This window comes from Ferrovibrio sp. (assembly GCF_035304305.1).
Classification (GTDB): Bacteria; Pseudomonadota; Alphaproteobacteria; order Ferrovibrionales; family Ferrovibrionaceae; genus Ferrovibrio.
Map to the genome: position 1 here is coordinate 1 of NZ_DATGQG010000038.1, position 54,773 is coordinate 54,773.

At 67.2% G+C, this 54,773-nt stretch carries 53 protein-coding genes, 2 tRNA genes and 1 riboswitch (1 of these 56 running past the window's edge); of the genes, 26 read left to right on the forward strand and 29 right to left on the reverse strand.

The window, feature by feature from the left end; genetic code table 11:
• Nucleotides 1-26: 26 nt before the first annotated feature.
• The 9 genes from VKZ87_RS04405 to VKZ87_RS04445 all read right to left on the reverse strand — a co-directional run bounded on the left by VKZ87_RS04405 (nt 27) and on the right by VKZ87_RS04445 (nt 7,607).
• Nucleotides 27-737, reverse strand: coding sequence for an ABC transporter ATP-binding protein (locus VKZ87_RS04405; protein ID WP_324220037.1), 711 nt, complete (start codon nt 735-737; stop codon nt 27-29).
• Entirely contained in the window at nt 734-1,465 is a 732-nt protein-coding gene (locus tag VKZ87_RS04410) for an ABC transporter ATP-binding protein (RefSeq protein ID WP_324220038.1), read from the reverse strand. Before VKZ87_RS04410 ends, VKZ87_RS04405 begins: the two co-directional genes overlap by 4 nt.
• Nucleotides 1,462-2,463, reverse strand: coding sequence for a branched-chain amino acid ABC transporter permease (locus tag VKZ87_RS04415; RefSeq protein ID WP_324220039.1), 1,002 nt, complete (start codon nt 2,461-2,463; stop codon nt 1,462-1,464). The genes VKZ87_RS04410 and VKZ87_RS04415 overlap by 4 nt, the downstream gene beginning before the upstream one ends.
• Nucleotides 2,460-3,329, reverse strand: a complete 870-nt coding sequence (locus tag VKZ87_RS04420; protein WP_324220040.1) for a branched-chain amino acid ABC transporter permease — start codon at nt 3,327-3,329, stop codon at nt 2,460-2,462. The genes VKZ87_RS04415 and VKZ87_RS04420 overlap by 4 nt, the downstream gene beginning before the upstream one ends.
• Before the next feature lie 36 nt (nt 3,330-3,365).
• Nucleotides 3,366-4,595: an ABC transporter substrate-binding protein gene (locus VKZ87_RS04425; RefSeq protein WP_324220041.1), complete on the reverse strand. Its 1,230-nt coding sequence runs from the start codon at nt 4,593-4,595 to the stop codon at nt 3,366-3,368.
• Nucleotides 4,596-4,645: 50 nt separating this feature from the next.
• Nucleotides 4,646-5,212, reverse strand: a complete 567-nt coding sequence (locus VKZ87_RS04430; RefSeq protein WP_324220042.1) for a MarR family winged helix-turn-helix transcriptional regulator — start codon at nt 5,210-5,212, stop codon at nt 4,646-4,648.
• A gap of 124 nt (nt 5,213-5,336) precedes the next feature.
• A complete protein-coding gene (locus VKZ87_RS04435) occupies nt 5,337-5,912 on the reverse strand; it encodes a response regulator (RefSeq protein ID WP_324220043.1) in 576 nt (191 codons plus the stop codon).
• A gap of 54 nt (nt 5,913-5,966) precedes the next feature.
• Nucleotides 5,967-6,821: a 2,3,4,5-tetrahydropyridine-2,6-dicarboxylate N-succinyltransferase gene (dapD, locus tag VKZ87_RS04440; RefSeq protein WP_324220044.1), complete on the reverse strand. Its 855-nt coding sequence runs from the start codon at nt 6,819-6,821 to the stop codon at nt 5,967-5,969.
• An 87-nt stretch (nt 6,822-6,908) separates the two neighbouring features.
• Nucleotides 6,909-7,607 carry a pyrimidine 5'-nucleotidase gene (locus VKZ87_RS04445; protein WP_324220045.1) on the reverse strand — a complete coding sequence of 233 codons (699 nt, stop codon included), beginning with the start codon at nt 7,605-7,607 and terminating at the stop codon, nt 6,909-6,911.
• Between the two features lie 95 nt (nt 7,608-7,702).
• On the opposite strand from VKZ87_RS04445, the gene VKZ87_RS04450 reads away from it, so the two are divergent.
• Together VKZ87_RS04450 and VKZ87_RS04455 are read left to right on the forward strand one after the other, a co-directional pair.
• Entirely contained in the window at nt 7,703-9,010 is a 1,308-nt protein-coding gene (locus tag VKZ87_RS04450) for a sensor domain-containing diguanylate cyclase (RefSeq protein ID WP_324220046.1), read from the forward strand.
• Nucleotides 9,007-10,233 (forward strand): DUF2336 domain-containing protein, encoded by a 1,227-nt coding sequence (locus VKZ87_RS04455; protein WP_324220047.1) that lies wholly within the window; start codon nt 9,007-9,009, stop codon nt 10,231-10,233. The genes VKZ87_RS04450 and VKZ87_RS04455 overlap by 4 nt, the downstream gene beginning before the upstream one ends.
• Before the next feature lie 49 nt (nt 10,234-10,282).
• Here VKZ87_RS04455 and xdhC read toward each other — a convergent pair whose 3' ends face one another.
• The 5 genes from xdhC to VKZ87_RS04480 are packed head-to-tail and all read right to left on the reverse strand — an operon-like array spanning nt 10,283 to nt 16,451.
• Complete coding sequence (gene xdhC, locus VKZ87_RS04460) at nt 10,283-11,083, reverse strand: xanthine dehydrogenase accessory protein XdhC (RefSeq protein ID WP_324220048.1); 801 nt, start codon at nt 11,081-11,083, stop codon at nt 10,283-10,285.
• Complete coding sequence (gene xdhB / locus VKZ87_RS04465) at nt 11,080-13,398, reverse strand: xanthine dehydrogenase molybdopterin binding subunit (protein ID WP_324220049.1); 2,319 nt, start codon at nt 13,396-13,398, stop codon at nt 11,080-11,082. The genes xdhC and xdhB overlap by 4 nt, the downstream gene beginning before the upstream one ends.
• Nucleotides 13,395-14,840 (reverse strand): xanthine dehydrogenase small subunit, encoded by a 1,446-nt coding sequence (gene xdhA, locus VKZ87_RS04470; RefSeq protein WP_324220050.1) that lies wholly within the window; start codon nt 14,838-14,840, stop codon nt 13,395-13,397. Before xdhA ends, xdhB begins: the two co-directional genes overlap by 4 nt.
• Nucleotides 14,841-14,883: 43 nt before the next feature.
• Nucleotides 14,884-15,657, reverse strand: a complete 774-nt coding sequence (locus tag VKZ87_RS04475) for an ABC transporter permease (RefSeq protein ID WP_324220051.1) — start codon at nt 15,655-15,657, stop codon at nt 14,884-14,886.
• Entirely contained in the window at nt 15,654-16,451 is a 798-nt protein-coding gene (locus VKZ87_RS04480; protein ID WP_324220052.1) for an ABC transporter ATP-binding protein, read from the reverse strand. Before VKZ87_RS04480 ends, VKZ87_RS04475 begins: the two co-directional genes overlap by 4 nt.
• Before the next feature lie 205 nt (nt 16,452-16,656).
• On the opposite strand from VKZ87_RS04480, the gene VKZ87_RS04485 reads away from it, so the two are divergent.
• A complete protein-coding gene (locus VKZ87_RS04485; protein WP_324220053.1) occupies nt 16,657-17,817 on the forward strand; it encodes an MFS transporter in 1,161 nt (386 codons plus the stop codon).
• A 92-nt stretch (nt 17,818-17,909) separates the two neighbouring features.
• Here the strand turns inward: VKZ87_RS04485 and efp are convergent, their stop codons facing one another.
• On the reverse strand, nt 17,910-18,482 hold the full coding sequence (gene efp / locus VKZ87_RS04490) for an elongation factor P (protein WP_324220054.1): 573 nt from the start codon (nt 18,480-18,482) through the stop codon (nt 17,910-17,912).
• 59 nt (nt 18,483-18,541) lie between these two features.
• Here efp and epmA point away from each other — a divergent pair, with 59 nt between their 5' ends.
• From epmA to argE, 7 genes are all read left to right on the forward strand, one after another.
• Nucleotides 18,542-19,663 carry an EF-P lysine aminoacylase EpmA gene (gene epmA, locus VKZ87_RS04495; RefSeq protein ID WP_324220055.1) on the forward strand — a complete coding sequence of 374 codons (1,122 nt, stop codon included), beginning with the start codon at nt 18,542-18,544 and terminating at the stop codon, nt 19,661-19,663.
• Nucleotides 19,660-20,328, forward strand: a complete 669-nt coding sequence (locus VKZ87_RS04500) for an extensin family protein (protein ID WP_324220056.1) — start codon at nt 19,660-19,662, stop codon at nt 20,326-20,328. Before epmA ends, VKZ87_RS04500 begins: the two co-directional genes overlap by 4 nt.
• Before the next feature lie 197 nt (nt 20,329-20,525).
• Nucleotides 20,526-20,605, forward strand: a riboswitch (SAM riboswitch).
• 75 nt (nt 20,606-20,680) lie between these two features.
• Nucleotides 20,681-21,892 (forward strand): O-succinylhomoserine sulfhydrylase, encoded by a 1,212-nt coding sequence (metZ, locus tag VKZ87_RS04505; protein WP_324220057.1) that lies wholly within the window; start codon nt 20,681-20,683, stop codon nt 21,890-21,892.
• 149 nt (nt 21,893-22,041) lie between these two features.
• On the forward strand, nt 22,042-23,082 hold the full coding sequence (locus VKZ87_RS04510; RefSeq protein WP_324220058.1) for an OmpA family protein: 1,041 nt from the start codon (nt 22,042-22,044) through the stop codon (nt 23,080-23,082).
• 157 nt (nt 23,083-23,239) lie between these two features.
• Nucleotides 23,240-23,632: a Co2+/Mg2+ efflux protein ApaG gene (apaG, locus tag VKZ87_RS04515; protein WP_324220059.1), complete on the forward strand. Its 393-nt coding sequence runs from the start codon at nt 23,240-23,242 to the stop codon at nt 23,630-23,632.
• A 163-nt stretch (nt 23,633-23,795) separates the two neighbouring features.
• On the forward strand, nt 23,796-24,410 hold the full coding sequence (gene folE / locus VKZ87_RS04520) for a GTP cyclohydrolase I FolE (protein ID WP_414655624.1): 615 nt from the start codon (nt 23,796-23,798) through the stop codon (nt 24,408-24,410).
• 46 nt (nt 24,411-24,456) lie between these two features.
• On the forward strand, nt 24,457-25,665 hold the full coding sequence (gene argE, locus VKZ87_RS04525; protein ID WP_324220060.1) for an acetylornithine deacetylase: 1,209 nt from the start codon (nt 24,457-24,459) through the stop codon (nt 25,663-25,665).
• On the opposite strand, the gene VKZ87_RS04530 is transcribed toward argE, so the two are convergent.
• Nucleotides 25,642-27,024 (reverse strand): formimidoylglutamate deiminase, encoded by a 1,383-nt coding sequence (locus tag VKZ87_RS04530; RefSeq protein ID WP_324220061.1) that lies wholly within the window; start codon nt 27,022-27,024, stop codon nt 25,642-25,644. The genes argE and VKZ87_RS04530 overlap by 24 nt on opposite strands.
• 65 nt (nt 27,025-27,089) lie before the next feature.
• On the opposite strand from VKZ87_RS04530, the gene hutI reads away from it, so the two are divergent.
• Both hutI and VKZ87_RS04540 read left to right on the forward strand, forming a co-directional pair.
• Nucleotides 27,090-28,313, forward strand: coding sequence for an imidazolonepropionase (gene hutI / locus VKZ87_RS04535; RefSeq protein ID WP_324220062.1), 1,224 nt, complete (start codon nt 27,090-27,092; stop codon nt 28,311-28,313).
• A gap of 107 nt (nt 28,314-28,420) precedes the next feature.
• On the forward strand, nt 28,421-28,765 hold the full coding sequence (locus tag VKZ87_RS04540; RefSeq protein ID WP_324220063.1) for a hypothetical protein: 345 nt from the start codon (nt 28,421-28,423) through the stop codon (nt 28,763-28,765).
• A 9-nt stretch (nt 28,766-28,774) separates the two neighbouring features.
• Here VKZ87_RS04540 and VKZ87_RS04545 read toward each other — a convergent pair whose 3' ends face one another.
• On the reverse strand, nt 28,775-29,548 hold the full coding sequence (locus VKZ87_RS04545; protein WP_324220064.1) for a creatininase family protein: 774 nt from the start codon (nt 29,546-29,548) through the stop codon (nt 28,775-28,777).
• A gap of 124 nt (nt 29,549-29,672) precedes the next feature.
• Here VKZ87_RS04545 and VKZ87_RS04550 point away from each other — a divergent pair, with 124 nt between their 5' ends.
• On the forward strand, nt 29,673-31,244 hold the full coding sequence (locus VKZ87_RS04550; protein ID WP_324220065.1) for an RsmB/NOP family class I SAM-dependent RNA methyltransferase: 1,572 nt from the start codon (nt 29,673-29,675) through the stop codon (nt 31,242-31,244).
• Here VKZ87_RS04550 and VKZ87_RS04555 read toward each other — a convergent pair.
• Genes VKZ87_RS04555 through VKZ87_RS04565 form a run of 3 tightly spaced genes read right to left on the reverse strand, consistent with a single transcriptional unit; the run spans nt 31,185 to nt 34,010 of the window.
• Entirely contained in the window at nt 31,185-31,955 is a 771-nt protein-coding gene (locus VKZ87_RS04555) for a glutamine amidotransferase-related protein (protein ID WP_324220066.1), read from the reverse strand. The genes VKZ87_RS04550 and VKZ87_RS04555 overlap by 60 nt on opposite strands.
• A gap of 13 nt (nt 31,956-31,968) precedes the next feature.
• Complete coding sequence (locus VKZ87_RS04560) at nt 31,969-32,733, reverse strand: SDR family oxidoreductase (RefSeq protein WP_324220067.1); 765 nt, start codon at nt 32,731-32,733, stop codon at nt 31,969-31,971.
• A gap of 29 nt (nt 32,734-32,762) precedes the next feature.
• Entirely contained in the window at nt 32,763-34,010 is a 1,248-nt protein-coding gene (locus VKZ87_RS04565) for a threonine ammonia-lyase (protein WP_324220068.1), read from the reverse strand.
• A 124-nt stretch (nt 34,011-34,134) separates the two neighbouring features.
• Here VKZ87_RS04565 and VKZ87_RS04570 point away from each other — a divergent pair, with 124 nt between their 5' ends.
• Together VKZ87_RS04570 and VKZ87_RS04575 are read left to right on the forward strand one after the other, a co-directional pair.
• The gene (locus VKZ87_RS04570; protein WP_324220069.1) at nt 34,135-34,662 is read left to right on the forward strand and encodes a DUF2244 domain-containing protein; all 528 of its coding nucleotides are present in this window, start codon (nt 34,135-34,137) and stop codon (nt 34,660-34,662) included.
• 126 nt (nt 34,663-34,788) lie between these two features.
• A complete protein-coding gene (locus VKZ87_RS04575) occupies nt 34,789-35,121 on the forward strand; it encodes a carboxymuconolactone decarboxylase family protein (RefSeq protein WP_324220070.1) in 333 nt (110 codons plus the stop codon).
• A gap of 104 nt (nt 35,122-35,225) precedes the next feature.
• Here VKZ87_RS04575 and dapB read toward each other — a convergent pair whose 3' ends face one another.
• A complete protein-coding gene (dapB, locus tag VKZ87_RS04580; protein ID WP_324220108.1) occupies nt 35,226-36,029 on the reverse strand; it encodes a 4-hydroxy-tetrahydrodipicolinate reductase in 804 nt (267 codons plus the stop codon).
• Between the two features lie 139 nt (nt 36,030-36,168).
• Between dapB and VKZ87_RS04585 the strand changes: the two genes are divergently transcribed.
• Complete coding sequence (locus VKZ87_RS04585) at nt 36,169-37,323, forward strand: winged helix-turn-helix domain-containing protein (RefSeq protein ID WP_324220071.1); 1,155 nt, start codon at nt 36,169-36,171, stop codon at nt 37,321-37,323.
• 52 nt (nt 37,324-37,375) lie between these two features.
• Here the strand turns inward: VKZ87_RS04585 and dnaJ are convergent, their stop codons facing one another.
• Both dnaJ and dnaK read right to left on the reverse strand, forming a co-directional pair.
• Nucleotides 37,376-38,521: a molecular chaperone DnaJ gene (dnaJ, locus tag VKZ87_RS04590; protein ID WP_324220072.1), complete on the reverse strand. Its 1,146-nt coding sequence runs from the start codon at nt 38,519-38,521 to the stop codon at nt 37,376-37,378.
• A gap of 88 nt (nt 38,522-38,609) precedes the next feature.
• Nucleotides 38,610-40,532, reverse strand: coding sequence for a molecular chaperone DnaK (dnaK, locus tag VKZ87_RS04595; protein ID WP_414655623.1), 1,923 nt, complete (start codon nt 40,530-40,532; stop codon nt 38,610-38,612).
• A gap of 215 nt (nt 40,533-40,747) precedes the next feature.
• On the opposite strand from dnaK, the gene rarD reads away from it, so the two are divergent.
• The 3 genes from rarD (at nt 40,748) to VKZ87_RS04610 (ending at nt 43,182) form a co-directional block, all read left to right on the forward strand.
• Nucleotides 40,748-41,671, forward strand: a complete 924-nt coding sequence (gene rarD, locus VKZ87_RS04600; RefSeq protein ID WP_324220073.1) for an EamA family transporter RarD — start codon at nt 40,748-40,750, stop codon at nt 41,669-41,671.
• A gap of 102 nt (nt 41,672-41,773) precedes the next feature.
• Complete coding sequence (gene pncA / locus VKZ87_RS04605; protein ID WP_324220074.1) at nt 41,774-42,499, forward strand: bifunctional nicotinamidase/pyrazinamidase; 726 nt, start codon at nt 41,774-41,776, stop codon at nt 42,497-42,499.
• A gap of 59 nt (nt 42,500-42,558) precedes the next feature.
• Complete coding sequence (locus VKZ87_RS04610) at nt 42,559-43,182, forward strand: alpha-ketoglutarate-dependent dioxygenase AlkB (protein WP_324220075.1); 624 nt, start codon at nt 42,559-42,561, stop codon at nt 43,180-43,182.
• Between the two features lie 60 nt (nt 43,183-43,242).
• On the opposite strand, the gene grpE is transcribed toward VKZ87_RS04610, so the two are convergent.
• Both grpE and hrcA read right to left on the reverse strand, forming a co-directional pair.
• The gene (grpE, locus tag VKZ87_RS04615; protein ID WP_324220076.1) at nt 43,243-43,860 is read right to left on the reverse strand and encodes a nucleotide exchange factor GrpE; all 618 of its coding nucleotides are present in this window, start codon (nt 43,858-43,860) and stop codon (nt 43,243-43,245) included.
• 95 nt (nt 43,861-43,955) lie between these two features.
• Nucleotides 43,956-44,990: a heat-inducible transcriptional repressor HrcA gene (hrcA, locus tag VKZ87_RS04620; RefSeq protein ID WP_324220109.1), complete on the reverse strand. Its 1,035-nt coding sequence runs from the start codon at nt 44,988-44,990 to the stop codon at nt 43,956-43,958.
• 148 nt (nt 44,991-45,138) lie between these two features.
• On the opposite strand from hrcA, the gene VKZ87_RS04625 reads away from it, so the two are divergent.
• From VKZ87_RS04625 to VKZ87_RS04635, 3 genes are all read left to right on the forward strand, one after another.
• On the forward strand, nt 45,139-45,867 hold the full coding sequence (locus VKZ87_RS04625) for a sulfite exporter TauE/SafE family protein (RefSeq protein ID WP_324220077.1): 729 nt from the start codon (nt 45,139-45,141) through the stop codon (nt 45,865-45,867).
• A 423-nt stretch (nt 45,868-46,290) separates the two neighbouring features.
• Nucleotides 46,291-47,244, forward strand: a complete 954-nt coding sequence (locus VKZ87_RS04630) for a mechanosensitive ion channel family protein (RefSeq protein ID WP_324220078.1) — start codon at nt 46,291-46,293, stop codon at nt 47,242-47,244.
• 213 nt (nt 47,245-47,457) lie between these two features.
• Nucleotides 47,458-48,003 (forward strand): hypothetical protein, encoded by a 546-nt coding sequence (locus VKZ87_RS04635; RefSeq protein ID WP_324220079.1) that lies wholly within the window; start codon nt 47,458-47,460, stop codon nt 48,001-48,003.
• On the opposite strand, the gene VKZ87_RS04640 is transcribed toward VKZ87_RS04635, so the two are convergent.
• Together VKZ87_RS04640 and VKZ87_RS04645 are read right to left on the reverse strand one after the other, a co-directional pair.
• Complete coding sequence (locus VKZ87_RS04640) at nt 48,000-48,551, reverse strand: TspO/MBR family protein (protein ID WP_324220080.1); 552 nt, start codon at nt 48,549-48,551, stop codon at nt 48,000-48,002. The genes VKZ87_RS04635 and VKZ87_RS04640 overlap by 4 nt on opposite strands.
• 25 nt (nt 48,552-48,576) lie before the next feature.
• Nucleotides 48,577-48,651 (reverse strand) — tRNA-Gly (locus VKZ87_RS04645).
• Nucleotides 48,652-48,919: 268 nt separating this feature from the next.
• On the opposite strand from VKZ87_RS04645, the gene VKZ87_RS04650 reads away from it, so the two are divergent.
• Nucleotides 48,920-48,995, forward strand: a tRNA-Glu gene (locus tag VKZ87_RS04650).
• Between the two features lie 215 nt (nt 48,996-49,210).
• Here the strand turns inward: VKZ87_RS04650 and VKZ87_RS04655 are convergent.
• Complete coding sequence (locus VKZ87_RS04655) at nt 49,211-49,708, reverse strand: Lrp/AsnC family transcriptional regulator (protein WP_324220081.1); 498 nt, start codon at nt 49,706-49,708, stop codon at nt 49,211-49,213.
• 306 nt (nt 49,709-50,014) lie between these two features.
• Here VKZ87_RS04655 and trxB point away from each other — a divergent pair, with 306 nt between their 5' ends.
• From trxB to VKZ87_RS04670, 3 genes are read left to right on the forward strand one after another with little or no spacing between them, the layout of a single operon-like run.
• A complete protein-coding gene (trxB, locus tag VKZ87_RS04660) occupies nt 50,015-50,983 on the forward strand; it encodes a thioredoxin-disulfide reductase (RefSeq protein ID WP_324220082.1) in 969 nt (322 codons plus the stop codon).
• A gap of 46 nt (nt 50,984-51,029) precedes the next feature.
• Nucleotides 51,030-51,917 carry a LysR family transcriptional regulator gene (locus tag VKZ87_RS04665; protein WP_324220110.1) on the forward strand — a complete coding sequence of 296 codons (888 nt, stop codon included), beginning with the start codon at nt 51,030-51,032 and terminating at the stop codon, nt 51,915-51,917.
• A gap of 1 nt (nt 51,918) precedes the next feature.
• Nucleotides 51,919-54,141, forward strand: a complete 2,223-nt coding sequence (locus VKZ87_RS04670) for a PAS domain-containing sensor histidine kinase (RefSeq protein ID WP_324220083.1) — start codon at nt 51,919-51,921, stop codon at nt 54,139-54,141.
• Between the two features lie 267 nt (nt 54,142-54,408).
• Here the strand turns inward: VKZ87_RS04670 and VKZ87_RS04675 are convergent, their stop codons facing one another.
• A protein-coding gene (locus VKZ87_RS04675) for an HAD family hydrolase (RefSeq protein WP_324220084.1) crosses the window boundary here: on the reverse strand, nt 54,409-54,773 show its 3' portion. 283 nt of this gene lie beyond the right edge of the window; only the last 365 of its 648 coding nucleotides appear in the window; its start codon lies beyond the right edge, outside the window; its stop codon occupies nt 54,409-54,411.

Here is a 54,773-nt window from a genome sequence, read left to right on the forward strand (position 1 = left end):
GGCGGCGAAGCTGGTGAGAGCCGGCTTTACAGCCCCAGATAGGCCTGCCGGACGCGGTCGTCGTGCAGCAGTTCCTCGCCGCTGCCCTGCATGACGATGCGGCCGTTCTCCAGCACATAGGCGCGGTCGGCGAGCTTCAGCGACACGGCGACATTCTGCTCGACCAGGATCACTGTCATGCCGCGCTGCTCGTGCAGCAGTTTGATGATGCGGAACACCTCCTGCACGATCGCAGGCGCCAGGCCGAGCGAGGGCTCGTCGAACATGATCAGTTCGGGCTGGCTCATCAGGCAGCGGCCGATGGCCAGCATCTGCTGCTCGCCGCCCGACATGGTGCCGGCCGCCTGGTCGCGGCGCTCGGCCAGCTTCGGGAACAGCGCATAGACCTCTTCCAGCGTGGCCTTTTCCTTCGCCCGCGCGCGCGGCAGCAGGGCGCCCATCTGCAGGTTCTCGGCTACCGTCAGCGTCGGGAAGACCTGGCGGCCTTCCGCCACCTGGCCGATGCCGAGATTGCAGACCCTGTAGCTCGGCAGTCCGGCGATCTCCTCGCCCTGATAGCGGATGCTGCCGCGCCGCGGCGTCTCGATGCCGGCGATGGTGCGGATCAGGGTCGACTTGCCGGCGCCGTTGGCGCCGACGATGGCGACGATGCTGCCCCTGGGCACTTCCAGCGAGACGTCGTCCAGCGCCTGGGCGTCGCCGTAGAAGACATCGACATGGTCGAGGACGAGGCTCATACCGCGGCCTCCTCGCCGAGATAGCATTCCAGCACGGCCGGATCGCGCACCACCTGCTCGGGCGTGCCGTCGGCGATCACCTGGCCATGATGCAGCACGACGACCTGCTGCGACAGCGCCATCACGGCGCGCATGACATGCTCGATCAGCAGGATGGTCATGCCGGTTTTCGCATTGATCTCGCGGAAGACGGCGACCATCTGGTCGGTTTCGGTCGGGCGCAGGCCGGCCATCACCTCGTCCAGCAGCAGCAGCTTAGGCTCGCCGGCCAGCGCGCGCGCCACTTCCAGCCGCTTGCGCTCGGGCAGCGTGAGCTGCGCCGCCGGCTGGCCGCGCTTGTCCAGCATGCCGAGGCGGTCGAGCACGGCTTCCGCCTTGCGCTTCGCCGCCCGCACGTCGCGCTCGGCGCGCAGCGCGCCGACCAGCACGTTCTCCAGCGCCGTGAGTTCCTTGAACGGCTTCACGATCTGGAAGGTGCGGCCGATGCCGGCATGGCAGATCTGGTCCGGCCGCAGCCCGTCGATGCGCTTTCCGTCGAAGGTGATGCTGCCTTCGTCCGGGCGGAAGACGCCGGCGATCATGTTGAACACCGTCGTCTTGCCGGCGCCGTTCGGTCCGATCAGGCTGACGATGCCGCCCTGCGGCACCTCCAGCGAGGCCTGCCGCACCGCGCGCAGGCCGCGGAAGCTTTTCGAGATGCCCGAAACCGACAGCAGCGGCGCGCTCATGGCTTCTGCTCCAGGCCGAGGCGCTTGCGCAGCGGCGGCCAGATGCCGTGCGGCAGGTAGATGATCACCACCAGCAGGCAGATACCGTAGAAGACCTGCTTGATGCCGGGGATCTCGTAGCCCAGCGCATGCATCACCTCGGTGACGGTTTCCGCCAGTACGGTGAGCACGAAGGCGCCGAGGATCGGCCCGAACAGCGAGCCGACGCCGCCGATGATCGGACCGAGGATCAGTTCGATCGAGCGGCTGATGTTGAAGATCTGCTCGGGAAACAGGTTGTTGTAGTAGAAGGCGAAGAAGACGCCGCTGAGCGCCGTCATGCCGGCGGAGATGGCGACGGCGATCATCTTGTAGCGGAAGACGTTGATGCCCAGCGTCTGTGCCGCTTCCGGCTCTTCGCGGATTGCCAGCCAGTAATAGCCGATGCGGCCGGTCAGCAGCCAGCGGCAGAGCAGGAAGGCGCCGGCGGTGAGCGCCAGCAGGATGTAGTAGAACATGGTGGGCGAGCCGCGCAGGTTCGGCAGGTCGTTCACGCTGTACTGCTCGACCGGCAGGAAGAGGCCGCCCGAGCCGTTGACCCAGTCGAAGTGGTCAAAACCGATGCGGGTGAATTCGGCGAAGGCGATGGTCAGCAGGGCGAAATAGACGCCGCCGATGCCGAAGCGGAAGGCGAGGAAGCCGATGCCGAGGCCGAAGGCCATGGATATCGCGATGGCGACCCAGACGCCGGCCCAGGGACCGATGCCGAAATGCACGTAAAGCGCGGCCGCCGTATAGCCGCCGAGGCCGACATAGAGCGCATGGCCGAGGCTGAGCTGGCCCGCGAAGCCCATCATCACGTTCCAGGCCTGGCCGGTATAGGCGAAGTAGAGAATGATGACGAGGACGGAGAGGATGTAGGGGTCGACCAGCAGCGGCGCGACCAGCATCGCGGCCATGAGCAGGCCGAGCAGGATCAGCGCGCGCTTCGGCACGCCATCGACAAGACGGGCGATCATGCTTTGCGTCCCAGCAGGCCCTGCGGGCGGAAGAGCAGCACGAGGATCAGCAGCGCGACGGCGAACATGCTTTTCGCCGAGGGCGCGAAGAACAGGCCGGACATCGCTTCCGACAGGCCGATCAGGATGCCGCCGAGCAGCGCGCCGGGCATCGAGCCCAGTCCGCCGACGATGACGATGACGAAGGCCTGCAGGGTGAAGGCCGGACCGATGCTCGGCGTGGTGTCGATCAGCAGCACCATCATGGCGCCGGCGGCGCCGACGCAGGCCGAGCCGATGCCGAAGGTCAGGGCATAGAGCCGTCTGACGTTGAGGCCGACCACCAGGGCGCCGAGGTAGTTGTCGGCACAGGCGCGGATGGCGCGGCCGGTGCGGGTCAGCCTGAAGAAGGCGAACAGGCCGGCGGCGATCGCCAGCGCCAGCACGGCGGTGATCACGCGCACCTTGTCGACCAGCAACGGGCCGATCTCGACCGAGTCGAGCGAGTAGTCGACCAGAACGCTGCGCGCATCGGGGCCGAAGACCATCAGCAGCGCATTGACCATGATGATGGCCACGGCGGCGAGCAGGATGAACTGGCTGTGTTCCGGGCGGTTGACGAAGGGATTGATCAGGACCGCCTGCATGACATAGCCGAGCGCGAAGAGGATTACCGCGATCGGCACCATGGCCACCAGGGGGTCGATGTTCCAGGCGCCGAAGGCGACGATCGCGGCATAGCTCGCGATCGTCATCATCTCGCCATGGGCAAAGTTCACCACGCGCACGACGCCGAAGATGACCGACAGCCCGAGCGCCATCAGGCCGTAGACCAGCCCTGTCAGTATGCCCTGCAGGGCGACGTTGGCGATGAGTTCAGCAGGCATCGGTCATCTTCGGCAATCGTTGCGGTTACGCGGCTGTCAGCGCTTGCTCCAGCTCGGCAGCGGCAGCAGGAGGTTGTCTTCCGCGATGTCGAGCGGGAGGACCACCTTCGGCCGCTGGTCGAGGTTCTGCAGCGTGACCGACTTGATGTTGACGTTCTGGCCCTTCTCGTTGAACTGCAGCGTGCCGCCGGCCATCACGTGGTTTTCGATCCTGGTCTGGCGGATCGCGTCGGCCAGCGCCTTGCCGTCCGTGCTCTTGGCGCGGTTGAAGGCGTCGGCGGCGACCATCACGGCCTCGAACGAGAAGCCGACATTGAGTTCGAACATCTCGTTCTTGTAGGTCTTGGTGAACTCGTCCAGCAGCTTCTGGGTAAGCTGCGAACGCGGGTTGTACCACGGCACGTTGGTGATCATGCCGTTCGAGAACTTGCCCAGCGTCTTGTAGAACTGGCCCTCGTAGAAGCCCGGCGCGCCGGGGCTCATGACGATCTTCGGCTCCCAGCGCTGCTTGACCATCTCGCGCACCATCAGGATGGCGTCGTTCAGGCGCGTCACCGGCATCAGCATCTCGGCGCCGGTCGCCTTGGCCTTGGCGATCTCCACCGAGAGGTCCTTGGCCTGCGGGTCGTAGGCGATGGTCTCGACGATCTGGAAGGGCAGGTTGAAGCGCGGCGCCATCGCCTTGATCGCGCCGGCCATCGACTGGCCGAAAGTGTCGTTCACATGCATGAAGACGGCGGTCTTCGGCGTGATGCCGCTCTTCTCGAAGACGCCCTTCATCAGGTTCAGGCCGTCGCCGACCAGCATCGGCGCGGTCGGGAAGTTGCGGAAGACGAACTTGTAGCCCTGTTCGGTGATCTGCGGCGCGGCGGCCACGTTGATGATGTAGGGCACGCCCTTCTGCTCGGCGACCTGGGCGATGGCGGCCGACTGGCCGCTGTCGAAGGCGCCGATCAGCACATTGGCGCCGTCATTGATCAGCTTCTCGGCGCGGCTGCGCGCGACGTCGACGTTGGATTCGGTGTCGGCGCTCATGATCTCGATGTCGGCGCCCATGCCGAGCTGCTTCAGCACGCGCGGGGCGATGTCGATGCCGCGCTGGCAGGCGAGGCCGAGCTGGGCCTGGTAGCCCGAGCGCGGATGGATCGAGCCGATGCGCAGCTTGGCGCCCTGGGCACGGACGATGTTGAAGGGGCCGCTGCCGGCGAACAGGGCGGCGCCGGCGACGGTGCCGGCGGCGAACTGGCGGCGTGTAAGCTTGGTCATTTGCTGTTCCTCCCGTGGATTGTCAGCTTCTTCGACTTCTCTGGCCGCTGCTACCGGGCTGTTCCGGCGGCAGGCTTGTGGCGTGACGGTAGCGGATCGTCTTCCGCTGCGGAATGGACGGCGCCGCCGTTGCGCGCCGGGCCGATGAATTTCTGCAGCAGCTGCATCAGGGTCTGGTGTTCGGCCGGGGTGAGCGCGCCGGTGACATGGCGGTCATGCTCGGCGACGCGGGCGGTGAATTCGGCCATGCGGCGCTGGCCCTCGGGCGTCAGGAAGAGGCCGTAGGCGCGGCGGTCGCGCGGATCGGTGCGGCGCTCCACCAGGCCGAGCCGCTCCAGCCGGTCGACCATGGTCATGGCGCCCGAGCGGGCGACGCCCAGGGCCTCGCCCAGCCGGCTCTGCTGCAGGCCGGGATTGCGTTCGACGAGGATGAGGGCGGAGAACAGCGAGGGCGTGATGCCGGTCGGCGCCAGGCGGGCGTAGAAATCCTCCCAGACCCGCAGCTGCGCCAGGCGCAGCAGATAGCCGACATGCTGCGGCAGGCGGCCGTAATCCACCGCGGTGCCGGCAGGGGCCCCGCGCAGGCTGGTCCTGCTTCCGGTCCTGGTCGCTTTCAACGGTACCGCCGGCATGGGAATGCCTGTTCCTCCCCCACACGGTGTCTGCGCACCGCCGGCCGGGATTGTAAAGAAGCAGAATTGTAATGCAAGCGGACAATCCGGAATCCCGGCGTGTCGCGTCTCAGCCGGACTTGCGGCGATCCTCGCCGTAGCGGCGGTCGATGCGCTGGCGGCGTTCGTTCCCCGCCGCGATCTGCACCGTCTGGCGCCGGTCCGCCCTGCGGCGGCGCTCGCCCAGCCGGCGCCGGTCGGGGCCGACGAAGCTGCTGCTGCGGATGAAGCGGCGCGGCACCTGCAGCACATGCATCAGCCGCAGGATCAGCGCCTCCATCGCGACCGGCTTGACCACGATCTCGTTGACCCCGGCGTCGCGGGCGGCGGCCACCAGGGCGGTGTCTGGGGCTTCCGCCATCAGGATGATCGGCGTCTGGCCGCCCGAGGCGCGGTCGCGGCGCAGCCGGCGGGTGAAGCTGATGCCATCGCTGCCGGGCAGCCTGTTGTCCAGCAGCACCACGTTCGGGCTGTTCTGCAGCAGCTGGCGCTGCGCCTCGGCCGCGGTGCCGGCGACATGGATCACCGGAAAGCCCATGCCGAGCAGCACGTCGCGCAGGGCGCGGCGCAGGCCGCGATCGCCCTCGGCCACCAGGACGGAGGCGCGGCGGAAGGCGTTCGGATCGAGGCGCTGGGGCTTGGTCATGGCGGGCCTGTTCGCCCGCCAGTCTCTCCGCCAGCCCTTAACGAAGCGTTTGTGTCAGTCGCGGAGCAGTTCGTTAATGGAGGTTTTCGAGCGGGTCTGAGCGTCGACCCGCTTGACGATCACCGCGCAGTAGAGCGACGGGCCCGGCTCGCCGTTGGGCAGCGGCTTGCCCGGCAGGCTGCCCGGCACCACCACCGAATAGGCCGGCACGCGGCCCTGGAAGACCTCGCCGGTGGCGCGGTCGATGATCCTGGTGGAGGCGCCGAGATAGACGCCCATGGAGAGCACCGAGCCCTCCTCGACGATCACGCCCTCTGCCACCTCGGCGCGGGCGCCGATGAAGCAGTTGTCCTCGATGATCACCGGATTGGCCTGCAGCGGCTCGAGCACGCCGCCGATGCCGGCGCCGCCGGAGAGATGCACGTTCCTGCCGATCTGGGCGCAGGAACCGACGGTGGCCCAGGTGTCCACCATGGTGCCGCTGTCGACATAGGCGCCGAGATTGACGAAGCTCGGCATCAGCACCACGCCCGGCGCGATATAGGCTGCCCGGCGCACCACCGCGCCCGGCACGGCGCGGAAACCGGCGGCGCGGAAGCGCTGCTCGTTCCAGCCGGCGAATTTCGACGGCACCTTGTCGAACCAGTGCGCGCCGCCCGGCGCATCCGAGATCAGCATGTTGTCGGTGAGGCGGAAGGACAGCAGCACGGCCTTCTTGGCCCACTGGTTCACTTCCCATTTGCCGCCCGTCTTCTCGGCGACGCGCAGCCTGCCGTCGTCCAGCGCCTCCAGCGTCGCTTCCACGGCATCGCGGATCTCGCCTTTGGTCTGGAAATTGACCTGGTCGCGGTTGTCCCAGGCGGCGTCGATCACGGGCTGCAGCTGGCTCTTGAGGGCGGCGTCGGACATGGAAATTCCTCTTGCAGGCGTCACGGGAGGGCGCGAAATCCGCGAGACAATAGCCGCCGGGCCCTGCCAGTCAACCAGCGGCGGCGTTCAGCCCCGGGTCAGGTCGGTGAGGAAGGCGGTCAGATCGGGGGCGATGTGATGGATATGGCCGTCGCCGTCGTCCGGCGCCGACCAGGCCTCGTGGGTCGGAATCCACACCGTGGTCATGCCGAGCGCTGCCGCCGGCACCAGGTTGCGCGCCATGTCCTCCACCATCACCGCGCTGCGCGGATCGACCGCATGGGCGTCCAGCAGCCGGCGGTAGGGCGTCTCCTGCGGCTTCGGCAGGTATTGCGACGAAACGATGTCGAACACCGCCTCGAAATGATGCGCGATGCCGAGCCGCTGCAGCACGCGGTCGGCATGGGCGACGGTGCCGTTGGTGTAGATCATCTTGCGGCCGGGCAGGCGGTCGAGCGCGGCATCCAGCTCCGGCGCCGGCGGCACGACCGAAACGTCGATGTCATGCACGTATTCCAGGAAGGCGGCCGGATCGATGCCGTGTTCCACCATCAGGCCGCGCAGGGTCGTGCCATGGCGGTTGAAAAAGCCCTTCTGCTGCCGCTTGGCGTCCTCCAGCGCGATGCCGAAATGGCCGCAGATGAACTCGCCCATGCGCTGGTCGATCTGCGCGAAGAGGTTGCAGCGCGCCGGGTAGAGCGTGTTGTCCAGGTCGAAAATCCAGGTCTCGGCCCGACGCAGGGCGTCGCCGGCGAGAAAGGCGGTTTTGTCAGCAGCGGCAGGCATTTGAGGCGGCGTCATCACGGTTTCGCAGGATAGGACCTTCCGTCTAGAATGGCGAGCATCGGCGGCCGCGGATGCGGGCCGCGCGGGAGGGTTTGTTGGTCGCGCCGGGTCTGGCTTTGGGGCAGGAAGTGGCAGGGGAACAGGGCGAGGCTCAGATCGCACCGGCTGCTCTGGTGCCGCTTTTTCCCGGCCCCGCTGCCCTGCTGGATCACAAGGGCGGCGTGCTGGTTGCCAATGCGGCGGCCGAACCGCTGCTTTCCGCCATTGCCGGCGGCGCATTGCCGGCGCTTGCAGCCGCCATCGACGCCGCGCTGGGCGACGGTCGGCCGCGGCAGGAACATGCCGACCTGCCCGGTGCGCGCGGCGCGGCCCTGCAGGTCACGCTGATTCCCGCCGGCGGCGCGAACAGCACGACGCGGCAGGTGCTGCTCCTGGCGCGCGATACCACGCTGGAACGCAACCTGATCCAGGCACTGATGCAGTCGCGCCAGCTGTTCCGCGATCTGGTTGCCTGCTCGACGGATTTCGCCTGGGAGACCAGATCCGACGGCCGCTTCGGCTTCGTCTCGCCGCGCGGCGCGCTCGGCTATACCGCGCGCGAACTGGAAGGCCGCTCGGCGCGCGAGCTGGCGGCGCCGGACGATCCGGAAACGCCGGCGCCTGCCATCTGGCCCTTCGACGCCAATGCGCAGCTCGAGGCGGTGGAAGTCTTCCTGCAGCGCAAGGACGGCAGCATCGGCTGTTTCGAGGTGTCCTGCCTGCCGGTGCGCGACACCAGGGGCGAATGGCTCGGAACCCGCGGCGTGGCGCGCGACGTGACCGAGGCGCGCGAGCGGGTCGATGCGCTGCGCCGGGCGCAGAAGAAGCTCAACAAGCTGGCCAATACCGACGGCCTGACGGGCCTGCTCAACCGCCGCGCCTTCCTCGCCGAGCTGGACAAGCGGCTGGAACGGCATCGCCGCAACGGCCTGCGCGGCACGCTGATCTATTTCGACCTCGACAATTTCAAGAAGGTGAATGACGTGCGCGGCCACCAGACCGGCGATGCGGTGCTCAAGGCGGTGGCCGACGAGACGCGCCGCCTCGTGCGTGCGCTGGATCTCGCCTCCCGCATCGGCGGCGACGAGTTCCTGATCTGGCTGGAGGAGACCGGCCGCCCGGCGGCGGAATCGATTGCCCAGCGCCTTCACGAAGCCGGACGGCGGCTCGACCGCGAATTCGGCGTCGAGGGCTTTCCGCTTGGCCTCTCCGTTGGCGCGGTTTTCTCGCGGCTCGACCGGCCGGAGACGGCGGAGGCGCTGATCAGCCGCGCCGATGAGGCCATGTATGTGGCGAAGAAGGGCGGCAAGGGTCGCAGCCATATCGCGCCGCCGCCCGACGACGATGCGGGTGCGGCGTCATGAGCAGCATTCCCTACGACAAGGCCAAGGAACTCGCCGCCTCCGCCGACAAGTCGGTGCGGCTGCAGCTGGCGCAGCGCCGGGACATCCAGCCGGAGATTCTCTATTACCTCGCCGTCGACGAGGCGGAGGAGGTCCGCCGCGCCATCGCGGAGAACGAGGCGACGCCGGCCCAGGCCCATATCATCCTGGCCAACGATTCCTCCGAGGAGGTGCGCGCCCGGCTGGCGGAAAAGGTCGCCCGCCTGTTGCCTGAACTGCCGGACGACGAAGCCGGCAAGGCGCGCGAATACGCCATCCAGACGCTGGAACTGCTGGCGCGCGACGAACTGACCCGCATCCGCGCGGTGCTGTCGGAGGCGATCAAGGCGGCCGACCATGTGCCGCATCACCTGGTCAGGCAGCTGGCGCATGATGTCGAGCTGATCGTCTCGGCGCCGGTGCTGCAATTCTCGCCGCTGCTGACCGACGACGACCTGCGCGAGATCGTCGCCGGTGCGGCGCAGTCGGGCGCGCTCGCCGCCATCGCGCGACGCGTCGGGCTGTCCGGTCCGGTCTCGGATGCCATCGTGGCGACGCGCGACGTCTCCGCCGTCGCCGCGCTGCTGGCCAACGATTCCGCGCAGATTCGCGAGGAAACCCTGGACCTGATCCTCGATGCCGCGCCGGGCATCGAGCCCTGGCACGAGCCGCTGGTGCAGCGGCCGAACCTGCCGGGCAAGGCGGCCAAGCGCATCGCGGGCTTCGTTGCCGCCTCGCTGCTGACGCGGCTGGCCGGCCGCCGTGACCTGCCGGCCGACACGCTGGCCGAGCTGCGCCAGATCGTCGAGCAGCGCCTCGACGTGAAGCTGGAGGAGACGGCTGACGACCAGCCCTCGATGGCGGAGACCGAAGCCCGCGTCATGCAGCTGATCCGGGAGAACAAGCTCGACAACGACATGGTGCAGGATGCGGTCGAGCGCGGGGACCGCAATTTCGTGCTGCAGGCGCTGGTGCAGAACGGCCGCATTCCGCTCTCGGTGGTCCAGAAGGCTTTCGAGGCGCGCAACGGGCGGCTGATCACGGCGCTGGTCTGGCGCGCCAAGTTCACCATGCGCACGGCGGTGATGATCCAGCGGGATCTGGTGCGCGTGCCGCCGCGCCTGATGGTGAACGCGCGCAACGGCACGGATTACCCGATGACACGCGGCGAAATGGAAGACCAGCTCAGGATTCTGGGCCTCTAGGCGGCTGTTCGACCATGCATTACACGTCAGTGTTGCTGATCGCTGCCGGTCAGGCGGCGCTCTCGTCCACCACGCGCAGGCCCTGTTTTACCGCCTCGCGCAGCCGCAGCAGCTGCGCTGCCGTGGCGATGGCGATTTCGCCGGGATGCTTGCCCGAAACGCCGTCGATGCCGATCGGGCAGGTGAGTTTCACGATCTGCTGTTCCGGGATGCCGAGCTCGCGGAAGCGCTTCTCGAAGCGGGCGCGCTTGGTCTCCGAGCCGATCAGTCCGACATAGGCGAAGCGGTTCTCCTGCAGCGCTTTCGCGGCGATGCCGAGATCCAGCGCGTGATTGTGGGTCATGATCAGCAGCCAGCTGCCGTCCTCCAGGCCGGCGATCTCGCGTTCCGGCGCATTGGTGATCTCGACACTGACGCCGGGCGGCACATGGTCGGGGAACTGGTCGGCGCGCGGATCGAACCAGCGGATGCGGCAGGGCAGGGCGCTCAGCACCTGAACCAGCGCCCTGCCGACATGGCCGGCGCCGAACAGCGCGACGTTGAACAGGTCCGGCCGCTGCGGTTCGAACAGCAGCGTGACATGCCCGCCGCAGCATTGCCCCAGCGCGGGCCCGAGCGGAAACTTGCGCAGGCTCGGCCCCTGTTTGCCGCCCAGCATGTGGCGGGCGATCTCGATGGCGCGGAATTCGAGCGTGCCGCCCCCGATGCTGCCGATGCTGGTCTCGGGCGTCACCACCATCTTGGTCCCGGCCTCGCGCGGCGCCGAACCGTCGACGGCGGCAACCGTGACCAGCACGGCGGGAATGCCGCGCTGTTCCAGATCCGTCAGCGCATTCAGCCAGCCGCTCATTTCGCCGCCACCGCTTCGGGCGCGGCGGCCAGTTTGCGCTTCGCCGCCTCGATGGCCAGCAGCACGCGCTCCGGCGTTGCCGGCGCATCGAGATGGACGCGCTGCGTGCCGGCCGCGGCGGCCACCGCATCCTTGAGCGCCAGCCAGCCGGAGATCGCGAGCATCAGCGGCGGCTCGCCCACGGCCTTCGAGCGGAAGATCGTCTCGGCCGGATTGGGTTTGCCGTTGACCAGCCTGACGCGGAAATCCGCCGGCAGGTCGCGCGCGGTCGGAATCTTGTAGGTGCTCGGCGCATGGGTCCGCAGCCGGCCGTCAGCATCCCACCACAGTTCTTCCATGGTGAGCCAGCCGAGACCCTGCAGGTAGCCGCCCTCCACCTGCCCGAGATCGATGGCCGGGTTCAGGGAGTCGCCGCAATCATGCAGCAGGTCGGCGCGGGTGAAGCGGTATTCGCCGGTAAAGCAGTCGACCAGCACTTCGGTCGCTGCGACGCCATAGGCGAAATAGAAGAAGGGGCTTCCCCTGCGCGTGGTGCGGTCGAAATGGATGCCCGGCGTGGCGTAGTAGCCCGAGGCAGCCAGCGAGACACGGGCGATGTATGCGTTATGCACGGCCTCGGCGAAGGACATGACATTGCCGCCGCCCTGCAGCATGCCGTCCCTGAACCGGATGCCGTCCGGCGGCACGCCCAGAATTGGCGCGGCCACCTCGGCCAGCCGCCGGCGCAGGGTCAGCGCCGCCGCTTCCGCCGCCTTGCCGTTCATGTCGGCGCCCGATGACGCGGCGGTGGGAGAGGTATTCGGCACCTTGTCGGTGCGGGTGGCGGTGATGCGGATCTGCTCCAGTCCGATGCCGAGCACGTCGGCGACCACCTGCGCGACCTTGATATAGAGGCCCTGGCCCATCTCGGTGCCGCCGTGATTGAGCTGCACCGAGCCGTCCTCGTAGATCAGCACCAGCGCGCCAGCCTGGTTGAGGAAGCTCGTGGTGAACGAGATGCCGAACTTCACCGGGGTCAGCGCCAGGCCCTTCTTCAGATGCGGACTATGCGCATTGAAGGCGTCGATCTCCTGCCGGCGGCGGCGATAGTCGCTGCTGGCCAGCAGGTCTGCGAACAGCTCGGGCAGGATGTTGTCGCGGATCGTCTGGAAATACGGCGTGACGTTGCGTTCGGTCTTGCCGTAGAGATTGGCCAGCCGCACCTCAAGCGGATCGCGGCCCAGATGGCGCGCGATCTCGTCGATGACGTATTCGGTCGCCGCCATGCCCTGCGGCCCGCCGAAGCCGCGGAAGGCGGTGTTCGAAACCGTGTTGGTTCTGCAGCAGAGTCCCGTGATCGTCACATCGGGAATCCAGTAGCTGGAGTCGGCATGGAAGACGGCGCGGTCCACCACGGCGCCGGTCAGGTCGGCGGCCCAGCCGCCGCGCCCGGCCAGCAGCAGATCGTAGCCGAGGATGCGGCCCTCCGCGTCGAAGCCGACATCGTAGCGGACGAGGAAATCATGCCGCTTTCCGGTGACGATCATGTCCTCGTCGCGGTCGAGCCGCAGCTTGACCGGCTTCTGGGTACGATGGGCGAGCAGCGCGGCGATGCAGGCGAACTGGGCCGCCTGGCTTTCCTTGCCGCCGAAGCCTCCCCCCATGCGCCGGCATTCCACCGTGACGCTGTGCAGCGGTTTGCCCAGCACGCGGGCGACCAGCTTCTGGACTTCGGAAGGATGCTGGGTGGAGCAGTGCACGAAGGTGTCGCCACCCTCGCGCGGCTCGGCCAGGCTGACCTGTCCCTCGAGATAGAAGTGATCCTGACCGCCGAGATGCAGCTCGCCGTTCAGGCGATGCGGTGCGCGGGCGATGGCCTCCTGCGCGTTGCCGCGCTTCAGCTGCAGCGGCGGCAGCAGCAGGGATTGCTTCTCGACGGCCTCGGCCAGGTCGAGCAGCGGCGGCAGGTCCTCGTATTCCACCTTTACCAGCCTGGCCGCGCGCCGCGCCGTGGCGAGATCGCGGGCAGCGATCGCGGCGACCGGCTGGCCGTGGAACTCGATGGTGTCCTGAGCCAGCACCGGCTCGGGACGCACCACCGGCGCGATGTCCGGATCGCCCGGCACATCGGCCACCGTAATGACCGCAGCCACGCCCGGCACGGCCCGGGCCGCGCTGAGATCGATGCTCCTGATCCTCGCATGCACCCGGTCGCTGAGATGCAGGGCGGCATGCAGCAGGCCTTCCGGCTCGGGCAGGTCGTCGATGTAGCGCGCGCTGCCGGTGACATGCCGGGGCGCGCTGTCATGGGGAATCGGCCTGCGGGCGGCGGTCATTCGGCGGCCTCCAGGCGGATGCGCTGGCCGTTCGCTTCCAGCGCGAACTTGCGCAGCAGGTTCTGCGCCGCCAGCAGGCGGTATCCGGCGGAGGCGCGCATGTCGCTGAGGGGCCGGAAGTCCTCGGCCAGGGCCGCGACTGCCGCCTCGACATCCGGCAGCGATGCGCCGGTCAGCGCGGCCTCGGCCCTGAGTGCCCGGGCCGGAACGGCGGCCATGCCGCCATAGGCAATGCGCGCTTCCCTGACCGTGCCACCGTCGAGTTTCACATGGAAGGCGCCGAGCACGGCGGAGATGTCCTGGTCGAAGCGCTTCGAGAGCTTGTAGACCGCGAAGCGGCTGTCGGCGCCGGGCTTCGGCACGGTGACGCTTTCGACGATCTCGCCCGGCGCCAGCGCCGTCTTCCGGTAGCCGAGATAGAAGTCCTCCAGCGGCAGGCGCCGCGACCCCGCCCGGCCGCGCAGCGTGATCGTCGCGCCGAGCGCGATCAGGGGCGGCATGCTGTCGCCGATCGGGCTGCCATTGGCGATATTGCCGCCAAGGGTGCCGGAATTGCGGATCTGCACCGAGCCGAGGCGGCGGACCATCCGGGCGAAATCCGGATGCAGGCTTTCGATGGCGGCGAAGGCGTCGGCATAGGTGACGCCGGCGCCGATGGTGACGGCATGGCCGTCGTCGCTGATTTGCTGCAGCTCGGCGACGCGGCCGAGATACACGATGCTGCGTGGCTGGCGCTGCTGCTTGGTCACCCAGAGGCCGACATCGGTGCCGCCGGCCAGCAGCCAGCTTTTGCCGTCCGGCAGGGTCTCGAGCGTTTCGATCAGTTCATCGATGCTGCGCGGCGCGAGGAAATCGCCCGCCGCCGTGGAATGCCTGAGCATGCGCGTGCGTTTCAGCTGCCCGAGCTGCTGCAGCAGGGCGGCTTCCATCGCGGTGAAGCGGTCCTCGCGCGCGATCTCGAACATGCGGCGTCCCGCCTCGAGGATCGGGCGGTAGCCGGTGCAGCGGCAGAGATTGCCGGCCAGCGCATCTTTCAGGCTTTCGTCATCAGGCGTCACGCCATGATGGAAACAGGCGAACAGCGACATGACGAAGCCCGGCGTGCAGAAGCCGCATTGCGAGGCATGGGTCTCGACCATCGCCTGCTGGACGGGATGCAGGGCTTCGCCGTCCGCCAGATCCTCGACGGTGAACAATGCCTTGCCGTCGAGCTGGGCGACAAACAGGATGCAGGCGTTCACGGCGCGGTAGCGCAGGCGGCCATAGACGGCCTCGCCGATCACCACCGTGCAGGCACCGCAATCGCCCTCGGCGCAGCCTTCCTTGCTGCCGGTGCGGCGCAGCCGGAGGCGGAGATACTCGAGCACCGTCATGGTGTGGGGGACATCGGGCCCCACCGTCACCACCTGGCCGCGCGATACGAACCTCACGGGTTCGGACATGCTGCCTCCGGTCCCTGTTCCTCCCCGTCCCGGCGGGGCCGGGTCAGGTCATCAGATCGCTGCCGCGGAAGGCCCACCCGGTCATGCGCCGCTCGAACAGGGCCGCTACCGCATACATCAGCACGCCCATAATCGCCACGACGACCAGCCCGGCAAAGACCAGCGGCACATTGTAGCTCGAGGAGGCCGAAAGCATCAGGTAGCCGATACCCTCGTTGGACGCGACCGTCTCGGCGATCACCGAGCCGACAAAGGCGAGCGTGATGGCGATCTTCAGCGAGGCGAAAAGATAGGGCATGGCGCGCGGAAGTCCAATCTTGGTCAGGATTTCCAGCTTGCTGGCGCCCAGCGAGCGCAGCACGTCGCGCAGTTCCGGCTCGATGGTGGCAAGCCCGGTGGCGACGTTGACCACGATCGGGAAGAACGAGATCACGAAGGCGGTGATGATGGCGGGCACCGTGCCGATGCCGAACCAGATCACCAGCACCGGCACCAGCGCCACCTTGGGGATGGAGTTGAAGCCGACGAGCACGGGATAGAGCCCGTTGTAGACGAATTTCGAGGCGCCGATGGCGATCCCGAGCAGCGCGCCGCCGACCACGCCGAGCACGAAGCCGGCGGTGGTGGTGTACAGCGTCTGCAGCGAATGGTGCAGGATCTGCGGCGCGAACTGCACGCTGGTCTCGAAGACCAGCGTCGGCCGCGGCAGGATGAAGGGCTCGATGCCGGTGACGATGCAGACCGCTTCCCAGAGCACGAAGAGGCCGATGGTCACCAGCCATGGCATGGCTTTCAGCAGCGCTCGTTCGCCGGTCACGACACCCTCACCGAATGGATATGCTCGCGCAGTTCATGCACGATGGAACCGAAATACGGCTCGAAGGTGGTGTCCAGCGTGCGGGGGCGCGGAATGTCCACCTCCCGGGTCAGAATCACCCGGCCGGGCCGCTTGCTCATCACGAAGACCCGGTCGGCGAGATAGACCGCCTCGCGCAGGTCATGGGTGATGAGGATCGCGGTGAAGCGCTTCTCCATCCACAGCGCCTGCATCACGGCCCACAATTCCTCGCGGGTGAAGGCGTCCAGCGCCGCGAAGGGCTCGTCCAGCATCAGCAGCCGCGGATTGTGGATGATGGCGCGGCAGAGATTGGCACGCTGCTGCATGCCGCCGGACAGCTGCCACGGCGCCTTCTCGGCGAATTCGGTGAGGCCGACGGTGCTGAGCAGCGCCATTGCCTGGTCGACATAGGCCTTGCGCTCGCTGCGCAGCCGGCGCTTGTGCGGCTCGACGATCTCGAGCGGCAGCATGACGTTGTCGAGCGTGCTGCGCCAGGGCAGCAGGGTGGAGTTCTGGAATGCCATGCCGACGCCCTGGACGGGGCCCTTCACCGGCTTGCCGCCGATGGTGATGCTGCCGGCGGTCGGATTGAGCAGGCCAGTCACCAGCTTCATCAGCGTGGACTTGCCGCAGCCCGACGGCCCGACCACGGCGACGAACTCGCCTTCCCTGATGTCGAGCGAGAGATCCTCGACCGCGAGCGTCTGCTCCTCGGCCATCCGGTAGACGAGGCTGACCCCGTTGATCTTGACGAAAGCCGGTCCCTGCATCATGCAAGCCCTCGGACAAACCCGGTGCGGCATCGCGCAACTCTGCGGCCGCCCCGTCGAACACACACCTGCATGATGCGCCTGATCCCCCTGGAAATCCCCGCGACTCGTTCTTTTGCGCCGCACACAAACAGAAATTGTAAACACTGTTGCCGTTGAATTGTAAATCTTTTTTGCCTGCCTCTTTTCCGTGCGACAGGAGCAAACGATGAGCAGCGAGGCGCGCGGCGTCGCGTGGCGGATCAGCGCATTTTTCGCGGCTTTCTTCCTGGTGCCCGGCGTGCATCTGCCCTTCTGGTCGGTATGGCTGGAATCGCGCGGCCTGAACGCGACGGAGATCGCCATCGTGATGTCCTCGGCGATCCTGCTGCGACTCGTGGCGGGGCCGGCGGCGGCGCATCTGGTCGATCGCAGCAGCGCGCGCCGCCAGGCGATCATTCTGCTCGCCTGGGGCAGCGTCGCCGTCTTTACCGCCTACTGGTGGGCCGAGGGCTTCTGGCCGATCTTCCTGCTCGGCCTGCTGCACGGCATCCTCTGGTCGCCGATCACGCCGCTCACCGAAAACATCGCGCTGCTCTCGGCCGCCCGCTTCGGCGTGCAGTATGGCCGCATGCGGCTCTGGGGTTCGGTGAGCTTCCTCGTCGCCGCCTATCTTTCGGGACTGTGGCTGAAGGGCCGCCCGGACGACTGGATCCTCGCGCTGCTGTTCGCCGGCACGTTCGTCATGGCATGCTGCAGCCACCTGCTGCCCGATATCCGCCTGCCGCTCGACCGGCCCAAGCTTGGCGCACCCGCCAGGCTGCTGCTGCGCAGCAGACTGTTCCTTGCCTTCCTCGGCGCCAATGCCTGCCTGCAGGCGACCCATGCCATGTTCTACACCTTCGGCACGCTGCACTGGCGCGGCGCGGGACTGAGCGATGCGCAGATCGGTTTCCTCTGGGCCGAGGGCGTGCTGGCGGAGGTGATCCTGTTCGCCGCCGGCCAGCGCGTGGCGCTGAAGGTGGGCGGCGCCGGCCTGCTGCTGCTCGCCTGCGCGGGCGGCGTGCTGCGCTGGGGCCTGACCGGCGTGGTGGAGGATTTCCCGGCGCTGGTGGTGCTGAACCTGCTGCATGCCGCGACCTTCGGCTGCGCCCATCTCGGCGCCATGCGGCTGATGGCCGAGGGCGTCGATCCCGACGTCTCGGCGACCGCGCAGAGCCTTTATACCGCGGCCAATTCGGCGATGCTGGCGCTGGCGACCCTGGCGATAGGGCCGGTCTTTGCCGCGATCGGCGGCCTTGCCTATGTGACGATGCTGCCACTGTCGCTGGCCGGCGGCGCCTGCGCCTGGCTGCTGTGGCGCCGCCGGAACCGGCTGCGGTTTGCCTGAGACATCGCGGCGGAAAACAGATGCGCCCCGGCCGGTTTCCCGGGCCGGGGCGCGAATGGACCCGGATCCGCGCGGGTATTGCGCGGAGTGGATCAGTCCTTGGCGCGCTCCATGTAGACGCCGCCTTCCTGGATGTTGATCACGATGCGCACGCCTGCGGTGATATGCGGCGGCACCATGACGCGCTGGCCGTTGGAGACGATCGCCGGCTTGTAGGAGGAGGAGGCCGTCTGGCCCTTCACCGTCGGCTCGGTTTCGGTGATCTCCATCACCACGGTCTGCGGCAGGGTGACCGAAACCGGCCTGCCCTCATAGAGCGCGATCTCGACATGCATGCCGTCCTGCAGCCAGACCGCCTGGTCGCCCACCACGTCGGCCGGCACCGGGATCTGCTCGTAGGTCTCGATATCCATGAAGGTGATCGTGTCGCCCTCGGTGAACAGGTACTGGAATTCGCGGGTGTCGATGAAGACGCGCTCGACCGACTCGGTGGTGCGGTAGCGCTCGGTGGTCTTCAGGCCGGTCGCCAGGTCGCGCAGATCGAGCTGCGTCACCGGCGTGCCCTTGCCGGGCTGGATGTTCTGGGCGGTCAGCACGGCGAAAAGCTTACCGTTGATCTCGACCACGTTGCCCTTGCGCAACTGGTTGGCGTTCACCTTGGCCATACATGTCTCTCCGGAAACGAATAGCGGGCCCCGAGCTTGCTGCGGACCCGCTTGCGAAAATGCCGGGCGGAAACTATCAGGTCGGATATTCCTTCTCAACCCGGGTCAGCGCGAAAATGCAGGATGGCGGCAGTTCGGGACGGGCGCCCTGGTGGCGGCCCGACATCTATGCCCGGCGGCGGCCGAATCTGCAGGTGCGCCAGGCCGTCCTGCGCGCCATCCGCGACTGGTTTTCCGGCGAAGGTTTCGCTGAGGTGGAGACCCCGGCGCTCCAGGTTTCGCCCGGGCTGGAGCCGCATCTGAAGGCCTTCGCCACCGAGCTGGAACTTCCGGGCGGCGAGCGGCAGACGCTCTATCTCCATACCTCGCCGGAATTCGCCATGAAGAAGCTGCTGGCCGCCGGCGAGGACAGGCTGTTCCAGCTGGCGCCGGTCTTCCGCAATGGCGAGCGCGCCGCCCTGCATCATCCCGCCTTCCTGATGCTGGAATGGTACCGCGCCGGCGAGGATTACCGCCGGATCATGGAGGATTGCGAGCAGCTGCTGCGGGCGGTGGCCCGGGCAGCGCAGCGGCCCGTGCTGCGCTGGCAGGGGCAGGAGGCCGTGATCGACCGGCCGTGGCAGTATCTGACCGTGCATGAGGCGCTCGCGCGTTTCGCCGGCCTCGATCTTGCCGCCTGCATCGGCACCGATCCGCTGCAGCCCGATCTTGCCGCCATGCGCCAGGCCTGCCAGCGCATCGGCGTGCGCGTCTCCGACGGCGACAGCTGGGACGACCTCTATTTCCGCGTCGCGCTGGAGAAGGTGGAGCCGCATCTCGGTATCGGCGCGCCCTGCATCCTTTACGATTATCCGATCCACATGGCGGCGCTCAGCAGGCCGAAACAGGATGCGCCGCATCTGGCGGAACGCTTCGAGCTCTATGCCTGCGGCGTGGAACTCGCCAATGCGTTTTCCGAACTCACCGACGCGGCCGAGCAGGACCGCCGCTTCAGGGCCGATATGGCGCTGAAGAAGCAGCTCTACGGCTACGATTACCCGGTCGATGCAGATTTCATCGCCGCGCTGGAGCATGGCCTGCCCGACTGCGCCGGCATCGCACTCGGCGTCGATCGCCTGATCATGCTGCTGACCGGCGCGGACCGGATCGAGGAGGTGCTGTGGCTGCCGGTGAGCGAATGACGACGGCGCGGGCCGCCACGATACTCCTTCTGCTGGTCGTCGCCGCCTGCGCGCCGCGGCAGCTGCCGCAGCTGCCGCCCCCGCCGGTGGTGGCGCCGTCGGGCGATCTGCGGCTCTGGCCGAACCGGGATGCCATCCAGTCCGCCTGCCTCAACGATCTCGCCGCCACCGGGGCCGAATTCGAGCTGATCGCCCAGGCCCAGCCGGGGAAGGGCGGCTGCACGCTGGTCAACGGCGTGCGGCTGATCCGCACCGGTGTGCCGCTGAACCGGCCGGTGGAAGTGACCTGTCCACTGGCGCTGCGGCTGATGCAGTTCGAGCGCGAGGTGATGCAGCCCGAGGCCTTGCGCGTGTTCGGCAAGCCGCTGGGCAGTATCAATCACGCCGGCGGTTTCAACTGTAAGCGCATGACCGGCAACGGCGCCCGGATCAGCGAACATGGCCATGGCCGCGCCATCGACATCTGGGGTTTCACCCTGGCGGACGGCACGCGGATTTCGATCGCCGACCACTTCCGCGCCCGCGGGCGGGAAGGCGATTTCCTGCGGCAGGTCAGCCGGCAGGCCTGCCGCTATTTCTCGGTGGTGCTGGGGCCCAATGCCGATGCCAGCCATGCCAAGCATTTCCACTGGGATATCAGCCAGTGGAAGCGCTGCGGGGCGTAAGGCCAATATACAGGCCCGCAGATGGCGCAACAGCTGAACATCCAGTCGGTGGCAATGGCGAACCTGCAGCCCAGCATTTATCTCCAGCTTCTGCGCTGGGCGGCGTTCAGGGGTGCCAGGCGGCGACTGAATCGCAGCCCAGACGCCGGAAGCCGCGCAATTTGTTCTTGACGGCGCCGCAGCCGCGCCGTATGACGCCTCGTCTTCGTGGTGATTTGAGCCGACCGGCTTGCGGACCACGTTAAACAAACCGCTAAAAGGTCGGGTGGTTTGACGAAACCCCGGGCCTGCGGTGCCGGGGTTTTTTGTTGCCCCCGCAGCGCGGTCCGGCCGAGACGATGGGCGCAGGACGATGGACGACGCGAGCGGCGGCAAAGGGAAAAACACTCAGGGCTGGCGGCTGGCCACCCGCATGGTGCGCGGCGCCACGCAGCGTTCACCTTATGGCGAGACCTCGGAAGCCCTGTTCCTCAATTCCGGCTTCACCTACGAGAATGCCGAGGCCGCGGAGGCACGGTTCAAGGGCGAGCAGCCCGGCTTCGTTTACAGCCGCTACGAAAACCCCACGGTGCGGATGTTCGAGCAGCGCATGGCGCTGATCGAGGGCGCCGAGGATGCGCGCGCCACCGCGAGCGGCATGGCCGCGGTGAATGCCGCGCTTACCTGCCAGCTGCGCGCCGGCGACGAGATCGTCTGCTCGCGCGCGGTCTTCGGGTCGATCGCCTATATCGTCAACGACCTGCTGCCGCGCTTCGGCGTGAAGAGCACCATGGTCGACGGCACCGATCTGGCGCAGTGGGAGGCGGCGATCACGCCGCGCACCAGGGTCGTATTCCTGGAGACGCCGGCCAATCCGACCCTGGAACTGGTCGACATTGCCGCGGTTGCCGCGCTGGCGCACCGGCATGGCGCGCGGCTGGTGATCGACAATGTGTTCGCCACCCCGGTGCTGCAGAAGCCGCTGGAACTGGGCGCCGATATCGTCGTCTATTCCGCCACCAAGCATATCGATGGCCAGGGCCGCTGCTTGGGCGGCATCGTGCTCGGCCCGAAAAGCTTCATCGAGGACGAACTTGCCCCCTACCTGAAGCATACTGGCCCGGCGCTGAGCCCGTTCAACGCCTGGGTGCTGCTCAAGGGGCTGGAAACCCTGGAACTGCGGGTGGCCCGCCATGTGTCGAATGCCGCGAGCGTGGCGGATGCCCTGGCGGCCCATCCGCAGGTGGCAAAGCTGATCTACCCGGGCCGACCGGATCACCCCCAGCATGCCCTTGCCCGGCGCCAGATGAGCGCCGGCGGCGGCATGATCGCCTTCGCCCCGAAAGGCGGCAAGGCGGCGGCCTTCAGGTTCCTTAATGCGTTGAAAATAATCGATATTTCGAACAATCTGGGGGATGCGAAGAGTCTGGTCACACATCCCGCGACGACAACCCACCAGAGGTTGAGCGAGGAGGAGCGTGCGCGGCTCGGTATCAGTGATGACCTGCTGCGACTGTCGGTTGGGCTGGAAGATCCCCGGGACCTGATCGAGGATCTGTTACAGGCCCTTGAAAATGCAAGTTGATCTGTGTTGCCCATCTGCCACAGGGGTGGATTTTCGAATTTCCGCCACGCGTTAACGTTTCCGGACGGCCCGGGGCTGCTGCTATAGTTCCCTCAGGTTGAGGCGTCCCGAGTCCGCTGCGGCTCCAACACGTTCCAAGGAGATTCTCGATGAATGTTCGTATCGCTCTGCTGGCCGGCGCCGCCCTGGTGGGTCTGGCATCGGCCCCGGCGGTGGCGCAGGGCCAGGGTCCGTATGTCGGTATCGCCGGCGGTGCATCCTGGATTGAGGATGCCGACATTTCCGGTGCCGCGCCTGTCACCACGCTGGAGTTCGACACTGGCTGGGCTGCCCTGCTGAAGGGTGGCTATGCACTCGGCAACGGCCTGCGTCCGGAACTCGAACTCGGCATTCGCGACTGGGATGTCGACGGCGCCAACGGCGGCATCGCCGCGAGTGGCGAGCTGAAGATGTACACCGTCTTCGCCAATCTGAATTACGATTTCCTGCCAAACGGCAACTGGAGCCCCTATCTCGGCGCCGGCCTCGGTGTTGCCCGCTTCTCGGGTGACGTCACTGCCGGTGGCGTGACGGGCAGCGGCCAGGATACCACCTGGGCCGCACAGGGCATTGCCGGTCTGTGGTACGCGCTGAACAACAACTGGCTGGTGAGCGCGGATTATCGCTACCAGTTCGGCGGCGACCCCGATTTTGGCGGCGGCGTCGAGGGCGATCATTCGATCCACACCGTCATGCTCGGTCTGACCTACCGCTTCGGCGCTCCGGCCCCCGCGCCGCAGCCCGCCGTTGCCGCTCCGGCTCCCGCGCCGGCTCCGGCCCCGGCTGCTGCCGCTCCGCCGCCGCCGCCGCCGCGTCTGCCCGAGACCTATGTCGTGTTCTTTGCCTTCGACCGCGCGGAAGTCAGCCCGGTTGCGGCGCAGGTGCTTGATCGCGCCATCGCTGACTTCCGGTCGACCGGCATGACCAACATCGTCATCGAGGGCCATGCCGACCGTTCGGGCAGCGATGCTTACAACCAGCGTCTGTCGCAGCGTCGTGCGGAATCGGTTGCCGCCTACCTGCGCAGCAAGGGCATCGGACAGAACGCGATCCAGACGGCCGCCTTCGGCGAAAGTCGTCCGCGCGTTCCGACTGCCGACGGCGTCCGCAACGACGAGAACCGTCGCGCCGAACTGTTCCTGCGCAAGTAAGCCGGCGCAGAACGTCATCGCGGCCGCTCCTGCGCAGGCAGGGGCGGCCGTTTCTTTTGGCGGAGGCTCCTGCAGGGCGTCGTCCTGCCGGCTGGACATGACGACCGCAATCCCTAGATTATTGCCGTGATGTGGCACCAGCCGCGGACGGATTGGCATGTATCAGCAGACCACACGCGACATCTCGGTAACCGTGGAGCCGATCTACCTTGAGGAGCAGTCCTCGCCGGACGAGGGCTATTACGTCTGGGCCTACAACGTGAAGATCGAGAATGGCGGCGCAGATACCGTTCAGCTGCGCAGCCGCTACTGGCGCATCACCGACGCCCGCGGCCGGGTCCAGGAAGTGCGCGGGCCGGGCGTGGTGGGCGAGGAGCCGGTGCTCGGACCGGGCGAGAGTTTCGAATATACCAGCGGCACGCCGCTGCCGACCTCGTCGGGCTTCATGGTGGGCACCTACCAGATGGAGACCGAGAGCGGCGAGCAGTTCGAGGTGAATATCCCCGCTTTTTCGCTGGACCTGCCCCATGAGGCCCGCCGGGTCAACTGAACACGGCGGTGCCGGGACTGAATCCGGCATCACATTATGGCTTGCGCGAATGGCCTGCCGCCGCCGGAGTGGCCTATAATCCGGGCGGGGCAGACCGACCGATCCGTCGCCAGCCAGGAGAGATATCGTGAGCAACGCACCCAAATCAGGCGCCGCGAAGGCGATTGCCAATCTGGTCGAGCGGCCCGATGTGGTTCGACCGAGCCGCGCGGAAGCCGAGGAGGCCGTGCGCACGCTGCTGCGCTGGGCCGGCGACGACCCGGAACGGGAAGGCCTGCGCGGCACGCCCGACCGCGTGGTGCGGTCCTACGAGGAATTCTTCGCCGGCTACAAGGAGGATGCCGTCGCGCTGCTGGAGCGCACCTTCGAGGAAATCGACGGCTATGACGAGATGGTCGTCCTGCGCGACATCCGGCTGGAAAGCTACTGCGAGCATCACATGGTGCCGATCGTCGGCAAGGCCCACGTCGCCTATCTGCCGAGTACCCGCGTGGTCGGCATCTCGAAACTGGCACGTGTGGTGGAAGTCTACGCCAAGCGGCTGCAGATCCAGGAAAAGATGACCGCCCAGATCGCCAACACGATCAGCGCCGTGCTGCAGCCGCGCGGCGTCGCCGTGGTGATCGAGGCGGCGCATCAGTGCATGACCACCCGCGGCGTGCACAAGCCGGGCGTCACCATGGTGACCAGCCGCATGCTGGGCGCTTTCCGGGAGGATCCGCGCACACGGCAGGAATTCCTCGCCATGATCGGCAATCCGGCCAGCCGGGCCGAGTGAACCTGCCGCCGATCAACGCTATCGCACCACCCACCTGAACCCGGTCATGACATCCGCACAGCCTGTCCCCAGTCGCGCTGCGCTGGACTGGATCGAACGCCTGATCGCCTTCGACACCACCAGCCGCCTCAGCAACCTCGCCCTCATCGATGCGATTGCCGATTATCTGGCGCAGCATGGCATCGCCTCCGAACGCATCTTCGACGCGACGCGGACGAAGGCGAATCTCTACGCCACGATCGGGCCGAAGGACCGGCCGGGCATCGTACTCTCGGGCCATACCGACGTGGTGCCGGTGGACGGCCAGCCCTGGTCGAGCGATCCGTTCCGCGTGGTCGAGCGCGGCGGCAGGCTGTTCGGCCGCGGCACCGCGGACATGAAGAGCTTCATCGCGATCTGCCTGGCCATGCTGCCCGAGATGCTGGCCAGGCCGCTCAGCGTGCCGCTGCATTTCGCCTTCTCCTATGACGAGGAGGTCGGCTGTTTCGGGGTACATGGCATCGTCGATTACGTGAAGCACAGCGGCATGATGCCGCGGCTGGCGATCATCGGCGAGCCGACCGAGATGCAGGTCGTCACCGCGCACAAGAGCGTCTGCGCCTGCAACACGGTGGTGCGCGGGCTGGAGGCGCATTCCTCGGCGACGCACCAGGGCGTCAATGCCGTGCAGGTCGCCGGCGAGCTGATCGCGGAGATGAATCGGCTCCAGCGCGAATACCAGAAGCCGGAGCATTGCGACCACCGCTTCACCCCGCCGCATACCACCATCACGGTGGGGCAGGTGCATGGCGGCACCGCGCGCAACATCCTCGCCCGCGAATGCCTGCTGGAATGGGATGTGCGCAGCGTGAAGCCCGAGCACGATCTGGCCATCTTCGATGCCGTGCAGAAATTCGCCGAGGAACAGCTGCTGCCCGACATGCGGAAGGTCCATGCCGGCACGGGGATCGAGACGAAGATGGTGGCGCGCGTGCCGGGCTTCCTGCCCGTGGGCGTCAATCCGGCCGAGACGCTGGCGCTCCGGCTGGCCGGCCAGAACCAGACCCATGCGGTCGCCTATGGCACCGAGGCCGGCATCTTCCACGAGGCGGGCATTCCTGCCGTGGTCTGCGGACCGGGCAATATCCGCGAGGCGCACAAGCCGGACGAATATATCGAACTGTCGGAAGTCGCCGCCGGCGAGGCCTTCATGCAGAGGCTGATCGATTTCTGCCGCGACGACGGCAGCCTGTCATTCCTGCAGGATGCGGTCTAGGGCTTCCCGGTAGCGCGCGGCGTAGTCGCCGGCGCGGACATGCCGGCGGTTCTCGACCACGCGTCTGCCGCCCGCATAGACCTCGCGGATCGGCGATTGCGGCGTTGAGGTAAAGATCCAGGCATCCAGCGCCGCATCGCCGCGGCGCCCGGCCAGCGCCGGCGCATCCTCGTCCAGGCAGACGAAATCGGCGCGGCAGCCTGACGTGATCGCGCCGAGCTTCAGGCCCAGGGCCTGGGCGCCGCCGCGGCAGGCCGCATCGAACAGCCGGCGCCCGGTCGAGCGTTCCGGCCTGCCCGCCAGCAGGTTGCGGCCGCGATGCAGCAGGCGCTGGCCGTATTCCAGCAGCCGCAGGTCTTCCGCCGCATGCACGCCGATATGGCTGTCCGAGCCGATGCCGAAGCGGCCGTCCTGCGCGAGGTAGCTTACGGCCGGAAAGATGCCGTCGCCGAGATTGGCCTCGGTGCTCGGGCAGAGGCCGGCCACGGCCTGCGATGCCGCCAGCCGTGCCGTTTCGGCATCCGTCATATGGGTGGCATGCACCAGGCACCACCGGGCGCCCACCGCGCAATGGTCGAGCAGCCATTCCACCGGCCGCCGGCCCGACCAGGCGATGCAATCCTCCACCTCGGCGGTCTGCTCGGCGATGTGGATGTGAACGGGCGCGCCATTGTCGATCGCATCGATCATCTCCAGCGCCTGATCCAGTAGTTCGGGCGAGACGGCGCGCAGCGAATGCGGCGCGATGCCGAGCCGCCGGTCGCCGCGGTCGCGGAAGGCAGGCGCCAGCCGCTCCAGCAGCCTCGCATACGCCGGTGCATCATGCAGGAAGCGCCGCTGCCGCTCCTGCGGCGCGCGCGCGCCGAAACCGCCATAGCGATAGAGCACGGGCAAATGGGTCAGCGCGATGCCGGTCGAGTCCGCGGCCGCCAGCACGCGCCAGCTCAGTTCGGCCGGGTCGTCGTAGGCGCTGCCATCGGGCTGGTGGTGCACGTAGTGGAATTCGGCCACCGCCGTATAGCCGGCCTGCAGCATCTCGGCATAGAGCTGCGTTGCAATCGCTTCGATATCCTCCGGCGTCAGCCTGGCGGCGAAGCGATACATGGTTTCGCGCCAGGTCCAGAAGCTGTCGCCGCCCGCCGGTCCGCTGCGCTCCGCCAGGCCGGCCATGGCGCGCTGGAAGGCGTGGCTGTGCAGGTTCGGCAGGCCGGGCAGGGTGATGCCGCCGACCGGCTCGGCATCTTTCGCCGTGCTTTGCGGCGTCACCGCCGTAATCATGCCGCCTGCATCGACCTCGACCAGCACATCGTCGTGCCAGCCGTCCGGCAGCAGGGCGTGACGCAATAGGAAGCGGCGCATGACGGGGTCCTCGGGGTTGTATATATAAGTTGGCAGATATGGCTTCTGAACGGAAGGCGTGCGGCATGTGGGACAGCGTCTGGCGCAATGCGGATATCGCGACCATGCAGCCCGGGGGCGAGGCCTTCGGGGCGATCCGCGACGGTGCCATCGCCCTGAAGGATGGCCGCATCGCCTGGATCGGTCTGGCGCGCGACCTGCCGGCCGGAAATATCGGTCCGGAAACGGCGGTGCATGATCTCGGCGGCGGCTGGATCACGCCGGGCCTGATCGACTGCCATACCCATCTGGTCTATGGCGGCAGCCGCGCCCATGAATTCGAGCTGCGGCTGAACGGCGCGAGCTATGAGGAGATCGCCCGCGCCGGCGGCGGTATCGTTTCGACGGTTGCGGCCACGCGCCAGGCCGACGAGGAAGAGCTGCTGCGGCAGAGCGAGAGGCGCCTGCGCGCGCTGCTGGCCGAGGGCGTCACCACCATTGAGATCAAGTCGGGCTATGGCCTCGATCCCGGGAACGAGCTGAAATGCCTGCGCGTGGCGCGGCGCCTCGGCGAGCGCTATCCCGTGCGCGTGCGGACCACCCTGCTGGCCGCCCATGCCGTGCCGCCGGAATTCAAAGGCAATGCGGATGGCTACATCGATCTCGTCTGCCGCGAGATCATCCCCGAAGCGGCGAGCAGCGGCCTCGCCGATGCGGTGGATGCCTTCTGCGAGACCATTGGCTTCGATGCCGCGCAGACGCGGCGCGTCTTCGACACGGCGAAGAAGCACGGCCTGCCGGTCAAGCTTCATGCCGAGCAGCTCAGCAACATGAATGGCGCGGCGCTGGCGGCCGAATACGGCGCGCTTTCCGCCGATCATCTCGAGCATCTGGACGAGGCCGGCGCAAAGGCCATGGCGCAGGCCGGCACGGTGGCTGTGCTGCTGCCCGGCGCCTTCTACGTGCTGCGCGAGACGAAACTGCCGCCCGTCGATCTGCTGCGCCGGCATGGCGTGCGGATGGCGGTCTCCACCGACTGCAATCCGGGAACCTCGCCGGTCTCCTCGCTGCTGCTGATCCTGAACATGGCCTGCACGCTGTTCCGCCTGACGCCGGAAGAGGCGCTGGCGGGCGTGACGCGTCATGCTGCAGCAGCGCTGGGGCTGGGCGAATCGCACGGCATTCTCGCGCCGGGGCGGGCTGCGGATTTCGTGGTCTGGGACATCGATCGTCCAGCCGCGCTGGCCTACCAGATCGGCCTCAATCCCTGTCGCCAGGTGGTTTTCGGCGGAAGGCCGCTACGGCACTGAAGCCCATCGGCGTTAACCACAGCGGCGAACAAGATTGCACAGCGCGGACGCGCCTTTTATGCTTGCCGTAAGGGAATGCATGATTCACCCTTTTGGGCAGGTGACCCATGAGTGACTGGTTCTACGTTGCCGGCGGCGCCATCGTTCTGCTCTGGCTGGGTGCGTGGCTGCTGCTTCATCTCGGCAATTTCGAGCAGCGTATCAGCCAGATCCGCCTCACCCTCGACATGCGCATGAGCAGCATCGAGAAGCAGTTCGCCGCCTACAACAAGTTCTTTGCCGACAACGAGCGTGCGGCGCAGCTCACCTACGACGAACTGAACGATCTCAAGAAGGATATCGGCGATCTGAAGCAGCAGATCGACGAGGTCAAGCGCGCCATCAACGTGCTCGAAGTCGCGGTGAACGATCTCAAGCTGCGCAACAATCCCCGCAACCTGCGGGTCATCTGACCGGGTTTTCTAGGGCTGCAGGTCGGGCCAGAGCGCCCGCATGTCGGCCACGATCTCGTCGACGATCGCCGCCAGCAGCTTCTCGCCTTTCTCCGCCGTTGCCGCCGTCGCATCGCCGGTGGCGCCGCTGCGGTTGAGCTGGGCGCCCGGCCGTTCCTCGGGCGTCAGCCGCACCGGCTGGTGCAGCTGCAGGTCTGCCGCATCGCTCTCGGGCATGGCCGTTTCCGACAGGCGATCCAGCCGCACGAGCCCGGGAATGATCGCCAGCAGCAGCGAGGTATCGCGCTCGCCGCCCTCCGGATCGGCCCAGTCGATGCCGCAGCTGTCGCCCAGCAGCGCCAGGTCGGCCGTGACCACCTGGATGCCATGGCGCTGCAGGATCGTCTGGGTCGCCAGCCTGAGCGGCGCCGCGGTAGAGGGGCCGTTGTTGAGCAGCAGCACGCGCTCGGCGCCATGGCGCAGATAGCCTTCGATGATCTCGGTGACGAGGGCGGTGAAGGTGCCGGCTTCGAGATGCTGGCTGCCCGGATAGTCCATCACCTCCGGGTGGTAACCCTGGCCGATGGTCGGTGCCACCAGCACCGGCATCGCGGCCAGCAGCCGCTCGGCCACCGCCTCTACCACCAGCCGGTCGGTGCCCAGCGGCAGATGCGGCCCATGGGCCCGGGCCGCGGCGCCGATCGGCAGCACCACGGGCAAATCGTCGCCGATCAGGTCGGCCGCCTCCATCCAGGTCAGGTCGGCGAGGCGGAATCCGGTGCGGGGTTTGACGGCATTGGTCACGACGCCAGCCTATCATGTCCGGCTCCGTGTGCCATATCGACCTCTATCATATCCGGTGTCCGGCTTGCCGCAGCCCGCGGCAGAGCCTATGAGTGCGCCTCCTGATCCCGCGAGAGTGAAAGCCGTGCCCCGTCGCCCGCCCAGCAGCAGACCGCCCCGTCGAGACGGCGACAGACCCTCGCCGCGATCCCGCCGGGACGGGGATGCGAAGACCGCGCGCGGCCCGCAGCGCAATGCGCCGGCTGCCGGCCGGGGTGATCGCGACCGCGCGGAGGGAAAGCGCCCCGACAGCAAGCGGGCCGAGAACAGGCGGCCGGAGAATACGCGGCCGGAAAACAGGCGACCCGGAACCAGGAGTCCGGACGGCAGGCAGCGTGACGCCCGCCGCCCGGCCGAGCGCCGCGCCGGCGGCAGCCGCCCGGGAACCAACCGCAAGGTCATCGATGGCGCGGCGGCGCTGCTGGACGCCATCACGCAATCCGGCGATCCGGCCGATCGCGTGCGTCATGCCTGGATGCGCCAGCATCATCGCGCCTTCGATGCGGCCGAGCGCACGGCGCTGATCGGCCTGAGCGAAGACGTGTTGCGGCAGCGCGGCAAGCTCGACTGGTGGCTTACGGAAGCAGGCGCGGAACCGGACAACGCATTGCGCGTCGCGGCGCATCGCATCCTGGTCTCCGGCGCCAAGCCCGACAATCTGCTCTGGCTGTTCGAGCAGCCGGATGCCGTGGCGCCGGTCCTGCGCAAGCTGGATGGCCATACGCTGGAACATCCGAAGATGCCGCAGGCCGTGAAGCACAGCGTGCCGGAGTGGATTCTGCCGCATCTGAAGGAACGCTTCGGCGCCGATCTCGAGCTCGAGCTAGGCGCCATGCTGCGGCCCGCGCCGCTGGATGTGCGCATCAATCCGCTCAAGACCACGCGCGCAGCGGCGGAAGCGGCGCTGGCGGCGGAAGAGCTGCGCAGCCAGCCGACGCCGTTCTCGCCGCTCGGCCTGCGCCTGTCGCCGCAGGCCTATGTCAACAACACCCAGGCCTATGCCGAGGGACTGATCGAGCCGCAGGACGAAGGCTCGCAGCTGGCCGCCCAGCTGGTCGATGCGAAAGGCGCGAAATTCGTCGTCGATTTCTGCGCCGGTGCGGGCGGCAAGACGCTGGTGCTGGCGGCGGCGATGCAGAGTACCGGGCGGCTAGTTGCCATCGATATCAGCAGCGGGCGGCTGCAGCAGGCGCGGCTGCGCCTGCGGCGGGCCGGCGCCCATAATGCCGAATGCCGCGCCATCGAGCCGAAATGGCTGAAGCGCCATCGCGAACTGGCCGACCGCGTGCTGGTGGATGCGCCCTGCACCGGTACCGGCACCTGGCGCCGCAAGCCGGATGCGAAATGGCGCCTGACGCCGCAGGATCTGGAAGAACTTGTCCCGCGCCAGGCCGAGATCCTCGACCGCGCGGCCAGGCTCGTGAAGCCGGGCGGACGGCTCGTCTACGTGACCTGCTCGGTGCTGCTCGACGAAAACGAGCGGCAGGTGGAGGCGTTCCTCCGGCGCTGGCCGGACTTCGCGGTTCTGCCGGTAACCGAAGTCTGGCCGCAGACCATCGGCGGCGCCTGCCCGGTGCCGGGGCCTTACCTCAGCCTCTCACCCGGCCGCCACGGCACCGACGGTTTCTTCGCCGCGATTCTGGTCCGCAGCGCCTAGCCATTTGTCGAGGAAGCCGTCGAGCCAGGCGGAAATACCGGCATCGAAACGGCGATAGCCCTCGCGCATGACGTCGCGCGCCTGGGCGCCCGGCAGCACCAGGCGATGACCCGCCATCGTGCTCCAGCGCTGCATCATCGCGCCCGTCACTTCGGGATGGAACTGCAGGCCATAGGCGTTGCCGCCGACCCGCATCGCCTGGTTCGGATACCATTCGGTTGCGGCCAGCCGTTCGGCGCCGGCCGGCAGATCGAAGCCTTCGCCATGCCACTGGAAGATATGCAGCGGGTCGGGGAAGAGGTCGCGGCCGGCTTCGGTGGGCTTCACCGGGTAATAGCCGATCTCGTGCCAGCCCTCGCTGTTGGGTGCCACCCGGGCGCCCCCGGCACGGGCCAGCAGCTGCGCGCCGAGACAGATGCCCAGGAAGGGCGTGCCGCTGGCGACGACCTTCGGGATATAGGCGATCTCGGCGCGGATGAAGTCGAGATGGTCGTCATTGGCGCTCATCGGCCCGCCGAACACCACGCAGCCGGCATAATCCTGCGGCTGTCCGGGCAGCTCCTGCCCGAGGCAGGGACGGCGGATGTCGAGGCGGAAACCGCGTTCGCGCAGCTTGTCTCCGATCCGGCCGGGATCGGAACTCTCCTGATGCACGATCATCAGGATGGATGGCTGCGCACTCTGGGCCGGGGAGGGATCTGCCGCCTGCATCTCACCCCTATATCTATTGCGCCGTGATGCCGCCGTCGATCACGAATTCGGCCCCGGTGGTGAATTTCGACTCGTCCGAGGCTAGGTGCAGGATGCAGTAGGCCACGTCGTCCGGCTCGCCCAGCTTGCCCAGGGGCACCTGCGCCTCCAGCTTGCGCTTGCGTTCGGCCGGGTCGCCGCCGGCATAGATCATCGACTGCACCATGGGCGTGTCGATGAAGGTGGGATGCACCGAGTTGCAGCGGATGTCATAGCCGCGCTTGGCGCAGTGCAGCGCCGTGGTCTTGGCCAGCATGCGGGCGCCGGCCTTCGAGGTGTTGTAGGCCGACATGTTGTGGCCGGCGATGATGCCCGAGACCGAGGAAATGATGACGATCGAGCCGGGTGCATGCTTGCGCATCCGCGGCAGGCCGTGCTTGATGCCGAGGAAGGGGCCGTCGAGGTTGACGCTGTGCACGAAGCGCCACTCCTCCACCGAAATGTCTTCCACGCTCTTCAGTACGCCGACGCCGGCCGAATGCACCATGACATTCAGCTTGCCGAAGGCGGCTTCGGTCACGTCCAGTGCCGCGATCCACTGCTGCTCGCTGGTGACGTCGAGATCGACCGCGATGGCCGCCTTGCCGATTTCCTCGGCAACCTTGCGCGCGCCCTCGAGGTTCCGGTCGGCAACGACAACCTTCGCGCCTTCCTTTGCCATCAGCATGGCGGTGGCCCGGCCGAGCCCCGAGGCTCCGCCGGTAATCAGCGCGACTTTGTTGGCTACGCGGCCCGTCATGTCCGTTTCCTCCTGCTTTTGTTATCCGATCAATCCGGCTCTTCGAGTTTGGCCGGCAGTCCGGCATCGACCAGTGCTTTCAGCAGCTCGTCCAGGTGGGCGCGATCGCGCGCCTCGACGACGAATTCGATCTCCGTGGATTTGGCCGATGCCAGCGTGAACAGCCGCTGGTGCGCCACTTCCACGATGTTGACGCCCGCCTGGCCGATCACGCCCGATGCCTTCGCCAGTCGGCCCGGCGCGTCGTCGGTCATGACGATGATGCGGGCCAGGCGGCCGTCGCGCACCAGTCCGCGCATCAGCACGGAGGCGAGCAGCCGGGTATCGACATTGCCGCCGGAGATCACGATGCCGACATGGCGATCCCTGAACCGCTCCGGATTGGCCATCAGGGCGGCGAGGCCGGCGGCGCCCGCGCCTTCGGTCACGGTCTTCTCGATCTCGACCAGCGCCACGATGGCGCGTTCGATATCGGCCTCGCGTACGATCAGCACGTCTTCCACCAGCCGGCGCGCCACTTCCATCGGCGCGCGGCCGACATCGCGCACGGAAATGCCCTCGGCGATAGAGATGCCGCCGACACTCACCGGCTGGCCATGCATCTGCTGGTGCATGGCCGTGTAGAGTTCGCTTTCGACGCCGAAGATGCGCATTTCGGGCTTCAGCGCCTTCGCCGCCGTCGCCATGCCGGCGATCAGGCCGCCGCCGCCCACCGGCACGATCAGGTCCTGCAGCTGCGGCGCCTGTTCCAGCATTTCCAGCGCCATCGTGCCCTGGCCGGCCATGATGGCGGGATCGTCGTACGGATGGACGAAGACGAGATTTTCGTCGCGGGCGAGCTGCCCGGCCTTCGCGGCGGCCTCGGCCAGGGTTTCACCCTCCTGCACAACCCTCGCGCCGAAAGCCTTCACATGGCGCACCTTCACGAAAGGCGTGGTCTTCGGCATCACGATGGTGGCGGGAATTCCCAGTCGCCCGGCGTGATAGGCGACACCCTGGGCGTGGTTGCCGGCCGACATCGCGATCACACCGCGCCGGCGCTCGTCGTCGGACAGCTGCAGCAGCTTGTTCAACGCGCCGCGCTCCTTGAAGCTCGCGGTAAACTGGTGATTCTCGAATTTCAGCCAGACCTTGGCGCCGGTCAGCTTCGACAAAGTCCACGACTGCAGGCAGGGCGTCACGGCGACAGCGCCGCGGATGCGTTCCGCCGCCGCGCGCACGTCGTCGAGATTGATTGCCGGGATCAGGGCGGGTCCGGCTGCCACGTTACTGTTCATATCAACTCCCGGAATGGCGGCGGCAGCGCGGAACGGCTTGGACTTCCTGCCGCGCGGGACTACCTTTGACGCCATGGAAGCGCCGCATGACAGGTCCCTGCATGACAGGCCGGCGGATAACGGGATGCCGGATGACGGGTCGCCATATGGAAGGCCCGGCCCGGACAGGCCGCTTTTCGAGGCAGAACTGAGGCCGCACCGCTCGCTGTCGCCGCGCGGCTTCATGATTCTGATGTCTGTCTTCGGCGGCGTCAACTTCGTGGCGGGCACCGGTTTCTGGCTGCTTGGCGCCTGGCCGGTTTTCGGCTTCCTCGGTCTCGATGTGGCGCTGCTCTGGCTTGCCTTCCGCTACAGTTACCGGCAGGGGCAGGCACGCGAATTCATCCGGCTGGATGACAGCGGCCTGACCATTCTGCGCCGCGACGACCGGGGCCGCGAGCGGGTGACGAAGCTGCAGCCCTACTGGCTGCGCGTCGAATGCCGCGACGACGACGAATACGCCGCGCTCAGCCTGTGCAGCCATGGCCGCGCCACCGAGGTGGGCGGCTTCCTCAGTCCCGACGAGCGCCGCGATCTGGCCGCCGCCCTGCGACATGCGCTGCAGCAGCAGCGCAGCCCCGCCGGCGGCCTGTTCCCCCTCGGCCAGACCTAGAGCCCGGCGCGAACGCTTTACAGCCGCCGCCGGCGGACGCCCCAGCAGGCGTCCGGGCTGCTTTTCCCCCAAAACCGGCTTCAGTCCGTCACCCGGCCCGCAACCCAGCAAGGAGAAACGAAAGCCATGAGCGATTCCCTCTATCCCAAAGCGACCAAAGCCCTGGCCGACCGGCGCCGCGAGCTTGCGCCCGGGCCCGAGGCGGCCTTCCGCCAGTTCAGCCAGGCGGTGTTCCAGGACGGGGCGCTGGACGCGAAGACCAAGCAGCTGATCGCGGTGGCGGTCGCCCATGTGACGCAATGCCCCTATTGCATCCAGGGCCATACGAAGGCGGCGACCCGCGCCGGCGCGACGCCGGAGCAGGTGATGGAGGCGATCTGGGTGGCGGCCGAGATGCGCGCCGGCGGCGCCTTCGCCCATTCCGCCATCGCGCTGGAGACGATGGCGCCGAAGGAATAGGGAAACGGCAGTCCATTCCCCAGGATCGTCGCCCTCGCGACCGGCGCGAGGACGACGATTTCCGTATCCGGGCGCGTTCATCGCGGATTGCGAGCCGCTGCCCGCTAGCCGCTCAGGCCCAGCACGTCGGACATGCGGTAGAGGCCGGAGGGTTTGCCCTTGGCCCAGAGCGCGGCGCGCACGGCGCCCTTGGCGAACATGGCGCGGTCGGCCGCCTTGTGGGTGATCTCGATGCGCTCGTTGTCGGCGGCGAAGATCACCGTATGCTCGCCGATGACGTTGCCGCCGCGCAGCGCCGCGAAGCCGATATTGCCTTTCCGCCGCGCGCCGGTGATGCCGTCGCGACCGCGATCCGCCACCTTTTCCAGCAGCACGCCGCGGCCCTGCGCCGCCGCCTCGCCCAGCATGATCGCGGTGCCCGAAGGCGCGTCCACCTTCATGCGGTGATGCATCTCGACGATCTCGATATCCCAGTCCTCGCCCAGGGTTGCCGCCATCTGGCGCACCAGGCCCGCCATCAGGTTGACGCCCAAGCTCATGTTGTAGCTCTGCACGATCACCGTGTGATGGGCGCATTTCTTCAGCGCTTCGAGATGCTCGCTCTCCAGCCCGGTGATGCCGACGATGTAGGCGGCCTTGGCCTGGGCCGCGAGCGCGGCATTGTGGGCGACCACGGCGGGCGTCGAGAAATCGATCACCGCATCGACATTGGTGAAGAGCAGGGCGGGATCGTCGACGATCTTTACCCCGGTCGGGCCGATGCCGGCCAGTTCGCCGGGATCCCGGCCGGCCAGCGGCGAGCCCGGGCGTTCGCTGCCGCCCGCCAGCACGGCGCCGCTGGTGGCGGCGATCTCGCGCAGGATCGCCTGACCCATGCGGCCCGCCACGCCGACGATACCGATGCGAATGTCGGGCATGTTGTTCTCCCCTGCGAGTGACGAAACCGGCGGCACTCTAGCAGCAGGCTTTCGCGGCAGTCACCGGTCGGCGCGAAGCCCGGTTGCCCGGGAACAAAAAGAGTTCCTAAGATGGAGCGGAGCCGAATCGATGCCCCGTCCGTCCCAGCAGCCCCTCAGCATGAATCTTGCCCAGGCCCGCCGGCTCTGGCTGCGGGCGCAGCGGCTGGACGAGCCGACGCCCTTCGGCAGCGGGCCGGAAGCGACGCGGGCCGCAGTGGAGCATCTCGGTTATGTGCAGATCGACACGATCAACGTGATCGAGCGCTGCCACCACCATATCCTGTTCACGCGGATTCCCGATTACCGGCGCGCCCATCTGCACCAGGCGCAGGATGTCGACAAAACGGTTTTCGAATACTGGACCCATGCGCTGTCCTATGTGCCGGTGCGCGACTTCCGCTTCTTCGTCCGTGCGATGAAGCAGGACTGGGACAGCCGCGGCTGGTTCGCCAGCGTGCAGCCGAAGGACATGCGCAAGGTGCTGCGGCTGATCCGCGAGGGCGGGCCGCTCACCATCCGCGACATCGACGACGACGAACTGCGCGAGAAGGATCATCCCTGGGCGAGCCGCAAGCCGTCCAAGCGCGCGCTGCAGCTCGCCTTCTTCAAAGGCATCCTGACGGTGAGCGCGCGGTCCGGCATGGTGAAAACCTACGATCTCACCACGCGGCATTTCGGCTGGGAGAGGCTGCCGAAGGCGGCAAGCGAGCGCGAGGTGGCGGAATACGTGCTCGACCGTGCGCTGCGCGCGCAGGGACTGGTGAGTCTGGATTCGATCTGCCATCTCGATGCAGGCCGCAAGCCAGCAGTACGGGCGGTGATCGAACGCCGCGTGCGGCGCGGTGAACTTGTCCCCGTGGCGCTGGAAGGGGCGGGGAAACAGGCGCACTGGGCGCGGCCGGAGGCGCTGGAGGAGGTGCTGCCGCCGCTCTCCGGCGGCGTGCATATTCTCTCGCCGTTCGATCCGCTGGTCATCCAGCGCAGGCGGCTGCAGCTCTTCTTCGGCTATGAGCATCGCTTCGAGGCCTATCTGCCGAAGGAGAAGCGCGTCTTCGGCTATTTCGGCCTGCCGGTGTTGCTGGGCGACGGGATCGTCGCCGTGCTCGATCTCAAGACCGACCGCGAGAAGGGCAGGCTGCTGATGCAGCAATGGACCTGGATCGCGAAAGGCGCGCGGATGGAACGCAAGCGCCTGATCGAGGAAGCACTGGAACGGTTCGAGGCGTTTCAGCTCGGAAAATGAATTCCCTCTCCCGCAGGCGGGCGAGGGATTCTGCATACCGGAATATGCGCCCTTACTCCGGCTTGCCGCCGAGCATTTCCTTCACCTTGGCGAAGAAGCCCGAGCTTTCCGGGCTCGATTCCTCGTTTTCGATCTGGGCGAATTCCTCCAGCAGCTCGCGCTGGCGCTTGTTCAGGCGCACCGGCGTCTCGACCATCACCTGGATGTAGAGGTCGCCGTAGCCGGCACCGAAGCCGGACTGCTGCAGCGAGGGCATGCCCTTGCCGCGCAGGCGGAACTGCTTGCCGGTCTGGGTGCCTTCGGGAATGGTGACCCGCGCCTTGCCGCCGTCGAGCGTCGGCACCTCGATGACGCCGCCGAGCGTGGCGGTGATCATCGAGACCGGTACGCGGCAATGCAGGTGCTGGCCCTCGCGGCGGAACAGGCGGTGCGGCTTCACCGTGAGGAAGACATAGAGGTCGCCCGGCGCGCCGCCGCGGATGCCGGCCTCGCCTTCGCCGGCGAGACGGATGCGGTTGCCCTCGTCCACGCCCGGCGGGATGTCGACGGCAAGCGTCTTTTCCTTGTGCACGCGGCCGGCGCCGCCGCAGACCTTGCAGGGTTTCTCGATCACCCGGCCCATGCCGCCGCAGGTCGGGCAGCTGCGCTCGATGGTGAAGAAGCCCTGCTGGGCGCGGATCTTGCCATGGCCCTTGCAGGTCGGGCAGGCGATCGGCTGCGCGCCGGCCTCGGCGCCGGAGCCGTCGCAGGCCTCGCAGGAAACCGACGTGGGCACGCGGATCTTGGCCGCCTTGCCCTTGAAGCAGTCTTCCAGCGTGATCTCGAGATTGTAGCGCAGGTCGGAACCGCGATTGGCGCTCGAGCGCCCGCCGCCGGCGCGGCCGCCCATGAACTCGCCGAACAGGTCGTCGAAGATGTCGGAAAACGACGTGAAATCGAAGCCGGCACCGGCACCGCCGCCCCGTCCGCCCTCGAACGCGGCATGGCCGTACTGGTCGTAGGCCGCGCGCTTCTGGTCGTCCTTGAGGACGTCGTAGGCCTCGTTGATTTCCTTGAACTTCTGCTCGGCCTCCTTGTCGCCCGGATTGCGATCCGGGTGATACTGCATGGCCAGCTTGCGGTAGGCTTTTTTCAGGTCTTCAGCCGTGGCGTCGCGGCTCACGCCCAGAAGCTCGTAATAGTCGCGTTTTGTCGCCATGGGTCAGCTTTGTCTCTTGGAGCGGCCCGCTCCGGCACGCCCGAAGCAGACCGGGCGCCCGTGGAGGCGCCCGGCTTCATCGCAACGGTTACTGCTTCTTCTTGTCGTCCTTCACTTCCTCGAAATCGGCGTCGACCACGGTGTCGTCCGTCTTGGTCTCGCCGCCCGAGGCCGTGCTCTCGGTGCCGCCGGAAGCCTGGTCGGCCTGGCTCTTGTAGAGCGCCTCGCCGAGCTTCATCGAGGCCTGGCTGAGCGCCTGGCTCTTGGCCTTGATGCCATCCACGTCGTTGGCCTCGATCGCCTTGCGCAGGTCGGCGATGGCGGCCTCGACAGCCGACTTGTCGGCAGCCGGAGCCTTGTCGCCGAGATCGGCGATGGTCTTCTCGGAGGCATGGATCAGCGCCTCGGCCTGGTTCTTCACCTCGACCGCCTCACGCCGCTTCTTGTCTTCCGCGGCATGTTCCTCGGCTTCCTTCACCATCCGCTTGATGTCGTCTTCCGACAGACCACCCGAGGCCTGGATGCGGATCTGCTGCTCCTTGCCGGTGCCCTTGTCCTTCGCCGAGACATGCACGATGCCGTTGGCGTCGATGTCGAAGGTCACTTCGATCTGCGGCACGCCGCGCGGCGCGGCCGGGATGCCGACGAGGTCGAACTGGCCGAGCAGCTTGTTGTCCGCCGCCATTTCGCGCTCGCCCTGGAAGACCCGGATCGTCACGGCATTCTGGTTGTCCTCGGCCGTGGAGAAGACCTGGCTCTTCTTGGTCGGGATGGTCGTGTTGCGCTCGATCAGCTTGGTGAACACGCCGCCCAGGGTTTCGATGCCGAGCGACAGCGGGGTCACGTCGAGCAGCAGCACATCCTTGACGTCGCCCTGCAGCACGCCGGCCTGGATGGCGGCGCCGATGGCGACCACCTCGTCCGGGTTGACGCCCTTGTGCGGCTCGCGACCGAACAGCTGCTTCACCGTCTCGATAACCTTCGGCATGCGGGTCATGCCGCCGACCAGCACCACCTCGTCGATGTCGCCGGCCGACAGATCGGCGTCCTTGAGCGCCTTCTTGCAGGGCTCGATGGTGCGCTGCACGAGATCGTCGACCAGCGCTTCGAGTTTGGCGCGGGTCAGCTTCATCACCAGATGCTTCGGACCCGAGGCATCGGCGGTGATGAAGGGCAGGTTGATTTCGGTCTGCGTCGCGGACGACAGCTCGATCTTCGCCTTCTCGGCGGCTTCCTTCAGGCGCTGCAGCGCCAGGCGGTCGGAGCGCAGGTCGATGCCCTGCTCCTTCTTGAACTCGGTCGCCAGGTAATCGACGATCCGCAGGTCGAAGTCCTCGCCGCCGAGGAAGGTGTCGCCGTTGGTCGAACGCACCTCGAAGACGCCGTCGCCGATCTCGAGGATCGAGATGTCGAAGGTGCCGCCGCCCAGGTCGTAGACAGCGATCTTCTTGCCGTCGCCCTGCTTGTCGAGGCCGTAGGCAAGGGCGGCCGCGGTCGGCTCGTTGATGATGCGCAGCACTTCAAGGCCGGCAATGCGGCCGGCATCCTTGGTGGCCTGACGCTGGGCGTCGTTGAAGTAGGCGGGAACGGTGATCACCGCCTGGGTAACCTTCTCGCCGAGGAAGCTCTCGGCGGTTTCCTTCATCTTCTGCAGGATGAAAGCCGAGACCTGGCTCGGGCTGTATTTCTTGTCCTGGGCTTCGACCCAGGCGTCGCCGTTGTCGCCCTTGGCCACCTTGTAGGGGACCATTTCGGCGAACCGGCGGGTGGCATCGTCGCTGTAGGCGCGGCCGATCAGGCGCTTCACGGCGAACAGCGTGTTTTCCGGGTTCGTCACGGCCTGGCGCTTCGCCGGCTGGCCGATCAGGCGCTCATTGTCCTTGGTGAAGGCGACCATCGACGGCGTGGTGCGCGCGCCCTCGGCATTCTCGATCACCTTGGGAGTCTTGCCATCCATGATGGCAACGCACGAATTTGTCGTGCCGAGGTCGATACCGATGACTTTGGCCATTTTACGCTCCTTATTGCTGGCGGTCCGGGGCGGCCTAAAACCGAAGCACCGCGACGGACCCCTTCCGGTTCATGGTGTCGCCGGCTATGTAAGAGTGCCCTGCCGCCCCCGCAACGGGTGTGGCGAAAAAATGTCCGTTCGCCACCGCGTAAACACCGCCAAACCGGCCTGCAGGGCCGGCCCGGACTGGTTAACGGGGCCGGGAGGAGGCCAGAATGACCCCAGTAACCCTCGCGCGATCCGGCCTGTCCGGCACGATCCTTGCCGGAATCGGCTACGGCCTGGGCGGCTATTTCCTCTGGGGCCTCTCGCCGGTCTATTTCAAGGCCGTGGGCATGGCAGGGGTCTCGCCGCTCGAGCTGACCGCCCACCGCATCCTGTTTTCCTTCCTGCTCTGCGCCGGTCTGGTCCTGATTCTGGGCAAGGGCGGCGAGTGGCGGCAGGTGCTCACCAACGCGAAACTGCGGCTGGTGCTGGCCGCCACCTCGGTTTTCCTCCTGGGCAACTGGCTGGTTTTCGTCTGGGCCATCGACCGCGGGCAGGTGATGGCCTGCAGCCTCGGCTACTACATCAACCCGCTTTTCGCCATGCTGCTGGGCCGCCTCGTGCTCAAGGAGCGGGTGAGCCGGCTGCAATGGGGCGCCATCGCGCTGGCCGCGGCCGGGGTATTCGTGCTGATCCTGCGCGCGGCCGATTCCGGCATCTGGCTGGCGCTGATGATCGCCGTCAGCTGGGGCGGCTATGCGCTGCTGCGCAAGCTGTATCCGCTCGACAGCCTGATCGGCCTGACCACCGAGACCCTGGTGCTGTTTCCCGCCGCCATTGCCTATCTCCTCTGGCTCGGAGGCGAGGGGAGCGGCCGTTACCTGACGGCGGATGGCTGGGTGGTTTTCCTGCTGGTGATGGCCGGGCCCGTCACCGCCGCGCCGCTGGTGCTGTTCGCGGCCGGCTGGCGCCGGCTCCGCATGGTCACCATGAGCCTGCTCCAGTTCCTCTCGCCGAGCCTGCAGTTCCTGCTGGCCGTCCTGCTCTGGGAGGAGGCCTTCACCGACGCCCATGCCGTGGCTTTCGCCTGCATCTGGGGCGCGATTGCCATCTACAGCTGGAATTCCTGGCGAATTGCCCGCAGGACGGGCTGAGATTCAGGCGGGCTGCGCGGGACTGCCGCAACAGAAAAATCGTTGGACACCCGCCTGCACCGGGCGTTTGCTTGCAGGGCAACCATCCTCAGGGAGCGTGCCATGCTCGACAGACGTCACATGATGCTGGCGCTGGGCGCCGGACTGTCCACCGGGTTGTTTCCCTCCATCACGCTGGCGCAGGCCGCCGGAAAAGTCCCGGTCGATGCTAAAAGCGTGCTGATCGTGGTCGACGTGCAGAACTGCTTCGTGCCCGGCGGCAGCCTGGCGGTGAAGGATGGCGACCAGATCGTGCCGCTGATCAACCGCATCGCGAAAACCTTCAGGAATGTCGTGCTGACGCAGGACTGGCATACGCCGGATCACGTCTCCTTCGCGTCCCAGCATGGTGGCAGGAAGCCCTTCGAGGTGATCAGCCTGCCTTACGGCGAGCAGATCCTCTGGCCCGATCACTGCGTGCAGGGCACCGAGGGCGCGCAGTTGGTGAAAGGCCTCGACATTCCCCATGCGCAGCTCATCATCCGCAAGGGGTTCCACAAGGATGTCGACAGCTACTCCGCGTTTACCGAGGCCGACGGCAAGACCTCGACCGGACTCGGCGGCTATCTGAAGCAGCGCGGCATCCAGCGCGTCTTCGTGGCCGGTCTGGCGACGGATTTCTGCGTCGCCTGGACGGCAATGGACGCCCGCAAGCAGGAATTCGAGACCTTCGTGATCGAGGATGCCTGCCGCGGCATCGATACCCAGGGTTCGCTGGCGAAATCCTGGGAGGCGATGAAAGCGGCGGGCGTCCAGCGCATCCAGTCGGGCGATCTCGCCCCGGCCTGACTCGCCCCGGCCTGACGCACGGGCCTTTACAGCGGGGCGGAATGCGCCAGATTGGCGCCATGTCCGCCCCGCACGCCATTGACGGCTTCCGCTTCTATCCCGGCTTTCTCGACGCCGCGCAGCAGCGTGCTCTGCTCGATGCCGTGCTGGACGTGCAGAATGCGGCGCCGCCCTACCACGCGGCGATGCCGAAAAGCGGCCAGCGCATGAGCGTGGCCATGACCAATGCCGGACGGTTCGGCTGGTATTCCGACCGCGACGGCGGCTATCGCTACATCCGGCATCACCCGGAAACCGGTCGGCCCTGGCCGGCGATTCCCGATGAAGCTCTGGCGGTGTGGCAGACCGTGGCGGCGTATGCAGCCCCGCCGGAATGCTGCCTGATCAACCTCTATCGCGGAAGCGCCAGGATGGGCCTGCACCAGGACCGCGACGAACAGGATTTCGATGCGCCGGTGGTGTCGATCTCGCTGGGCGACACGGCGGTGTTCCGCATCGGCGGCGATACGCGGAAAGGCCCGACACGCTCGCTGCGGCTCAGTTCCGGCGATGTCTGCGTGCTTGGAGGTCCGGCGCGCATGGCCTTCCACGGCGTCGATCGGGTGCTGGAGGGCAGCAGCCGCCTGGTTCCCGGCGGCGGGCGCATCAATCTCACCCTGCGGCGGGTGACGAAGGCGGATTAAAAAGATCATGCCCGGGACGAGGCCCGGGCATGACGGTCTTCATTATCTGGATCCGCTGGATTACGCCTGCGTATTCACCGTCTGGCCGGGCTGGGCCTCGGGCTGCGGGCCGCCCTTGGAGACGCCGACCATGGCCGCGCGCAGCAGCCGGCCATGCTGGACATAGCCGGCGGTGATCACCTGCAGCACGGTGCCGGCGGCGACATTCGGATCCTCGATCTCGAACATCGCCTGGTGCAGGTTGGGGTCGAAACGCTGGCCCTGGGGGTCGATGCGGGTGATGCCGTGGCGCTCGAACACGCTGAGCAGCTCGCGTTCGGTGGCCTCGACGCCGATCACCAGATTCTTCGTCACCTCGTCGCCGCTGTCCTTCGGCGCGCTGTCGAGCGCGCGGCGCAGGTTGTCGGCGACGCTGAGCACATCCTTGGCGAATTTGCTCGCGGCGAACTTCACCGCGTCTTCCTTTTCGCGCTCCAGCCGGCGGCGCAGATTCTCCGCATCGGCCAGCGACCGGAGGACCTGATCCTTCAGCTCGGCGATCTCCGCCTGGGCCTTGGCGAGCTCGGCGGCCAGATCGGTCTCGACGGCGGGGCCGGGAGCGGCAGCGGGTTCGGCAGGCTGCCCGTTCTGTGCGGAAACCTGATCGTCTGCGGGAGTCTGTCGTTCGGTCTGGGTCATGATCTGTCCTTGCAACAGCCGGTCATATACGGATTACAGGCTGGAATTGAAAGGGGGCGGGGGTGAAATGCCCTGTGATCTCGGCCGGGCGCCGGTCAGCCGATCAGGCGCCCGACCACCTGGGCGGTGAAATCCACCATCGGCACCACCCGGGCGTAATTCATCCGTGTCGGGCCGATCACGCCGATGGCGCCGACGATGCGCTGCTGCTGGTTCTGCAGCGGGGCCACGATCAGCGAACAGCCGGCGCGGCGGAACAGCGTGTTCTCCGAGCCGATGAAGATGCGCACGCCCTCGCTGCCCTGGGTCAGCTCGATCAGCCGCAGCATCTCCTCGGTGTTCTCGAGCTCTTCCATCAGATTGCGGATCCGCTCGAGGTCGGCGATGGCGGCGACGTCACCCAGCAGATTGGCGCTGCCGCGCACGATCAGGGTGCCGCGCTCGGATTCGCCGCCCCAGACGGCAAGGCCGGCCTCGACGACGCGGGCGGCCAGCTGGTCGAGTTCGGCGCGGCGCGCCTGCAGTTCGGTCAGGATCTCGTCGCGTGCCTCGCCCATGGTGCGGCCCTTCAGCCGCTGCGAAAGGAACTGCCCGGCCTCGGCCAGCGCCGAAGCGGTCATGCCCATCGGCATTTCCAGCATCCGGTTTTCCACCTGGCCGGATTCGGACACCATCACCACCAGCGCCTTGCCCGGACCGAGCGGAACGAATTCCACGTGGCGCAGCGGCTCGTCGGCCTTCGGCGCCACCACCAGACCGGCATGGCCCGACAGGCCGGACAGCGCGGTCGTCGCCTCGGTCAGCACTTCCTGGAAGCCGCGGCCGGATGCCGCGCAGCGGCTCTGGATCGACTCGCGCTCGTCCTGGGTGAGATCGCCCACCTGCAGCAGGCCGTCGACGAACAGCCGCAAGCCGGATTCGGTCGGCAGCCTTCCGGCGGAGGTATGGGGCGAGAAAAGCAGCCCGGCCTCCTCGAGATCCGCCATGGTGTTGCGGATGCTGGCCGGCGACAGCTTGTGTTCCAGTTTCTTCGAGAGAACGCGCGAGCCGACGGGCTCGCCGGTCGCCATGTAGGTCTCGACAACCAGCCGGAGGATTTCCCGGCTGCGCAGGCTCATCTCCTGGATCATGACCCACAATTAAGAAGCTCTTCCGCCCCCGTCAACGGCATCGCAGAACCCCCGGTTGCAGCCGTGCGGTCCGTCTGGAAAGACGGCCGGCAATGAACGAAACTTGCGGCCGGCGGGTTTTTTGCCCGAATGGCCGGCAGGAGGGGGCATGCCCGACATCTTCGTGTTCATCGCCATCGGCTTCTTCGCGCAGCTGGTGGACGGGGCGCTCGGCATGGCTTTCGGCCTGCTGTCGACCACCAGCATGCTGGCCTTCGGGGTGCCGCCAGCGACCGCCAGCGCCATTACCCATATCGCCGAGATCTTCACCACCGCCGCTTCGGGCGCCTCGCATGTCTATCACCGCAATGTGGACTGGCGGCTGGTGCGCCGGTTGGCCCTGGCCGGCATGACCGGTGGCGCGATCGGCGCCTATCTGCTCTCCAATGTCGACGGCAAGGTTATCGCGCCGGTGGTGTCGCTCTACCTGATCGGGCTCGGCTGCTTCATCCTGTTCAAGGCCTTCCGGCCGCTCTGGCCGGCCGAGATCCGCGGCCCGCTGGTGCCCGGCGTCGGCCTGGGCGGCGGAATCCTCGATGCCGCGGGCGGCGGCGGCTGGGGGCCGATCGTCACCGGATCGCTGATCGGCCGCGGCCTGCAGCCGCGCAAGGTGATCGGTTCCACCAATCTCACCGAGTTTCTCGTCACGGCGACGATCTCGGCGGTGTTCATTCTCAATCTCGGCTGGTCGGATCTCGATGCCGCCCTGGGGCTGGTGATCGGCGGCGTGCTGGCGGCACCGCTCGGCGGCTTCCTGGTCAGCCGCGTCCCGACCCGCGCACTGATGATCGCCGTCGGCGTGATCATCATCGCCACCAGCCTGCTGCGCCTCTTCTGAACGGCATGAGCAGTGCTTGATTTAACCGGTTTCGTACCCATCTCTTTAACTATGCAGCAGCAGCCGTTCCGATATCCGCCAGGGCCCTGCCGGGAGACGCATGTCTTGTCCCGGAACGGCCGCTGACGATCTGCTGAAAGCATATCTCTTCCGTTCCGGGTTTTCGCACAGCCGCAACCGCCTTCTGGCGTGATGTCCTTGTCCTGCATGGGGAGCTGCAGCCGTGACCGCCCGTCTCCGGACCTATTTCTGCGATCAGTGTAACCAGACCGTGCCCCGGGCCGCATTGCGCTGCCCGTGGTGCTTCCGTCCCGTCCATCAGCTCGGCACCGTTCCGACGATTTTCCGGAACCTGCCCATGCAGACGGACCAGCCGGCGGACGAGTCGCGCGCCGCAAACGCGCAATCCGGGAGCCAGAGGCCATGAGCGTTCCAGGCACGGTCCGGCGGATCATCTGGCCTGCCATCACGACGGCCGCCAGCATCTGCATCTATCTTCTCCACCAGCAGGCCTTCGACGCCCTGAATCTCGGCGTCGATGCCAAGGCCGTGCGCGGAATTTCGGGTGCCGCGAGCTACTTCGCCGCCGCCTGGCTGGGCGGCCGGCTGATCGGCATCGCGCTCGAGCGCGTCGGCAGCAACCGCCGCCGCGTGCCCAAGCTGCTCCAGGAGCTTGTTTCGGTGGCATTGTTCGTTGCCGCGGCGATCGCCACCATCATCCTAGTGTTCGGGCATTCCGTGACCGGCGCGCTGGCTGGGTCCGGCCTGGTCCTCGCGATCCTGGGTTTCGCCATCCGCAACGCGCTGGCCGACGTCCTGTCCGGCATCGCGCTCGGCCTCGAGGCGCCCTACCGCATCGGCGACTGGGTGGAGATCGACAGCACGATCCGCGGCCGCATCGTCGAGATCGGCTGGCGCACCACGCGCCTGCTGTCGCGCGACGATACCTACACCATTCTGCCCAACAGCCAGATCGCCCGGCAGCGGCTGACCAACTACAGCGCGCCGCGCCGCCATTACCGCACCAAGGTGCAGATCCTGCTCAATCACGACGTGCCGGTGGCCACCGCAAAGGCGCTGCTGGCCGAGGCGGCCGCGCGGCCCTCGATCATCCTGACCACGCCGGCGCCGGACGTGCGGGTGATTTCCTACGATGCCGACGGGATCCGCTATGCGGTCCGGTTCTGGGTGCCGAGTTTCGCGGAAGACGTCGATTGCCGCGATGCCGTGCTCACGGCGATCGATGCCGCGATCCGCGAACGCGGCCTGGCGCCGCCGCATTCGCGCCTGCGTCTGGTCGGCGATACGCCGCATCCGGCACAGGTGGAAGCACCGGTTGAAATGCGGCCTCAGTTGCGCACGGCTTCGTCAGCTTGACAAAGCGGCAGAAGGGGGCAGATTGACCTCATGGAACAGATCGGCGCCACGTCCCTGATCCAGCCGACCCTGCGGTCGAACCGACTCATCGCAGGCGTCTAGCCCCTGGCGCGGCGTCAAGGAGACGCACGCCGGGGCCAGGGGAACTTCTCCAAACAAGCGGATCCTGCCTCTTGGCGCCGTGCGCATCGCGCGGCGCGGCGGAGATGTGCCATGTCCAAGCCCCGTTGCCAGCTGACAACGAAGGATTTCAGCATCCTCCAGGAACTGCTCGAGAAGGATACGCGTCACGACGATGCCTTCCTTCGCCTGCTGCGGCAGAAGCTGTCCTCGGCCACCGTCGTGTTCCAGGAGGATATCGATCCCCAGGTCGCGACGATCAACAGCCGCGTGGAGTTCACGGTCGACGGCGTCGCCGACCGGCGCACCCTGGTCTATGGCGGCGTGAACGTGTTTTCGGAGCGCACCCTGCCGGTCACCACCCTGCGCGGCCTCGCATTGCTCGGCCTGCCTTCGGGCGAATCGATCACCGTCGAGCGCTCCGACGGCCGCGAGGAATTCATCCGCCTCGACTGGGTGTCCAGCCAGCCGGAAGCGGTGATCCGCAAGCGGATGCAGTTCGCGATGATGCCCGGCGCGACGGAGGAAGCGCCGTCCAGCGTCGTCGCGTTCAGCCCCCGCAGCAAACCGTCGGCGGCGCGCATGGCTGCGACACCGCCGGGCCCCGATGATGACGATCCCGGTCCGCGCGCGGCCTAGCGGTTGGCCTGCCAGATCAGCGCATTGAGCAGTCCGGCATAGCTGACCCAGGCGAGATAGGGCAGCAGCAGCCAGGCTGCCCGGCGATCATGGCGGCGGAAGGCAAGCGCGGTGGCGGCGATCGCCAGCCAGAGCAGCACCAGCTCCGCCAGCGCCCAGCCGATCTGCCGCGCGCCGAAGAACAGCGCCGACCAGCCGAGATTGAGCATCAGCTGCAGGGCGAAGAGCAGCAGCGCGCCGCGTGCGCCCTGCAGCCCGTTGGCGCGCCAGACCAGCCAGGCGGCGATCGCCATCAGGGCGAACAGGGTCGTCCAGACGATCGGAAAGGCGATGGCGGGCGGCGTGATGGCGGGCTTGGCGAGCGTCGGATACCAGGTTGCCACCGAGTCCGACGTGATCGCGCCGCCGATGGTGGCGACGCCGAAACAGAGAACCAGGAATGCGCCGAGCGCGGCGAGGCTCGGCATGGCGAAGGCGGGGACGGGAGCTGTGCGCATGCAGACGAGATAGATGCCGGACGCGACGCGCCCAGCCGGTTCGCCGGTCACAAGGAAACTGGTTTTCCGGAGGAAATGGAGCGGGCGATGAGATTCGAACTCACGACCCCAACCTTGGCAAGGTTGTGCTCTACCCCTGAGCTACGCCCGCTCAACAGATCCGGGCGGCCCCGAAGGAGCGCCGGGCAACCGGAGGGGCCCGGTTGCAGGCGCGCAATATACCCAGCCGCTTTCCCGATGCAAGCGTCTCGTGGCACAAAATCCCGCCGCCATGCGCGCCACGGTTCCGGGCAAGGTATTTTCCTGCCTATGAGATTCCGGCGGGCTCCGACGGCCCTTGCGCCGGCCCCGGCTTACCTGTATTGGGTTGCGCCTCGCACCGGGGCTACGGTTTTTCCGCCCGCCCGGCTGCCATATGGGTCCCCATCGTCTAGAGGCCTAGGACGGCGCCCTCTCACGGCGCAAACCGGGGTTCGAATCCCCGTGGGGACGCCATTTTCCGGCATTCCATCCCGATATGGCTGAAGTTCGTCCGCGCATCTGACAGCGCGATGCCGGTGTCGTGACCGCGATGCTTCCGGAAACCTGATCTTCGACACCGCCGCCTTGATCGCCTCGCCGCTGGGCGGGCTTCTGCCAGCAATCCTCGACGCTGGCGGTGGCGGCCGGCTTTACCGCGATTTTCGTGATCGGCAGCCTCGACGGGGGCTTCAGTCCGCCGCATCCTGTTCGGCCGGCATGTCGACCGGCACCCCTGGCTCCATCTTGGAGCTGCGGATGGTGAGCGCCGTCTTCACATGGGCGACGTTGGGCAGGGCGGTCAGTTCGCGGGTCAGGAAGGTCTGATAGGCGTCCCAGTCGCGGGCGACGATCTTCAGGATGAAATCGTTCTCGCCGGCCAGCATGTAGCATTCGCGCACCTGCGGCCAGTTGGCCACGGTCTGCTCGAAGGCCACCAGGTCATGCTCGGCCTGGCTGTTCAGCCCGACCATGGCGAAAACGGTAACGCCGTAGCCGAGCAGCTGCGGATTCAGCTCGGCATGGTAGCCCTTGATGTAGCCGGCCTCCTCGAGGGCGCGGACCCGGCGCAGGCAGGGCGGTGCCGAAATGCCGACCCGCTGGGCAAGCTCCACATTGGTCATCCGCCCGTCGGCCTGCAGGTCGGCAAGGATCTTGCGATCGATCAGGTCGAGCTTGACTCGTTGCATGGAATTTCTCGCCAGTGGAGATTTGCGTAATAATATTATAAGCAATAATATTATAAGCCGCAGCCGATTTCCAAGGGGCGGCGCCGATTTGTTTGTGCTGCCCGGGGCGTGCAGGCCAGGCCGGACCGCCAACGGCAGGTTGACGCCCGCCCTATATGGAAGGGGTAAGTGCAGCCGGCGCGGACGTTTTCGGTTATCTAACAGCGCCGGAGGCTGCCGAGTCGCGGCTTTGCAGGTCGCGACCCGGCTGCCATAATTTAAAATCGTTTTCAGCGCCGCCTGGACAGCGGCTGGAGTTGATGTGACATGGCCACCACCCACCGCACCAAGGTTCTGATACTGGGCTCCGGCCCCGCCGGCGCGACCGCCGCGATCTATGCCGCGCGCGCTTCGCTCAAGCCGATCATGGTGCATGGGCTGCAGCCGGGCGGCCAGCTCACCATCACCACCGACGTGGAGAACTATCCGGGCTTCGCCGAGGTCATCCAGGGACCCTGGCTGATGCAGCAGATGGAGGCGCAGGCGCAGCATGTCGGCACCACCATCATCCATGACTACATCGTCTCGGTGGATCTCTCGAAGCGGCCCTTCGTGGCCAGGGGCGATTCCGGTGACACCTATGTCGCCGACACGCTGATCATCGCCACCGGCGCCCAGGCGCGCTGGCTCGGCCTGCCGAGCGAGCAGACCTTCCAGGGCTTCGGCGTCTCGGCCTGCGCCACCTGCGACGGCTTCTTCTTCCGCGGCAAGAAGGTAGTCGTGGTCGGCGGCGGCAACACGGCCGTGGAAGAGGCGCTGTATCTGACCAACCACGCCAGTGAAGTCACCGTGGTGCACCGGCGCGACAGCTTCCGCGCCGAGAAGATCCTGCAGGAGCGGCTGTTCGCCAATCCGAAGATCAAGGTGGTCTGGGATCATGTCATCGACGAGATTCTCGGCGACGAGGAGCCCAGGGGCGTCACCGGCGTGCGGCTGAAGAACGTGAAGACCGGCGCCACGCAGGAACTCGCCACCGACGGCGTCTTCATCGCCATCGGCCATACGCCCAATACCGAGCTGTTCAAGGGCCAGCTGCCGCTCGATGCGGAAGGCTACATCACCACCAAGCCGGGCACGACGCAGACTGCGATCCCGGGCGTCTTCGCCGCCGGCGACGTGCAGGACAAGATCTACCGTCAGGCGGTGACCGCAGCGGGCACCGGATGCATGGCCGCACTGGAAGCCGAGAAGTTCCTCGCGCATCACCTGCAGCCGGCGGCCGAAGCGGCCGACTGACGCCGGCCATATCGGCCGGGGGGCCGGGGGGAGTACTATGTCCGCGCTGGACTGGGACAAGCTGCGCATCTTCCACGCCGTTGCCGAAGCCGGCAGCCTCACCCATGCCGGTGAGACGCTGGGCCTCAGCCAGTCGGCCGTGAGCCGCCAGATCGGCGCGCTGGAAGCACAGCTCAATGTGACGCTGTTTCACCGGCATGCCCGCGGCCTGATTCTCACCGAACAGGGCGAACTGCTGTTCCGCACCGCGCGCGAGATCTTCTCGCGGCTGGCGGTGGCCGAGGCGATGATCGCCGATTCCAAGGACAAGCCGACCGGCGAGCTCTGTGTCACCACCACGGTCGCCTTCGGCACGATCTGGCTGGCGCCGCGGCTGAAGGAATTCATCGAGCTCTATCCCGACCTGCGCATCGAGATGGTGGTGGACGACCGCGAACTCGATCTCTCCATGCGCGAGGCCGATGTGGCGATCCGCATGTGGAAGCCGACCCAGGCGGATCTCGTCTACCGCAAGCTGATCACCGTGCATAACCATGTCTACGCTTCGGTGGATTACGTCACCCGCCATGGCGCCCCGCAGACCATCGAGGATCTCGATAACCATGCGCTGATCGTCTACGGCGAGGAGGCGCCGGCGCATTTCAACAACATCAACTGGCTGCTCGAGATCGGCAGCCCGGACCGCCCGCGCGCGCCGGTGCTGACGGTGAACAACGTGTACGGCGTGATGCAGGCGGTGGCCAGCGGCCTGGGTATCGCGGCGCTGCCCGATTACATGGTGGAAGGCAATCCGCGCATCGTGCGCGTGCTGCCGAACATCGACGGGCCCAGCTTCGACACGTTCCTCGTCTATCCGGAGGAATTGCGCAATACCAAGCGGCTGGCCGTGTTCCGCGACTTCCTGCTGCGCAAGGTTGCCGACTGGCATTACTGAGATGGTGGTGCCAGCAGCGTCCTCGCCCGGAACCGTGTCCCGCCGCAACGAACTGCTGGCCAGGATACGCCGCCCCTGGGACATGGTGGCGCAATTCGTTGCGGCCGCCGGGATAGCGTATCTTCTCGACGGCTATATCGCGGATGTCTGGCGCTGGGGATATCTCGCAGCGACCGTTGTCGCCCTGCTGCTGCAATATGTGACCCACCGGAGCCTGCTGGCTGACCGCAGCCGGCGGGAGAGGGCGCGGCTGTGGTGGGTTCGGCTCTATGCCGTCTATTTCCTCAACGGCGCGCTGCTCGGCGCGATGTGCGGCGTCATCGCCACGCTTCCGCCCGAACCGGGGCCGATGCTGGCGCTCGTCTGTCTTGCGGGCGTCGCCATTGCCGTGACGCTGACCACGGCGGTGCAGCTGACGATTGCGGTGACCGTTGCCCTGCTGGCCGGGGGGCCGGGGATCGTCATCCTGCTGGCCGGCACGCCGGAGATGCAGGTCTTCGGCGCCTGCATTGCCATGGCGCTGATGGTGCTGGTCACCTTCGCCATCCGCCTCAACCGCTACTTCCGCCGCAGCACCGAACTGGTGGAGCGCCTGCGGGTGACGCTGCGGGACCGCACGCGCAGCGGCGCCGATGCCGAGCGGGCGCAGCTCCGCCTGCGCTCGATCCTCGACACGGCGCCCTTTCCGATCGTCGTGATCCGCCGCAGCGACGGCGCCTTTCTCTACAGCAACCGGCCGGCGGCGGAGCTGTTCGGTATCGATGCCGCCTCGGCCGAAGGCGCGCCGCGCTATGTGCTGGACCCGGCGCATCGCGACCGCATTTTCGGCACCGAGCTTCTGCGCCCCGAGGAAGAGCTGCAGATCGCGACCGCGCAGGGCCGGGCGATCTGGGCCACCATCGCCGCGGTGCCGATGCGCTACGGCGACGACGACGGCGCCCTTGTCGTGGTCAATGACGTCACCGCCAAACGCGCCTCGGAAGAGCGCCTGCGCGTGGCCGAGCAGCGCCTGAGCGACGCGCTGGCCGTGGCGCCCGACGGCGTCGCGCTGTTCGATGCGGAAGAGCGGATGGTGATCTGCAACAAGGCCTATGCCGACATCATCGGCATGCCGCTTTCCGCCAGCACCGGCATGACCCATGACGAGGTCTGCCTGCGCTCGGTGACCTCCCGGCCGGCGCCGGAGCGCGCCGGGGTGCGGACCGACTATCCCGACTGGCTGGCGACGCGCAAACGCATCTTCAAGGCGGCCCTCGGCGAGCCGCATATCTTCTATGATACCCGCGACCGCCGCTGGCTGCAGATACGCGATTTCCGCCTGACCTCGGGCGGCACGGCATCGCTGATCACCGATATCAGCGAGCTGAAGCAGCGCGAGCGGGAGCTGCGCGAGGCGAACGAGAATCTGGCCGCGCAGGCGGAAGCGCTGGCCGCCCGCGGCGAGACGCTGGAAGCCGCGCGCCAGGCCGCGATCAAGGCACACCAGGAAGCCGAATACGCCAACCGCGCCAAGTCCCAGTTCCTCGCCCATATGAGCCATGAGCTGCGCACGCCGCTCAACGCGATCAACGGTTTTTCCGAGATCATGGCGCTGCAGCTGCTCGGCCCGTCCGGCGTGCCCCAATACGACCGTTATGCCAAGGACATCCTGGCCGCGGGCAGGCATCTGCTCTCGGTGATCGACGACATCCTCGACCTTTCCAAGGTCGAGGCGGGCAAGATGAAGCTGACGCCCGAGCCGGTGGTCTGGTCGAAGCTGGCCTCGGACTGCCTGACCCTGCTGCGCCCGCTGGCGGCCGACCGCATGGTGACCCTGCAGGTCGAGCCGGGCGCCGAGGACGCCACACTGTTTGCCGACGAGCGGCTGGCCAAGCAGATGCTGGTCAACCTGCTCTCCAATGCGGTCAAGTACACCCCGTCCGGCGGCAGCGCCGGCATCCGCTTTCTGCCGGACGGCTGCGGCGGCGGGGTGGTGGAGGTGACCGATACGGGCGTCGGCATGAGCGATGCCGACCTGGAAAAGGCGCTGGAGCCCTTCGGCCGTATCGATTCGGCGCTGGTTTCGCAGATGCGTGGGACCGGCCTGGGGCTGCCCCTGGTGAAGGCCCTGATCGAATTGCACCAGGGGCGGCTGGAAATCGACAGCGTGGTGGGCCGCGGCACCACCGTCCGGCTCCATTTCCCGGCCGCCCCCGAAATGGCACTCCCCGGCAAGCTGCTGTAATAGCTGCGAAATAAATCACCGGTCAGTTATGCAACAGCCGCATGGCTGGCTTGACTATTCGCGGATTCTCAAAAGGCGGCGCAGGGCTTACATCACTTCCTGTCAGATGTTGCGTCGCAGCATCTTCTACGAGTTTTTGGCCCCGGCCAGAAACTTCGGCCGCGATAGCTCCCCCGCTATTTCGGCCTTCCGCGCGTCTCGCGCGGAGCCTCCCTGTTAAGACTTGCCGGCCTGGTTTCCAGGCCGGCTTTTTTTTGCCCGCCGCCCTCAGGCCAGCAGCGGCGCGAGGTCGCCCAGGCGGCGGACGATGCGGCAGCCGAGATCGCGGAAAGCCGCCTCGTGGCGATCCGGCTGTTCCGGCCGGAAGGCGAAAACCGTCATGCCGGCACGGATTCCCGCCGTTGCCCCAGGCAGGCTGTCTTCCACTACGGCGCAGCGCGCCGGCGCGGCGCCCATCTCTCCGGCGGCGAACAGGAACAGGTCCGGTTCCGGCTTGCCCCGGGCGACCTGCCGGGCGGAGAACCGGTGCGGGAAATGCCCCGCCAGCCCGCAGAGCTCCAGACTCAGGGCGATCTTGTCCAGATCGGAGGAGGAGGCGATGCATTTCGGCCTGTGCACCTGCTCCAGCAGCT

Excerpts from the sequence above, each read along its gene's own strand:
- VKZ87_RS04420 (WP_324220040.1), bottom strand. The coding sequence starts at position 3,329 with ATGCCTGCTGAACTCATCGCCAACGTCGCCCTGCAGGGCATACTGACA.
- efp (WP_324220054.1), bottom strand. The coding sequence starts at position 18,482 with ATGGCCAAGGTGAACGCCAACCAGTTGCGCAAGGGCAACGTGGTCGAG.
- pncA (WP_324220074.1), top strand. The coding sequence starts at position 41,774 with ATGCTCGACAGACGTCACATGATGCTGGCGCTGGGCGCCGGACTGTCC.
- VKZ87_RS04570 (WP_324220069.1), top strand. The coding sequence starts at position 34,135 with ATGCCGGATGACGGGTCGCCATATGGAAGGCCCGGCCCGGACAGGCCG.
- VKZ87_RS04530 (WP_324220061.1), bottom strand. The coding sequence starts at position 27,024 with ATGCGCCGCTTCCTATTGCGTCACGCCCTGCTGCCGGACGGCTGGCAC.
- dnaK (WP_414655623.1), bottom strand. The coding sequence starts at position 40,532 with ATGGCCAAAGTCATCGGTATCGACCTCGGCACGACAAATTCGTGCGTT.
- VKZ87_RS04625 (WP_324220077.1), top strand. The coding sequence starts at position 45,139 with ATGCCCGACATCTTCGTGTTCATCGCCATCGGCTTCTTCGCGCAGCTG.
- VKZ87_RS04410 (WP_324220038.1), bottom strand. The coding sequence starts at position 1,465 with ATGAGCGCGCCGCTGCTGTCGGTTTCGGGCATCTCGAAAAGCTTCCGC.
- hrcA (WP_324220109.1), bottom strand. The coding sequence starts at position 44,990 with ATGATCCAGGAGATGAGCCTGCGCAGCCGGGAAATCCTCCGGCTGGTT.
- VKZ87_RS04485 (WP_324220053.1), top strand. The coding sequence starts at position 16,657 with ATGAGCAGCGAGGCGCGCGGCGTCGCGTGGCGGATCAGCGCATTTTTC.
- xdhC (WP_324220048.1), bottom strand. The coding sequence starts at position 11,083 with ATGAGCGGCTGGCTGAATGCGCTGACGGATCTGGAACAGCGCGGCATT.
- VKZ87_RS04435 (WP_324220043.1), bottom strand. The coding sequence starts at position 5,912 with ATGACCAAGCCCCAGCGCCTCGATCCGAACGCCTTCCGCCGCGCCTCC.
- VKZ87_RS04555 (WP_324220066.1), bottom strand. The coding sequence starts at position 31,955 with ATGCAGGCGGCAGATCCCTCCCCGGCCCAGAGTGCGCAGCCATCCATC.
- VKZ87_RS04565 (WP_324220068.1), bottom strand. The coding sequence starts at position 34,010 with ATGAACAGTAACGTGGCAGCCGGACCCGCCCTGATCCCGGCAATCAAT.
- apaG (WP_324220059.1), top strand. The coding sequence starts at position 23,240 with ATGTATCAGCAGACCACACGCGACATCTCGGTAACCGTGGAGCCGATC.
- metZ (WP_324220057.1), top strand. The coding sequence starts at position 20,681 with ATGGACGACGCGAGCGGCGGCAAAGGGAAAAACACTCAGGGCTGGCGG.
- VKZ87_RS04455 (WP_324220047.1), top strand. The coding sequence starts at position 9,007 with ATGAGCAGCATTCCCTACGACAAGGCCAAGGAACTCGCCGCCTCCGCC.
- VKZ87_RS04575 (WP_324220070.1), top strand. The coding sequence starts at position 34,789 with ATGAGCGATTCCCTCTATCCCAAAGCGACCAAAGCCCTGGCCGACCGG.
- VKZ87_RS04670 (WP_324220083.1), top strand. The coding sequence starts at position 51,919 with ATGGTGGTGCCAGCAGCGTCCTCGCCCGGAACCGTGTCCCGCCGCAAC.
- hutI (WP_324220062.1), top strand. The coding sequence starts at position 27,090 with ATGTGGGACAGCGTCTGGCGCAATGCGGATATCGCGACCATGCAGCCC.
- VKZ87_RS04610 (WP_324220075.1), top strand. The coding sequence starts at position 42,559 with ATGTCCGCCCCGCACGCCATTGACGGCTTCCGCTTCTATCCCGGCTTT.
- VKZ87_RS04500 (WP_324220056.1), top strand. The coding sequence starts at position 19,660 with ATGACGACGGCGCGGGCCGCCACGATACTCCTTCTGCTGGTCGTCGCC.
- rarD (WP_324220073.1), top strand. The coding sequence starts at position 40,748 with ATGACCCCAGTAACCCTCGCGCGATCCGGCCTGTCCGGCACGATCCTT.
- VKZ87_RS04655 (WP_324220081.1), bottom strand. The coding sequence starts at position 49,708 with ATGCAACGAGTCAAGCTCGACCTGATCGATCGCAAGATCCTTGCCGAC.
- VKZ87_RS04635 (WP_324220079.1), top strand. The coding sequence starts at position 47,458 with ATGTCCAAGCCCCGTTGCCAGCTGACAACGAAGGATTTCAGCATCCTC.
- xdhA (WP_324220050.1), bottom strand. The coding sequence starts at position 14,840 with ATGTCCGAACCCGTGAGGTTCGTATCGCGCGGCCAGGTGGTGACGGTG.
- VKZ87_RS04585 (WP_324220071.1), top strand. The coding sequence starts at position 36,169 with ATGCCCCGTCCGTCCCAGCAGCCCCTCAGCATGAATCTTGCCCAGGCC.
- VKZ87_RS04445 (WP_324220045.1), bottom strand. The coding sequence starts at position 7,607 with ATGCCTGCCGCTGCTGACAAAACCGCCTTTCTCGCCGGCGACGCCCTG.
- VKZ87_RS04560 (WP_324220067.1), bottom strand. The coding sequence starts at position 32,733 with ATGACGGGCCGCGTAGCCAACAAAGTCGCGCTGATTACCGGCGGAGCC.
- dapD (WP_324220044.1), bottom strand. The coding sequence starts at position 6,821 with ATGTCCGACGCCGCCCTCAAGAGCCAGCTGCAGCCCGTGATCGACGCC.
- xdhB (WP_324220049.1), bottom strand. The coding sequence starts at position 13,398 with ATGACCGCCGCCCGCAGGCCGATTCCCCATGACAGCGCGCCCCGGCAT.
- grpE (WP_324220076.1), bottom strand. The coding sequence starts at position 43,860 with ATGACCCAGACCGAACGACAGACTCCCGCAGACGATCAGGTTTCCGCA.
- argE (WP_324220060.1), top strand. The coding sequence starts at position 24,457 with ATGACATCCGCACAGCCTGTCCCCAGTCGCGCTGCGCTGGACTGGATC.
- VKZ87_RS04540 (WP_324220063.1), top strand. The coding sequence starts at position 28,421 with ATGAGTGACTGGTTCTACGTTGCCGGCGGCGCCATCGTTCTGCTCTGG.
- VKZ87_RS04425 (WP_324220041.1), bottom strand. The coding sequence starts at position 4,595 with ATGACCAAGCTTACACGCCGCCAGTTCGCCGCCGGCACCGTCGCCGGC.
- VKZ87_RS04415 (WP_324220039.1), bottom strand. The coding sequence starts at position 2,463 with ATGATCGCCCGTCTTGTCGATGGCGTGCCGAAGCGCGCGCTGATCCTG.
- VKZ87_RS04510 (WP_324220058.1), top strand. The coding sequence starts at position 22,042 with ATGAATGTTCGTATCGCTCTGCTGGCCGGCGCCGCCCTGGTGGGTCTG.
- VKZ87_RS04480 (WP_324220052.1), bottom strand. The coding sequence starts at position 16,451 with ATGATGCAGGGACCGGCTTTCGTCAAGATCAACGGGGTCAGCCTCGTC.
- VKZ87_RS04630 (WP_324220078.1), top strand. The coding sequence starts at position 46,291 with ATGAGCGTTCCAGGCACGGTCCGGCGGATCATCTGGCCTGCCATCACG.
- dnaJ (WP_324220072.1), bottom strand. The coding sequence starts at position 38,521 with ATGGCGACAAAACGCGACTATTACGAGCTTCTGGGCGTGAGCCGCGAC.
- VKZ87_RS04405 (WP_324220037.1), bottom strand. The coding sequence starts at position 737 with ATGAGCCTCGTCCTCGACCATGTCGATGTCTTCTACGGCGACGCCCAG.
- trxB (WP_324220082.1), top strand. The coding sequence starts at position 50,015 with ATGGCCACCACCCACCGCACCAAGGTTCTGATACTGGGCTCCGGCCCC.
- epmA (WP_324220055.1), top strand. The coding sequence starts at position 18,542 with ATGCCGGGCGGAAACTATCAGGTCGGATATTCCTTCTCAACCCGGGTC.